Here is a 56,483-nt window from a genome sequence, read left to right on the forward strand (position 1 = left end):
ATATCACGGCCCTAAGACAGGATATTAAAGTAACCAGGACTTTTGAGAGTTATCGAGAGGGTGATTTTTAAGTATAGCCAGATTTGCAGATAAGCTACTAGACTGAGGGGGCTTATCAACCCCATACCCTTTCCAACTTAATAATAATATTAAAAGGCCCACTTGAACTGGCCTTGAAGTAACAATTAGGCACGGCTTGTGAAGGGTACTGCACTAAATCGTATACTTAACAATAACCTTAACTTTCTGGTGATTGTAATGCTCAAAATCAAAGAAGCCGCCGCTTTTATTCTATTCGCGTCCCTGATGGGGTGCTCCTCAGATACTCCAGAGGATCCCAAGCCCACCACACCGGTCGGTTCAGACAAGGATGCCCACGGGTGTATAAACTCAGCCGGCTACCTTTGGTGTAGTAAAACTAAAGAATGCGAACGACCATGGGAGCTTGCAGAGAAGGCTGGCTTTGCTAACACTCCCAGCAATTTTGATGAGTATTGCGGTAATAAATAGGGTCTCTGCCTAGCAGCCTCCTCCGTCTATAGGAGAAAACGGTGGCAGCTAAGGTCTTTGATACTCAAGACTAAAGAACAAAAGCTTCAGAAATGAAAAAGCCCGGCATAAGCCGGGCTTTTAGAAGATGGCGGTGAGGGAGGGATTCGAACCCTCGATGCCTTTCGACATACACACTTTCCAGGCGTGCTCCTTCGACCACTCGGACACCTCACCAAGTTCTCTTGTCACCCCCTGTTGGGGCTGTCCGTCTTTCGACGCCCTCTCGCCTTAATGAAATCTTCAAATAAATCAATAAGATAGCTACTTTAGCCTTGAGAGAGAGTGCACTTTACCCAAATGTTAGAGAAAGTTCCAGTGAAATCTGAGATGAATGGGCTCCGTACATTCTCTTTGGTGCACATCCAATGCTCTTGGTTAGATTTCATACAAATTGTGTGCGCTCATACGACCAATACCGTTTAGAATTTGAACACCGCACACCGACCAAGTAATAAGGGGCTGGTATGGCGGAGGATCTGGGAAAGAAAGGGGGAACGCCCAGTGGAACCAGTCAAGACTGCATAGCAAATCTATATCCAACCCGATACAGCCTGAGTACAGGGTGTAAATTGACTGCTAGTACCTTTTCATAACCTATCGGTGTCTAAAACTTACCTCAAGAAAGTGTCCTGCCCATCCTGTTAAAGGCAACAAAAGAGAACTATAACGTGGCCACCAGGGCAAGTTTCTTCCAGAACGCTCCAAGGTTCGTCGGTGATACTTCTCAGTGCTCGCTACTTCAGTTCAATAGAAAGCTGGGGCGCACAAGTGCCCCAGCCCACTGACAATTTAAAACTTAGTCAGCACTTTTTGTGAAATACAGGCTGTCTTTTACTCGAGCCCCAGTGCTTGGATTAGTTACATACCAAGTTAACCCGTAATCTCCGGCCTCAAACCACTCTGGTATAGTTAGATAATTCCGAGTGTAGTCCTTTGTCTCAGAGTAATTCAGCACAACATCTCGTGAATTATGAATGGGATAACTATCCCCATTGGGAAAAGTGAGTAGGCTCCATTGCTCAAGTGTAACCAACGATTGTGAAGAGTCTAAATTACGTATACTCGCATCATAATTGACTCTTCCCCCGTAGGAAGGAACTAAAAACTCGGCAGGCTCATCAAGCACAATCGCTAACTGAGTGTCAGAGACGTCACCCTCAACAACCAGTTCAAGATCCCATAGCTCTACATAACCACCTTGCACTCTGAGCTTTATCTCACCCTCCCCATCCAGTAGGTTTTTCGACAATAAGCTATTTTCATCAACACAGTAGTTGAAATTTTGTAACTGTGAAGAAGGATTGGAGTTGTCCGGAGTTGGCAGAGCATGGTTATATAACAGGTCCACCAGAGTATATTGGGTAGAAATCCAAGGGATATCTGGATCTATAAATTCTTTTTCTACTATAAAAACTGCCGAATTCGCATCTCCATCTTTAACTTCAGTATTGACACAAACTCTTTCGATATTATCGAATTGATAGCTAATATCTAAATCTACCTCATGATCAACCCCATCCTCCAACCTGAAAGGAAATGCCTCACCGAGGTCTATTTTTGAACTTAATGTATCCGCCTGAATCAATGACGGTGCGCAGATTAAAGCAATACCAGCGATAGAATTTTTCAGCACACCACTGTGCATAGGGTAGCTTGCATCCAGGTTTTTCAAAATCAAATTCCATTTAATACATTATGAGATACAACAAAACTTCGAACAGATTTTAGAGCCACTTCCTGAGAAAATATGGTTCACATCATAGTAATCCATATTTATCGCCGATCTTGTATAGATTCACCTTATGGTAAATACCATTCATCCACTAAAGACCAACTAAATTAAATCTGTCCAATATATTGTATTTCAACTCTCCCTGTCTCCACAAAAATTTTCACTCCACAATCGTCCCAATTGAAAAACTCAAGGATAGTACCTACACAACCAACCCTGATAAATCGCTGATCAACCGCTCAATAAAATCCATTAAAGTAATCGGACTCTTGACATAGAGTCAGCCTGATAAGTAGCTCTAACAATCAAGCACCGGGAATCCCCAGTGCTGATATTGATCGATACATACACTGGAAGGCTTTCATCATTGGCTAATATCTTTGTTATCACATAAACCATATGCGTAGATCTTCCAGCCATATTAATTCACACACCATTTTGACCTCAGTCGCAATAGCAGCTCACAGCCTTAGCAATTTTTTGATTCATAGTATCTCGCTCGATAATACCGAAGCAGTGGCCGTCATTGACAGCATAAGTAAATTTTACATGCCAAACCCTGCATACTGTGAAAATATATAAGGATTGTAAGTAAGAATTCACCACCAAACAGGCAATAATCACGAAGATAATTTAGCCAGGAAATTTAATATATAACCGTGAATTAGCTGCGAATTAGAGAATGTAGCTACAATTTAAAAATAGCGGCAGAGAATTACATTCCCAGTGAACACTCTCACGAAACTAACTTAAATAAAATAACCTGGGCAGACGAAAAAATTGCCCCAAAATGAGAGGAAATATAAAACGATCAATTAAACATCCTGGGTGAAAATAGCCTTTTACAGCTCCCTCAAATCAAATAACTCATCGATTTTAAGCCCATTCGAATTTGGGCCAATCTTTGGGGCATCCCGTCCTGAAGAACCAAAAAAAGTGTCACAAATAACGGCTGGAACTACCAAAAGACAGAATGGAATTAAGCGAGAAAAGAAACAAAAAAGCCCGGTATAAACCGGGCTTTTAGAAGATGGCGGTGAGGGAGGGATTCGAACCCTCGATGCCTTGCGACATACACACTTTCCAGGCGTGCTCCTTCGACCACTCGGACACCTCACCAAATTGTCACCCTTCGCGAGGGCTCTCCGCGTTGTAGCGGCCTCTCTCTTCAGCGAAATCTTCAAGGAAATCAGGAAGATAGCTGCTGTGTCGTCGAGAGAGCGCGCACTTTACCCAAATGTACCCGGTTGTGCAAGCACTAATGCGAAAAAAGTATCTCGGACAGTAAAAACGGGGGTTCATAAAGGTGTTTTGTGTCAGCCGCCGCAAGTACCATTGCTATGTACTCTTTCAAATGGGCTCAGGAGATGTCGCAGGTTTAGATGGAAGGCTCGATTAGTCACCTAAACCCAGGCTCTACACTAGTACCGACTAACATAGCTTTCGGGGCCTTCTCTTTCCTTGGGCCCTTAAAGTAAGTAGTTATAGCGCAACTTATCTTTTGCCGACACACCTCCCTTCATCACGGCGCAAAACACCCGGACTCCAGAATTCGGTTTGATCTAGGTTAATAATGTCAGAAAGGCACTCTGTCATAATTCTCCATCCGCTGTAGAGTCAGTGATCGCTATCTATATACCCCCTGTAACGCAAAGCCTTGACGGTGCCCCGCCTGCCTAAATGCAAATCTGCCATGAAAATTGGGAGGTTCTGAGGCTAGAGGTGCGGTAATATCTCTGGCAACAACAATGAGAAAAATATCACTTGCATGCACAGTTTTTTCGCATTCTGTTCCTCGGAGGAGTAAACTGGGCTGCTGGGGTCACGGCGTGGCTATACGGTGGATAGGTAATTCGGAGCCAACCTGTCGCCAACGCGCAAGGTGTTCACTTTCTGCTCAAACGGACAAAGAACAACACAAATGCAGGACCAGCTTGAGGAGAGCACGGGGCGGAATGTTAACCCTCGCTACTCCACCTATTTTCGCACCCTGATTTTATTTGCCGCTGCCGGTACCCTGGCAAACGCGGTGAATTGGGATGCGCCATGGCAATCAGACAAGCTGGTTATTACCGGATCTGCTCTTTTTATCATTGCTTATACCGCTCTCGCTCAATTTATCCTCTACAAAACTGGCGATAAGAAAGCACTGAAAACCCGCCGCTGCCTTTCTTTCCTGGATACAGTACTGATCGGCATCACCATATCCCTGGCAGACTTCAGCATGCTGCCCTCGCTGCTGCTGGTTACCATGGTCCAGCTGAATGCCCTCACTGGGGGAGGCGGTGGTCGCGCTTGGTTTGAGCACAATACCGGCTTATTGGTTGGGGTCGTTATCGGGTACCTGATGCACGAACCATCCCTACTGGTGAGCGCTGACCTCACTATCAGCACCGTAAGCCTGATCTGTATTCTGGCCTATTTATGTGCCTATGCATTCTTTACCCACCGCCAGATTGGCCAGCTTAAGGAAGCCAATCACTCCCTGATGGTTGAGCAACGCGTTAGCAAGGTTCGCTCCTACAAGCTTTCCAAATATCTGCCACAAAAGCTGTGGCGCTCTGTCACTACCGGGGATGAAGAAGCTCTGGTGACCCAGCGAAAGCTCCTCACCGTTTTCTTTTCTGACATCAAAGACTTCAGCCAGCTCACCGAGGAGTTAGAGGCAGAGACCTTTACCCAGCTGCTCAATAATTACCTCTCTGAAATGGCACGCATCGCTGGGCAATACGGCGGCACTATCGATAAGTTTATCGGCGATGCGGTAATGGTTGTTTTTGGGGACGATGAGAGTAAAGGACCAAAGTCAGACGCTCTGCGCTGCGTAGCTATGGCCCTGGCGATGCGTAAACGCGTACGTGAAATGAAGCAGGAATGGTATAACAAAGGTATCTCGCGCCCCCTGCAGGTTCGTATGGGTATTAATACCGGCTACTGTACTGTCGGCATTTTTGGTACCGCTAACTACCAGTCTTACACGGTGATGGGTACCCACGTTAACCTCGCTTCGCGATTGGAAGGCGCCGCCCAGCCGGGAGAAATCCTGATTAGCCACGAGACCTGGGCCATGATCAAACACACGGTAATGTGCCGGGACAAAGGGCATATCACCGTAAAAGGTATTAGTACCCCGGTGAAGGTTTACCAGGTTACTGATCTGCGTAAGAACCTGGGCGGCCAGCAGAGTTACCTGGAGGAGCATGCCCCCGGATTCTCAATGCATTTAGACCTGGATAAAATCCGAAATTACGATAAGGAAAAGGTCTTACAGTCCCTACAAAAAGCAGCATCCAACCTGAAGAGCAAAGTCATTATCTAATTTTATAAAAGGTGCGTAAGCGTAAAATTCTACATAGTAGTATGCATACGCACCGCCAGATTCCCCATAATCCAGACTGTACCCATCACAATAATCAAAAGAATTAAGCTAGAGAAAAGAATTAACGCCAGGTTATCCCTACGGTCCCGTTGGGTTGTTACGTTCAAGAAATATTTTAATTGCACTACCAGTTGCGCAACCCCTAGTAATGCAACGAGAATCAAGACACTTTTATTCTCCTTACCGGTCGTCAGCACTGCGGCAAAAGCCGCCAGAGTGAGCACAATAGACAGGATATAACCTGTGATATACAGACGCAGGTGTTGTGCAAAAGTCGGTTCTTTAGCCATAGACCCAGCCACCGAAATAAACCACGGAAAAAATTCCGATCCAAATCAAATCGAGGAAATGCCAGAATAATGCCAGGCGCAGAAAGCGCAGCTTTACGACATCCCCCAATCCCATAGTGAAAACCTGAACGATCAAAACTATCATCCACAGACAGCCGAAAGTGACATGGAGACCGTGCAAGGGCACTAAGCCAAAAAAGGCTGACAGGTATCCACTGCGCTGTGGCACCCCTCCCTTCTCGGCCATCCCGGCAAAGTCGTAAAGTTCCAACGCCAGGAAGCCCATACCCAATAACAGGGTTATCACCACCCAAAATAGAAAGGCAGCGCGACTGCGTTCATGCTTAACAATAACTGTCGCAATACCTGCAGTGAGGCTGCTGGTTAGAAGAAGCATCGTTTGGGCGAACAAGCTGCCGAAATCAAAAAGCTCTTTCGGGCCCGGCCCTCCGGCGGTAGCGCCCACCATGGTGATATAAATCGCAAATACCACCCCAAAGAAAATCAGGTCGCTCATCATGAAGACCCAGAAGCCAAAGATCACCATTTCGGGATCTCTGTGGATGGCTTCGTGGGGATTGATGCTGCCCGGGCTTTTCGGTGAAGAGACGGGATTCATTTAGATCTCCAGCTTCGCAAGGCCGACATTTCGCGGGGAATCTTCCAGGTCCCGGCTCACTGCCTCGCTCTTCTCGACCAAGGCCAACCAAGCTTCCGTATCCTTCTCTAACTGACTGGCAGGAATAATATATTCCGTTTCTTTGCGGAAGGTGGCCGCGATAACTGCAACCAAAATGGTTAATGCGGAGATCAGTGCAAGCCACCAGATGTACCAAACCAGGGCAAACATCAAAATTCCACTGACAACGCACAAAATAAATCCGAGAGGATTATTTTTAGGGAGCTCTATGTCTCGATAGACTTTAGGCCGCTTATAGGCTTCACCATGCTCCTTAGCCTCAGTAAATGCATCCCGATCAGTAACCTTGGGTATTTCAACGAAGTTATAAGCCGGTACCGGAGCGGGAGAGTTCCATTCCAGGGAGCGTCCATCCCAAGGATCACCCACAGGAACCTGGGTTTTCTTTCGGTCTCTGATGCTTACGATAAATTGAATAACCAGCGAGATTAAGGCCGCCAGAACAATCATTGCGCCAATAAAAGCAACGATCATATAAGGCTTGAATGTGAGATCGGCATAGCTGAATGATCGTCTTGGCATCCCCAATAAGCCGGCGCCATAGAGCGGGAAGAATGTCACCATAAATCCTGCAAACCAGAGATAGGCTGAGCGTTTACCCCATTTATCATTAAGGCGGAAACCAAATGCTTTGGGGAACCAGTAGTTGTACCCTGCCAAAATTCCAAACAGCACGCCGGGAATCAGAACATTGTGGAAATGCGCCACCAAGAACAGTGTATTGTGCACTTGGAAATCGACAGTGGGGTTAGCCAGGATAACGCCGGAGAGGCCACCAATCACAAACAGGATTAAAAAGCCGATGGCATAAACCATTGGAGTGGTAAAGCGTATTCGCCCCCGATACATGGTCGCCATCCAATCGTAAACTTTCACCCCGGTCGGCACCGCGATCAGCATAGTCGCTATACCAAAGGCAATATTGATCGTCGGACTCTGCCCCATGGTAAAAAAGTGATGTAACCACACAGTAAACGACAGAATCGCAATACACATGGTGGCAATCACCAGGGATTTATAGCCGTACAGGGTTTTGGCCGAATAGGTGGAAAAGACCTCGGAAAAAATCCCATAGGCTGGCAGCACCAACAGATAGACCTCAGGGTGTCCAAAGAGCCAAAACAAATTGGCATAGTTCATCATATTTCCACCGAGGTCATTGGTGAAGAAGTGGAAATCAAGGTAGCGATCCAAGCCCAACATTAGTGCGGCAACGCTGAGGGGCGGCATTGCGAAAATCATTAGAATGGAGGCGCAGAGTACGGTCCAACAAAACAGTGGCATACGGAATAAGTGCATTCCTGGACCACGGCATTTATACACGGTGACGGTGAAATTAATTCCCGTTAATGTCGTCCCTGCCCCAGAAAATACGATCGCCCATATCCAGTAGTCAGGCCCAACCCCGGGACTAAAATCCGCCCCCGTATAAGGTGGATAAGCCGACCAACCCCCAGTAGAAAACTGCCCCACTACCAGAGAGACCATCAACAAAATACCGGAGGAAACTGTCACCGCCAGGCTGATTTGATTAAGTACCGGGAAGGCCACATCACGGGCACCAATTTGCAGCGGCATAGCGAAATTAATAAGGCCCACCAAAAACGGAACTGCCACAAAAAACACCATTATGGTGCCGTGCGTACTGAACAACTGGGCAAAGTGATCTGCATAGAGGAAGCCTTCCGGTGCGGCGGCTTGCTGGGCACGCATTACCATTCCCTCCAGCAACCCTCGAACCAACATCACAATCGCAAAAACAATATACATAATGCCGATTCTTTTGTGATCAGTGCTGGTCAACCAATCCCGCCAGAGTGTTCCCCAGACTTTAAACCAGGTCAATAAAAACAGGATTCCCACTGTTGCCAGTATTACTATCGAGCCCGCCACACTGGCAACGGCCTCACTGACAGAGGGCCGCTCAAGAAACCCGCTAAATACCAGAGAATCCCAATTGAGCTTACCCAGCCAACCGTAATCCAAATTGTTCATGGCTGCGCTCCCTCGGCATCATCCTCGCCCCGGCCGAATTTTCGGGTGCCGGGCTGCTCTTCGATGCTCAGCGGTTTACCGGAGTGATAACGCATTACTATTTCGTGAAAAAGGTCTGTGCCCGGCAAGTTAAAATACAGTGTATTTTCTGGCATCTTGCTATTTCCCAGGACTTTGTATGCTTGTTTTTTGGTGTTTCGCTGTGCCAGGCGGTTATAATTTTCTGGACTCAGGACAATCCCACCCGTCCGTACTTGCTTTACCCAGGCTTCAAAGTCCTCATCAGTCACAACCTTGACTGCAAAATTCTGGTCGACAAAACCATTGCCGGTATATTGGGTATTCTCCCCTCTGGTGTCGCCGGTTTTTGTACCGATAAAATTGAGCTTTGTCGTCATACCCGGCATCACATAAATCTGCCCAGCCAGCGCAGAAATAAAGAACGACTGCATTACCGTGTCGCTGGTCAATATCATTGAGACTGGAGTGTGTACTGGTACAACCAATTCACCAACCGTTGCAATATCCAGCTCTGGATAGATAAATAACCACTTCCAGTCGAGCCCTACCACCTGCACTTTTACCGGGGGGACAACGCCCTGTATTTCCTTGTAGGGATCAAGCCGCGCCGTTGCACGCCAGAGCATCACTGACAGCACAATTATGACCAGGAATGGCACACCCCACATAATTACTTCGAGCGGACCATAGGTTTCCCATTTTGGCGCATAGAATCCGTGACCTTTTTTTCTTCGGTATTTAAAGAGGATTACTGGCACCAAGATAAATACCGGGAGAACAGCGACCATGGTGAGTGCCATAGCCCAAAAGAAGTGTACTTTCTGCTCCTCTGCCACTGGTCCCAACGGCATCAGAAAGGTTTCAGAAGCACTGGCTGAATAGGGGATTAATAAAATTGAGAGAAAAACGGGCAGAATAAATAATAATCGTGGAGCGTGCACATCAACACATCTCCAGTACCTTAGACACGCACGCCAAAAAACCACAGGGGCTTTTAGATTCCAATCCATGGTAAAGCCTACCGCCAAAAGTAGTTAGCCGGCATCTATTCCTGCTAACGCTTTGAATTCCCTTTCGAACCATTGAACGCGCACTCTTTGATAGGCCCATCAACGGTTTGTCTCACCAGAATAGCTGAATACAACAGTTTTATTGGCCTGGAGAAACGTTCGATAAAAATCACGATAAATTAGCGGCTATAAAACGCCATTGCCAGACATAGTGCGAATCATCACCTCTACAAACTCGCGTAAATCTCTCTCATTGGGATGGCGCAGCTCCTCCCCTGAATACTTGTATAAAAAAGTATCCGACTGAACCGACCAATAAACTTCGTCACTAGGCGCCGAATATAAACGTGTCTCCACAACAGCAACCTGGGAGTTGCGGATGTTCGGGTTGATCCGTTTTAATGCCAACAATTGGGTAACCAATAAAGTGTCAAATCCCCTCTCCCGGAGTAAGGGTGCAATCTCCCCCATTGAGGGAACACCCGTTATTGCCCCGAGAGCACTCCAGGAATGCGCATCAATACCCGTATCCTGCAGTTGCATGACCCACTCCCTTTCTACCTGCCCACCGACTATCGGCCTCGGTACCAGGGTATATGCGAGTACCAGGGTTTTTCCTAAGCTTTGAATACCAATATATGGGGACTGCCATACCCGCGTAACCACGGTACTGGCTGAAGTCCATCCGAGCAGAAGAGAAATCACTGAAAGGCTGCATAATAACCGAATAACTCGTGCTTGAAATACCTTCTCTCGTTTGACTCGCATAAACCTGAACACCTCGTTTAAACACTTTACTTTTTTAAAACGTCATTCGGGTCGTAAATTGTGTCCTAACCAAAGAGCCCCTATCTCCATCTTTGTCTTTGCGAGCGCCGTAGAGTACCTCGATTCCAGTCAGCCAACGGGGAAAGGGTAACCAGACAATATTGATACTGCGGTATTGGGTTGCTTTGTAGGACTCACCGGGTTGGAAGTCCAGATTATCCTGCCTCACCCTGCCGTAGGTCGCCACGGTATACAGGCAAGGAGTCCACCAGTGCTGGTACCCCAGATACCAGGCTGTAGTGTTTAGTGCCTCTACGGAGTTATCAAAAAAATCATAAGCTGCATCTGGTGGCGCATCATTAAGTAGACCGCTATATCCCGCACCGAGGGACAAAGAGTAATAAAGAACGTCTTTAGAAAGTGCGCCGGGCATATTGAAAGTGCCGCTTAAATTTAATCCCCAGCCGGTAGTCGATACGGCTGAATCCGGATCGCCACTCGCGCGCAAATCCCTTAATACCAAACCCGCTTGTACCTGGGACCTAGGCAAGTCCGACTCCAGCGCAAATACCGCATCGGGCCAGCGGGCAACCTCGGTTGCATCCTCGAATATTTGTGAATCCGGCGCTTCAATAGCCACCTTAAAGTAATACTGTGGCCCGTACCTCTTAATCCATCGGACCATTGAATGGCGCAAGCCAAATGCCGAATTAGGCCCCTGGAAATCCAGGGTATTGGGGACCGCTTCCAAGTTCGCGAATGTTGACCACTGCTGCCCCACAAGAATACTGCCCCCCAAAGCGCATTACTCACTTCTCCATAAGCTTTGCGCATACGGGGGTTGGGAGTGGTAACACTGGAGTCCTGCAGGAAGTCCATCGAAATCAGAGTTTTAAATTCACGTCCCTCCCAGTGCTGCAGGGTCTCAAATACCAACCTGGAGGTCTGCACGGTAAATTCTGTCTGCCCGTCCGCTCCCTCTGCAGCCGTTTTGTCGAAAGTCACAATATCGGCAGGTACAAATTGTGCGGGGCTGATGATCGCGTCGGTATCATAATTAACGTCCAGGTCTGCAAAGCCGCTGAGCTTCGCCTTCATGGTGCTTCCCAACAGGGGAATGGAGCCGGGCCACTCCGTTGTCGCATTGGCAATCACATCTTCGATATCACTGGGGTCAGGTACTGCCTGATCAGACTGGGCCCGCGGCGGAGGTAGCGAACCGGGCGGGACCACTTGGCGTATCTCCTCAATCTGTCGCTGCAAATCATTTAGCTCTCCCTTACTCGCTGGCGCTTCAGCGGGTTGCACAGGAATTACTTCCATTGAGGGGCGGGGTGGTGATGCCCGCTGCATTTGCTCAATTTGCCGGCGCAGGGCTTCGAGGTCTGCCTGTTGTTGCTGGATCTGGGCCTGCTGCTCTTCCAGCTGCTGTTGCTGGGCCTCAATCACCCGTATCAGTTCATCAGCTTTAACATAAACTTCTGCAGTGGAAGGTTGGGAAAAAAGAAGTGGGGCAAAACCGATTACTACGGCAGGGATTACTGGGGACTTCGTATTAATCTCCATCTGTCAGCCTCAACTCCACCTCCTGTGGGGCGGCCAACACAACTACACTGTCGGTTTCCCCGGCCTATCTGGAAAGCGTAGCTTAAGAGTCCGCAGCGCCAACCCAGGCCGGCACCAAGCAAAGATTGAAATTGAAGGACCGTACCACCGGGGACTCCGGTGGCACTTAAGAAAGGAAATTACTGGCGGGCAAAACGCGGAGGCATACGTTTCTCAATGCGAGTCGATCTCAGCGGATTAATATCCAAGCCGCCACGACGGGTATAGCGGGCACATACAGTTAACTCGGTAAATTCCGCCAGCTGTTGCAAGTCGCAAAAGATACGCTCGACACAGTGCTCGTGAAAATCCTGGTGTTCGCGGAAGGAAACAATATAAGCCAACAGTGCCTCTCGCTTCAGTGCCGGCCCTTTATAGTCCACAACCACTGTCGCCCAATCCGGTTGTCCCGTTACCGGACAATTACTGCGCAGCAAGTGGCTATAAAGAACCTCACTCACATCTTCCTCACCGCCTTCGAGGGCGAGAAGTGCAGGATCCGGCTCGTAATTATTCACTTCTATATCGAGATGATCCAGACAGTAGCCCTCTGGCTTCTCAACTGCCAGCGCTGCATCTTCCACATCCATCAGGGTAACGCCGACATTTGCCCCCGCCGCTGCAGAGAGGTCCCGTACCAGGGCATCCTGTACCAATCTCCAGGATTCAAACTTGCTCTGGTTGAAAGAGTTTAAATACAGTTTGAAGGATTTTGACTCCACCATGCAGGGGCTTTCTGCAGGAAAACTAAAACGAGCCACCGCCACCTGTGGTTTGCCCCTGGGGTTCAGCCAGGAAAGCTCAAAACCCCACCATTCATCCTCTCCAAAGAAAGGCATTGCGCCGGCAGAGAGCCCCAACTGGGCTCGGGATACAGAGCGCTGAATTGGATGGAGCAACTCGGGGTTGTAAGTGGATTCGTAGGTGGTCTCCTGCCCCAGGGGGAGGTTTTGCCAGTCTTCTCTTGTCATAAATTTGCTCAATGTCTCAGTCGCTTACCGTGGCTCATCAGATAAATGGCCCAGGATCCCAAAAGCGCAATAAATACCAGGACGCCAAAAAATGCCCCGACAACATTAATATCGGAAACACCCAAAATGCCGTAACGGAAGGAGTTCACCATATAAAGAATGGGGTTCAATTTCGACAACCCCTGCCAAAAAGGCGACAGCAGGTCGATAGAGTAAAACACGCCTCCCAAGTATGTGAGGGGAGTTAATACAAAGGTCGGAATAATAGAGATAGCATCAAAACTATTGGCAAAAATAGCATTGATAAACCCGGCCAGGGAAAACAGCACCGCCGTCAAAAATACAATCGCTACCGTGACAAAGATGTGCTCTACCGTCAGCGAGGTAAAAAACATCGCTACGAGAGTCACTATCAACCCCACCATTAATCCCCGTGACACGCCACCGAGAACATAGCCCGCCATAATCACCCAATTCGGCGTTGGCGAGACCAAAAGCTCCTCCACACTGCGCTGAAATTTAGCGCTGTAAAAAGACGAAACTACGTTGGCGTAGGAGTTGGTAATCACCGACATCATGATCAAACCCGGCACAACAAACTCGATATACGGATAGCCCCCCATATCACCGATTCGCCGACCAATCAGGGAGCCAAAGATCACAAAGTACAGTGACATAGTGATTACCGGCGGTACCAGGGTCTGTGGCCATATACGCATAAAGCGCCGGACTTCCCGACGATAAATAGTGCTGAATGATATCCAGATTAATCTGCCCTTCACTCTTCTAGCCCCGACATTTTTTCTTCCGACAACATGGACAGGAACAATTCCTCCAAGCGATTGGCGCGATTGCGCATACTGGTGACTGTGATGCCCTGCCGCTGCAATGACGCAAATACCTCGGTCAGAGATTGTCCCTTTTCAATAGTGACTTCCAGTGAGTGGTTGTCTCGCAAGCGCCCTTCATAACCGGACAAGTCCGGGCACTCAGTGAAAAATTCCGCGCAATCCAGGATAAAGGTTTCCCGGTTCAGGGTTTTCAGTAGTGACTTTATCGAAGTGTTCTCGACAATAGTGCCCTTGTCGATTATCGCTATATTGCGACAGAGGCTCTCGGCTTCCTCCAGGTAGTGGGTGGTGAGGATAATTGTGGTGCCCTGCTGGTTTATTTTTTCCAGGAAACTCCACATGGAACGCCGCAGCTCTATATCCACTCCGGCTGTGGGTTCATCCAGAATCAGCAACTTCGGTTCGTGAATCAGCGCGCGGGCAATCATCAATCTGCGCTTCATACCGCCGGAGAGCATGCGCGCCTGGGTAGCGCGTTTATCCCACAGGCCCAACTGTTTCAGGTATTTCTCAGTGCGTTCTTCAGCCAGTTTGCGCGGCATACCGTAAAAACCGCCCTGGGTAACGACAATGTCGAACACTTTCTCAAACTGGCTGAAGTTAAATTCTTGTGGCACAACACCTAACAGGCGCTTGGCCGCAGCAAAATCGACGTCGATATCCTCACCAAAAATCGACACTGAGCCACCGCTTTTGCGCACAAGGGAACAGATGATACCGATTGTGGTGGACTTCCCCGCCCCATTGGGACCCAGCAGCGCAAAGAAGTCTCCCGGCTGCACGTCAAAACTGATGCCTTTCAGGGCCTGGAAACCATTGTCGTAGGTTTTCTGTAAGTTATGGATCGATAGCGCGGCGCTCATCTTGCACTCCTATAGTGGGGAGCGTTATTCAACGCGCTTGCCCGAATAATTTCAACCTGAGGGGAGCTAGGGTTTTTCATACACGTCACTTGGTGGGATGAACCGGAGCTTGCAGGAGTCCCGGGCAAAAGTAACCGTGCAGAAGATAAGAATTACTATATCGGAAAAACAAAAAGCCGCTCGATTGAGCGGCTTTTTATTTTTGGAGCGGGAAACCGGGTTCGAACCGGCGACCTCAACCTTGGCAAGGTTGCGCTCTACCAACTGAGCTATTCCCGCAATTGACCCGGTAGCATTGCTACCGGGTCGTATTGGCATCCCCAAGGGGAGTCGAACCCCTGTTACCGCCGTGAAAGGGCGGTGTCCTAGGCCTCTAGACGATGGGGACAGAAACTTGCACTTCGACCTTTCGATCCGGTGCTGCCATGCTGCCCATGGCAATGCCACTGATTTCTCGGTGGCGTGCTCTCCGAGTTGACTAGAGATCATCTCGCAAAGCAGAAAATTGGAGCGGGAAACCGGGTTCGAACCGGCGACCTCAACCTTGGCAAGGTTGCGCTCTACCAACTGAGCTATTCCCGCAATTGACCCGGTAGCATTGCTACCGGGTCGTATTGGCATCCCCAAGGGGAGTCGAACCCCTGTTACCGCCGTGAAAGGGCGGTGTCCTAGGCCTCTAGACGATGGGGACAGAAACTTGCACTTCGACCTTTCGATCCGGTGCTGCCATGCTGCCCATGGCAATGCCACTGATTTCTCGGTAGCGTGCTCTCCGAGTTGACTAGAGATCATCTCGCAAAGCAGAAAATTGGAGCGGGAAACCGGGTTCGAACCGGCGACCTCAACCTTGGCAAGGTTGCGCTCTACCAACTGAGCTATTCCCGCAATTGACCCGGTAGCATTGCTACCGGGTCGTATTGGCATCCCCAAGGGGAGTCGAACCCCTGTTACCGCCGTGAAAGGGCGGTGTCCTAGGCCTCTAGACGATGGGGACAGAAACTTTGCACTTCGACCTTTCGATCCGGTGCTGCCATGCTGTCCATGGCAATGCCACTGATTTCTCGGTGGCGTACTTTCCGAGTTGACTAGAGATCATCTCGCAAAGCAGAAAATTGGAGCGGGAAACCGGGTTCGAACCGGCGACCTCAACCTTGGCAAGGTTGCGCTCTACCAACTGAGCTATTCCCGCGTGGCATCCCCAAGGGGAGTCGAACCCCTGTTACCGCCGTGAAAGGGCGGTGTCCTAGGCCTCTAGACGATGGGGACCCAGAAACCTTCTGTCGTTTCGCTCCACCTTTGAGTGTAGCCCTGCGTCAGAAGTGGGGCGCATTCTATGGACCACCGCTAAACCTGTCAACACTCTTTTTGATTTTTTTTCTTTTGTTGTCAGGCACTTACAAAACCCAGCCATTTCTGGAGTGCATTCTAGTACCGCTCTGTGCCAGTTCCCTCGAGCACCAGCGCGTGCAGGTGTAACTCTTCCAGAAATTGGCGGATACGCTTCGCATTGGTACCCAAGTCACTGACCCCGACTCGGGAGCTGGAACGCACATCGACTTTGGAGCCACCACCCACGTCAGCGCTGACCCGTACAACGATATCGTCCGTAAAACCGAGGATCGGTGTTTTCGCTACAGCCTCCAGGTGGCCCCGCTGAGGCTCATAGGAAACCACTTTCCAGCCCAGGTCTTCGGCCACTTCAGCAGCGATCTCAGTGGTACGGGCTATCGGGAAGTCCACGTGCAACGGCATTATATCGGCATATATATCTGCCTCCCGCTGCAATTCGGCCACCTTCTCTCCACCGTATTCGGCACTGTTGTCGCCTTTCTGGCGCAACTTCAATACCTCTTGATACTGGGGGGGATTGCGGGTATCGGTACTGATGTCGTGAATTCTTGGCACATCGAAGTTGCCCTTGCCTACGGTTACCAGAGGTATTGCCACCGGCAGCAGTCCGAGCAACGCCGCCCACAGAGCATTGCTGCGCACCAACGGCTTGCTCTTGCTCACTCCCCAGACAAAAACAAACAGGCTCAGTAGCGCAATTGCCAAGGCTGCACCGCCAGAAAACACAAATATTTTGAAAACCACAGAGAAGTGCAGTAACCCGTAACGCAAGGCGGCAGCCGCAAGGACGATCAGCAGTAACAAAATCCACTGCACCCGCAATAGCCAATTACTCCAGTGTGATTCCGTCACTCAGTGTCATCCTCCGTTTCATCGCAGCCCTGGTCCAGCTTCACCGATAGAGAGTTCACACAGTATCGAAGTCCCGTATCGGTGGGGCCATCGTCGAATACATGGCCGAGATGGGCATCGCACTTACTACAGCGAATCTCTACTCGCTGCATACCGTAGCTGCTGTCAGGCAGCTCCTTCACCGCACCTTCATAATGCTCTGCATCAAAGCTGGGCCAACCACAACCGCTCTCAAATTTTGACTGCGAGCCGAATAAAACCTCGCCACAGCAACGACAACGATAGATGCCATCGTCAAAAACATCCCAATATTCGCCGCTAAACGGCGCCTCTGTCCCACCTTCCCGGCAGACCTCAAACTCCTCATCTGTAAGCTTATCCCGCCAGTAGTTCTCATCCATCTGTTTTGACATACTCTAGTGTTTCCGTAATCAATTGGGGTTTCCGGTCAGGCGTCACTTTGTGGCAATGCCTATATGTATCGGTTCCCGGTTTCCCGCAGGAGTGGTACCTACCGCTGGTGGACATTACCCGGTTTTCGCGCACTGAACTCGCGGCCCTGGGCCGCTCCTGCTCTGCAATAGAGCTTCCAGGTCACCATGAAGGACATCAATAAATCAGAAAAACTGCACGGCGTCTGCTACGAAATTCGCGGCCCCGTGATGGAGCAGGCCCAGCGCATGGAAGAGGAAGGCCACCGCATCCTCAAGCTGAATATTGGCAACCCTGCCCCTTTCGGTTTTAACGCCCCCGACGAGATTATCCAAGACGTCATTCACAATCTCTCTGAGGCACAGGGCTACGTCGAGTCCAAAGGGCTTTTCGCTGCGCGTAAGGCCATTATGCAAGAGTGCCAGACCCTGGGTATCCCGGGCGTCGAGATTAACGATATTTACCTGGGCAATGGCGTCTCCGAACTGATCTCCATGAGCACCCAGGCCCTTCTCAACAATGGCGACGAAATGCTGTTGCCAATGCCCAACTACCCCCTGTGGATGGCCGCCACCAACCTCACCGGTGCCAAACCGGTTCTCTATCGCTGCGAAGAGGAGTCCGGATGGCTGCCTGATATTGAGGATATCAAAGCAAAAATCACTTCAAAAACCCGCGGCATAGTGGTTATCAATCCCAATAACCCTACTGGCGCCGTTTATCCCCGGGAACTACTGGAGGATATTGTCGAGGTTGCCCGCAGTCACAACCTGGTGATCTTCGCCGATGAGATTTATAGCAAGATTCTCTACGACGATGCGGAATTTACCCCGATGGCCAAGCTCGCCCCAGACGTGCTCTGCCTGAGTTTTAACGGCCTGTCCAAGTCCTACCGCCTGGCCGGCTTCCGCTCTGGTTGGATGGTAATCAGCGGCACCAAACATAGGGCCAAAGGTTTTATCCAGGGGATGGAAATACTGGCTTCTATGCGCCTGTGCGGCAATGTACCCGCCATGTTCGCAGTACAAACCGCTCTCGGTGGCTACCAGAGTATTAACGATTTGGTCCTGCCCGGCGGGCGCCTGCGCCAACAACGAGATATGGCCCACCGCATGCTCAATGACATTCCCGGTGTGAGCTGTGTCAAACCTAGCGGTGCTATCTACTTGTTTCCCAAGCTGCATCTGGATCATCATAAGATCGAAAATGACGAGCAGCTGGTGCTGGATTTCCTGCGCCAGGAAAAAATACTACTGGCTCAAGGCAGTGCCTTCCACTGGGATGCACCGGACCACCTGCGCATTGTCTTCCTGCCCCGTGCCGACGACTTATCGCATGCGATGGAACGCTTGGGCGACTTTTTGGAGCGATATTCCTGCTGATGCTGGACGATTTACATATTCACGATTTTTACCGGGATGCCGGCAGGATACTGCTGGCAATGTTTAATCAATTCCCGGTACCGGCAACCGTTTACGTGGAAGATATTTCCGGCCCCGACTCACCGGACGAATACGGGCTGCACTCCCCCCGCCATTTAGCCTGCCTGGGATCCATGACCTGGCTTAAGCAGAGCGGCTACATCAATTTTTCCCAGCTGGTGCGCCAGGAGGCGATGGAGGATGCGGTATTAACCCACAAGGGATTCCTGCTAATGATTAATGCCGGAGCCGAGTCCGGGCAGAGCAACGCCCAGTTGCTCAACAGTGCTGTGCGCGAGGGATCATCAGGCCAGTTGCAGGCGCTGATGGAGCGCTTGATGCGGGAGTTTGCCGCGCTGTAAGAGGCTCCTTAATGCGCGGCATTGGCAATCGTCATTACTGGGATTGGCGACGATATTTAACGTGCAACATTTTTAGGGCAGCATCCGGGTCCCGATCAGGGAAATCCGGGTTCTGCTCCAAGCGAGCTACAACTTCATAACCGCTGTCAGATCCGAGGATTAACTCTCTAAATTGGGCTTCGCTGTGCCGGGGCGAGTTGATCACCATCAGCAGATCCGCCTCAGCGGCGAGACAAGCGGGCAGCTGCCTCAGCAACTTTTCATAATTCTGGCTGACATCGAAGCGACCTTTTTGACGTGTCGGCGGATCGACAATGCCCAGGTCAAAGGGGCCGCGACGGTCGAAGCGCTTGAATTGACGCAGTGCATCGAATTGCAGGAACTGAACCCCTTTGAGCGACAGCCCATTAACCTCGTGATTTTCCCGTCCGCGATTTAAAACACCGCGATTGACATCCACATTGACAATATCGATATCACCTGCCGCTCGCGCGACCGCAGAAAAGGCACAGGTGAAAGCGAAAAGATTGAGCATTTTTGCCGACGCCTGCCCAGCTCTTGCACGCACCTGCTCCTCAAGCCAGGCCCTGCCCGGCTCAATATCCAGGAAGAAACCAACATTTTGTCGATCAAACGTGAGGGGGAATTTAAGGTCTCCACGCTGCGCGACCGGGTCTGTTACCGGTTCGCCAAAGTGCCACTGTAAAGGTGCCCCAGGGAGATAGCGTCGCTGCGCAGCGACCCCCTGATAACCTCGCGCCTCGGCCATTTGCCAGAGCTTTTCACACAGCTCTACTTCACCTTCATATTCTTCAAAAAAGTCACCAACAAAGCGGGGAAAAAGCTGTCAACGCAGACCTGCTCCAAGCCCTCATAGCTGCGACCCCGGCCGTGAAAAAAACGGCGGCTGTCGACAACATTTTGCCCTAATTTATTTTCTACCTGCTCCAGCAGTAACTGCCAATCTGCACTCATCGCTTATTCAATATCCCCGTTACTCAGTGGATAAAGAATGGCATCCCGGTAGCCGGTAACCACTCGAATAAAACCACTCCACCGTTTATCAAGCTTGGGGTTACCGCTATCGATTAATAGCGGGCGCCCATGCAATTCCGTAATTTTTGTCTTAGTCGCAACCACGATTAAATTATCTCGCCCAACGCGCCGCAGTACATTGGCTGACAATTGTTGGTTACCCCGGCCAATTAAATGACCCTGGCCACCAATGGCGGTGAGAATGATTTTTACCGGCCCGCTGTGATCGGCAATAGCCTGTTCAATTTGCGGCGCACTGACATCCAACTGCAACAACTGGCCATCCAGTAACAAATCCACCCCCAACAGTGTTCCCTCACAGCCCAACTCGCTGAGGATTGCCAATGTAGTAGAGCCTGGGCCAACGACATACAGGGTTTGCGGGTCCAGGTCTTCGGTAATCTCTGCGGCGATATCCGCAACTGCCAGCTCTTCCACTTCGCGGCCGGCATTTTTTACCGCCTGTAAAAACTGACCTTCCTGGGGCACCAGCAATTCGCCGTAGTAACGCGTAGTTACCCGCCCACTGCGGAATGACTGCTCATCAATATCCCGCACTTCACGCTCAGCGAGGTCCACCAGCTGCCCCGCCATCAGACGGCGCAAAACCTCGCCACCCGCTTTAGGGGAAATCGCAAAACAGGCGGAATGCATTTTCACTCCGGCAGGAATACCCAGTACCGGGAAATTATCTCCCAGGGCATTGACGATATTTCTCGCAGTGCCGTCACCGCCAATAAAAACAATGAGGTCTGCACCATTGTTGCGGATTGTGGCTGCTGCACGCTCTGTATCTTCCGGTGAGGATGGCGAGCACTCGGCCACTCCCACTTCACAGACAGAAAAACCGAGTTTACGCGCTGTACTGGCCCCCATATCGCCGGCAAAGCACAGGATTTCCAGCTCATCCTTATAGGGTTTTAACTCCTCAAGGGCCAGCGCCGCACGCTGATTTGCCTGGGGTTCGATACCTGCATCCAGCGCGCGTTGCACCGTTTCGGCACCATCGCTCCCCTTGAGACCCGCCGGGCCACCAATGCCAGCCCAGGGGTTAATAATTAAACCAAGCTTTTTTACTTGTTTACTTAACTGCACGCCAACCCCAACACTTCCAGTTGCCGCTTCTCTTCGTCACCCAAAATCTGGGCTGAAGTTCTGTAGTGACTGAACTCCAGGCGCTCGGGGTACTCTTTACGCAGCAAATCAAAAGCCTTCTCCATCGGCACATCACCTGCTGCAGCCGCGCGCAGGCGGCGATCGTCCGCGCGGGGGTTGTACATCTGCAACAGTAATTCTTCTGCTGAGTCTCCCGTGATCTCTTTAGAGGTAACAGCCGGCTGATATTCCGCAGCCATAGGTGCAATACCCAATTCCCGGCACAAGGCCTCGCGAATCATACGGGTGCCGGCCAGCTTCCCATCCAGGCTGTAACCGGCAATATGCGGTGTCCCCAGATCAACATGCTGCAATAATTCAGTATCGATATCCGGTTCGTTCTCCCATACGTCCAGTACGGAAGTAAAACGCTTGCCCCGCTGGATTTCCGCCAGCAGCGCCCGGTTGTCTACCACCCCACCCCGGCCGGCGCTAATCAGTACGCTGCCATCGCGAAGCTGGCGCAACTGCTCTGCTCCAATCATATGGAAACTGGGGTAGGTGCCGCCCTTAACCAGCGGTGCGTGAAGGCAAACAATATCCTGGCTCAGCACCTTTGCCAGCTCACTCGCATCCGGGTTTTCCGGTAGCCAGGGATCGTAAACTGCGCAGGAAACCCCGAGGGCATGCAAGCGCTGTTGCAATAATCCGCCCACATTGCCGCAGCCCACTATGCCGAAGCTGCGCCCATGCCAGTCAATTTCCAGTGCGGCCAGGGTGCAGAAAACATACTCCACCACGGAGTTGGCATTGCAGCCAGGCGCGGCGCTCCAGAAGATCTCATTGCGTTCCAACCACTGGGTATCCAGGTGATCAGTGCCTATGGTGCAGCTGCCAACAAAGCGCACCCGGGTCCCCTCCAGCAGGCTTTGATCAACCTGGGTGACCGAGCGCACCAACAAAATATCCGCATCAATCAATTGTTCTCGGCTCAAGGTGCGGCCGTGGTAGCGCTCCAGCGTTCCCAGATCACCGAAATACGCCTCCAACGCAGGAATATTCTCATCGGCGACAATTTTTAATCCCGCACTCTGTGCAGCGCTATCCGTCATGTAAGTTCTCCATCAACACCCGCTAAGGTGCGTTCAATCTTCTTGCTCAGGCCACCGATACCAAATTCCTCCGCCAGGGCTCGGGCCAGATAGACATCCACCGGCTGTGGGCACAAGTCTGCCAGCTTTATATCCAGGGGAACCCGCTCCTCAAGACTGGTCAGGCGCTTGGCGAGGTGCAGCTGCTCTTCGTATTCCTCTATCCGGGCCACCAATCCCTTGGCTCCGCGAATGGGCATTGCGGCAAGGGTATCGAGCTGCTCCAGCAACATTTCTATTGTGTCGAATATCTCTAACAGGCGTGCCGCTGTCTTTGGGCCAACGCCGGGTATCCCGGGAATATCATCGCTAGTGTCTCCCACCAGGGCCAGATAGTCGGGAATCTGCTCCGGGCGCACACCGAACTTTTCCCGTACACCTTCGCCATCCAGGTGCCGGTCGTTGGCAAAATCCCATAGGGATACAGCGCCCCGAGCCAGCAGCTGCCCCAGATCCTTGTCCCGGCTCACGACCACTGGGTTATGCCGGTGCAGCTTCCGGGTTAACGTGGCCAGTATGTCATCGGCCTCGTAGCGCTCACTGGAAAAGCTGGCAATACCCAGTACCTCAGCCATTTCCCGGCACGCCGCCAGCTGGAAAGCCAGGGCTTCATCGGGCAGTGCGCGACTGCACTTATAGTCCGGGTAAATCTCATTGCGAAAACAGCTTCCCAATGATTCGTCGAAGGCGCAGGCAATATAGCTCGGTTGTCGCGCCAACATATCCAGCAGGAAGTTAGTAAAGCCGTAAACGGCTTCAGTGGAGTAGCCACTGCTACTCTCCCAATTGGGCGGCAGCGCAAAGTAGTAGCGAAAAATATATACCGATGCGTCTATGAGATAACTATTCAAGAGAGATCCGCCAATTGGTAGCTGCCCCGGTCAAAAGGATTGGGACAACCGAATTCCTTCATCAGGGCTTCGGCGAATGCACGGGCCCGAGGGTTGGGCCGGGTATCACAATAGTCCAGAACTTGCTGCCAGATGGCCTTTTTAAACGAGTCGCTGGCGCCTAATTCATTCTCCAGATTGTCGGCGCTCACGCGGAACTTGAGTCCGCAAGCCCGTGCAAAGATCCATTCAAGGGCCTGTGGCTTGACCTCTACCTGCTCGAACTCAGCCTGCTGGTCGGCACTGCGACCATCCGGTGCATACCAGTAACCGTAATCCGGCAACTGCCGCCGGGCCTCTCCGGCGACACACCAGTGCGCCACTTCATGCAAAGCGCTGGCGGCATAGTCCAGGGTGAACTCTACCTGGTGGTAGGTTTGACCTTCCCCCTGGGTCGGTAATAGGGCTCGCAAAAGCCCCCGCGAAGTCGGGTATTGAGCCCATTTGGGTCTGAAAAACAGTGATCGAAGACTCTGACGATACGATCAGCCATTGGCAGTTTCGTAGGAACAGAAGCCATTTCTGCGGTTGCAACAGGCAAGGCGTTCTCCGGGATACCTCAAAGGCGGGGACTATATCAACGCCTGCGCCCCGATCAAAGCGCAGGCGCTTGCGGGGCGCAAAAGGCGCTGGTTGTATTTCGGCAAATCAACATATACCTTTAGGAACAGGGATGCCGCAGAGGGCGTGTCCTTCTAGCGTCTCCCCGAGGAGGGAATTAAAGCAATCAAACACCCTCCTGCCCCAGTCTTCCTTCAGAGGTAGGGCATTTCGCTGTCGCACCTTCATCTGACGTGGAGACGGTATACAACCGGCCCTGCAAGGAGGTGTTCCATGACAGACCACAGTATCAACAATGTGGTTGACCTCTTCACCGGCGAGCCCATCGAAACTTCTGCGGACAGGCGCTTTATTCGCCTATCGCCGGAGCTAGACGGCTTGGAAATGCTCTACTCCAACAACTCCAGCGGCACAGATCTATATAGCCTGAAAGTTTTATGCTGGGGTCTCAAAGCAAATGGCGAGGTCGTAGGCCTCGTTCCCTGGTTAAACACTATAGTGGCCTGTCCCGACATCAAGGACCCTCTCGACGGACGCTTTGAGGGCTACTATGACCCCGGCATTGAGGAAATCTTCCATCAGCCCCCCATTCACAAGATCGTCGAGCTGGAGACTGCGGCGGAATACTTTGAATACGAGAGCAATAAAGCTGAGGAAGTACTCCAGGAGATCCCCGACACCATCGGCACCCACGCTGTGTTTATGGATGAACAGCGCGAGAACCTGACACTGATTGAGGTCGTCAGCTGGAGGTTGCACGCCGACGGGGAGATTCACGGCATGCTAATAGACCACGATATTGTTGAAACCACTCCGGTTTTACCGGGGGATCACTGCCTGTACCCCGCGCAGGAGAGCGAGGGATTCCGGTACTTTTTCCAACACCATATCGCTAACAAAATTAAATCCGAGGACCCCGAAGCCCTGGCCGCTATCGCTGCCCTGGTGACAGCTCCCTAGGGACTGTTGGGTCTTAATATTCAGGAGTGTGCCAGCCCCCGCCAATGGCATGGGGGCTGGAGCAACCGCGACCCGCTATTCCGCTTTTTTAATCCAGTAGACAAATTCGTCATTTTCCTCTGCGTGCTGTACCAGCTCATATCCAAGAAATTGGCAGAACTTGGGCACATCCCGCTGAGTGGAGGGGTCGGTAGCAACCATTTTCAACACTTCACCATCGGCGACATTGCGCACCGCTGAATGCAGCATCATGACGGGTTCCGGGCACAGGAGGCCACGGGCATCTAAGGTGTGATCTGACTTCATAAGTATTATTGTGCGCAATTTTACCGCCGTCGTCATCTCCAGAGGCATGAGGGCCGCGCGGTAATTCCCCTGCGCCCGCACTAAAATCCTCATAGGGCTTACGCAATTCGGGCTGACAATGATCTATGTGTTGATAGAACGGGAAATTGCGGCAGAAATGCAGGGCAGCTATGAAGAGGCTGCCCGCAAAATCCTCAGTTGCGCCTACCGCACCGTAGGCTTTATCGAGGGGCAGACCTATATCGAGAAGGGCAACCCCTTGCGGCGCTTTACACTCTCCAAATGGCAATCTGAGCTCCATTGGCAACACTGGTATACCAGCCAGGAGCGCCGCGCACAGATGAATCTACTCAACCCACTGATGGTGCGGGAAGAGCGCATTACTGTCCTGGAGATCGCAGCATAAACTGGGCAGCCAATTCTACTGCGGATTGCCAATGCTGAAGCTGGTTAAAACCGCTGGCGCGACGGGGTTTAAAGTCGTGATCGCCATCTTCCAGCCACTCGACCTCTATGGTGTTCGCCAAACCGTAGCCTTCTACCTCAGCCCGGCTGCCTAATGGGTCGCGATCTCCCTGTATCACCAAGGTCTGGCAGCGAATATCTACCAAGTGCTCGGTACGCAGCTTTTCCGGCTTGCCCTGGGGGTGAAACGGATATCCCAGGCATACGGCACCGGCAATCGCCTTCTGCCCCCAGTATTCATCCGCCAATAGACTCGCCACGCGCCCGCCCATGGACTTACCACCGATAAACAGGGGTAATTCGGGGCCTAACTGGACGATTTGCTCGCGGAAAGACTCTTGCAGCTGGGGCATGGTATTGGGTGGCCGCTTACTTCCCCCGGTGCGCCGCTGCGCCATATAGGGAAACTCAAAACGGACTACTTCCACACCCTGCTCACACAACCCCTGCGCCAGGAACTGCATAAACTCACTGTCCATCGGTGCCCCGGCGCCATGGGCAAATAGAAAGCGCGCACGGGGCTCACTCGGGCTATCGATTAACCATTCAGACATCGGGGGCAGGTCCTCGGCCAGGACCAGGTTTACAGTTTCTTCACCGGGCTCAAACCAGATCACCACTTGGCCGGATTGCAGCTGGCGACGCAGGCTGGCAACTTTGTCCACCAGTTCCACTTCACGCTCACCGTATTCGGTGCCCTCGCGAGTGGCGTACTCTTCCAGCAGACTTTGCAGGGTATCGGCATCTAGTTGTTCGAAGGGAATAATCATACAGCGACTAATTCAGGTAGGCTGGGAGCAGCCATAGCCACCCCCAGAATATTGTAAAACGATCAGGACTTGGGTTTGCGGAAGCGCAGGGTCATACGATCGCTCTCGCCGATAGCGAGATACTTTTCACGGTCCTCTTCACCCAAGCGCATTACCGGTGGTAAGGTCCATACGCCTTTGGGGTGGTCAGCAGTGTCTTTGGGGTTCGCATTTACCTCGCTGGCCTCTTCGAACTCAAAGCCCGCTTTTTTAGCCAGGTCGATAACATACTCCTGGGTGACATAACCACTTTTCACCATATCTTCCAGGCTGGTACCTGGCTTGGCACGGTGCTCAACGATCCCCAGAACACCACCGGGCTTCAGCGCGGCAAAAAAGCTGGCAAAAGCTTCATCGGCATAATCACGATACATCCAGTTGTGCACGTTGCGGAAAGTTACTACGGCATCGGCACTGCCTGCCGGAGCAATCTCGCGACCGGTTTGCGGGGCAAACTCAGTCACAATTACTTTCTTGTAAGCCTTATCGTTAGCAGCCAGCTTTGCTTTGAAGTTCTTCAGGGAGCGCTTGAAGTAGTCGGACTCACTATTCTCAGGGAAGTGCGCCGCGTATAGGGTCCCCTTCTTGCTCAGGTAGGGCCCGAGAATTTCGGTATACCAACCGCCGCCCGGGGTAATTTCCACTACCGTCATATCCGGCTCGATCCCCATAAACTCCAGGGTCTCCGCTGGGTTGCGGTACTGATCGCGGGCGACATAATCCTTGTTGCGATGATCCCCCTTAATGGCAGCAGAGAAATCTGCGGCCTGGGCTGTGCCCGCCAAAGCCAGGGCACCGGCCAGGGCCACCAGGGATTTCTTAAAATTGCTCGTCATAGTTTTTCCTGTGTTGTTATCGTTGGTCCAACTTCATTTGCACACTGTCGATCTTATCCTGCATAGATTGCTCGCGGTCAATACGAGTTCCCAATTTCAGACTGGAACTGATTCGGTCGGCGCCCATTTGATGCACTCGCTCGTGGCACTCTTTAACTGCCGCCATCACCTTATCCCAGTCCCCCTCGATATTGGTACCGTATGCGTGCAGGCGATAGGAAAGCCCCGCCTCTTCCAGCACCCGTTCACACTCAGCAACGTATTTACTGACGGAAACACCAACGCCGATAGGGATCACACATAAGTCCGCAATCACGTTCATCAACAGTCCCTCGTTAAAGTACTTGGATATTGGTTTCAAAATAACGCTTTTGAGATTGGCCGATAGAGTTATTCGACGAGATCCTATTACAATGTCAGCTCAACGTCTCTCGTGAAGCAAAGGAACCCTATATGCAACAGCATCTCGTTATCTCCATGATCTCTGATGACAAGCCCGGTGTCGTGGAAAAGCTTTCAGCAGTTATCGCAGATAACGGCGGCAACTGGGAAGACAGCCATATGGCCCACTTCGCTGGGAAGTTTGCCGGAATCCTGCGGGTGGCGGTGCCCGCAGATAAAAGCGAGACACTTAAAGAGGCGTTATCAGCCCTGGCAAACGCAGGCTACAACCTGGTCATTGAAGATGCCATTGCAGTATCCGCCAAACCCCAGCAAACGCTGACGCTGAAACTGGTTGGCAACGACCGTCCCGGCATAGTCCGCGAGATCTCGCGCGCACTTACCGCTCACCATATCAATATGGAGCATCTGGAAACCACTTACGGCAGCACCCCCTGGAGCGGTGAGCCCCTGTTTAATGCCGAGTGCACTATCAGTGTGGCCGAAGACATAGATCTCGACGGCCTGCGTGACGATCTGGACCAGATTGCCAATGAACTCGGGGTCGAGATCGATTGCGAGGAGATCGCCACCCCCATCTAATTGTGGAATAATCCGCAGCCGTACAGGGCCGGGCACTGCTGTCCGGTCTAGCTAGAAGTCTCTCCAGCGCAAACGCCACCTCATGTTCAAGATTGTTCTATACCAACCTGAAATAGCGCCAAATACCGGCAATATTATTCGACTTTGTGCCAATACCGGGGCAGAGCTGCACCTTATCGAGCCCTTAGGTTTCGATATGGATGACAAACGCCTGCGTCGCGCCGGCCTCGACTACAGCGAGTACAGTCGTGTGGTGCGCCACAAGGACTGGCAGTCCTTTATCGATAGCGAGCAACCCGCCAGGGTGCTGGCGCTCTCCACCAAGGGGAGCAAAAGCCATACCGCGATCGAATTCCAGGCGGATGACGCCATTGTGTTTGGCCCGGAGACCCGGGGGCTACCCGCAGAGTTCCTGCAAGCAGTAGGGGCCGAAAACACGTTGCGTATCCCCATGCGTGCCGAGAGCCGCAGTATCAACCTGTCCAATGCCGCCGCCATTGTTATCTACGAGGCCTGGCGGCAATTGGATTTTAGTGGCGCCGTGTCCCAGCAGTAAGAAGTTCACCTGTTATGCAAAGTTCCCAAGCCCCAATCGGACTCTTTTACGGTTCCAGCACTTGCTATACCGAAATGGCTGCGGATAAGATCCGCCAGTGTATCGGTCCTCAATGGATTGATATCCACAATATCGCAGAGGCGGATATTGGCCTCGCCGAAGACTACGACTTCCTTTTGTTCGGCATTCCCACCTGGGACTACGGCGAACTGCAAGAGGACTGGGAAAATATCTGGGACGACTTGGCCGCGCTGGACCTGCACGAGAAAAAGGTCGCGCTGTTTGGTCTGGGCGATCAGGAAGGCTACCCCCAGTGGTTCCAGGACGCTTTGGGCTATTTGCATTCACAGCTCCTCGCCTGCGGTGCCCGTGCAGTGGGCTATTGGTCCGCAGAAGGTTACGAGTTTGAAGAGTCTAAGGGGCTAACCGCCGATGGCAGCCAGTTTGTCGGGCTGGCCCTGGATGAGGAGAACGAATTCGATCTGAGCGAGGAGCGTATCCAGCGCTGGTGCGCCCAGGTAATGCGCGAGTTTGGCTTGCAGGATGAGGGCTGACGGAAGTCTTATTGTGAGCGAACCGGACAAGAAGCACGCAGAAATTGAATGGCGTGAAGACGGCCAACCGCTGTCTCGCGCCTACGACGACATCTATTTTTCCAGCGCCTCCGGCCTGGAGGAAACCCGCTACGTTTTCCTCCAGCAAAATGCCCTGGCTGAACGCTGGCAACAGCTCGCTGAGAACGGCACCTTTACCATTGCCGAGACAGGCTTCGGCACCGGCCTGAACTTTCTCGCCGCCGCAGAGCTTTGGCATAAAACGGCCCCGAAAAGTGCTCGCCTGCACTTTATCTCAGTAGAGAAGTTCCCGCTGCGCCCCAACGACCTGCGCCGGGCACTGGATCTCTGGCCACAACTGGCCCCGTTCGCCCAGCCTTTGATTGATAGCTACCCTCCCCTGCTGGCCGCCGGCATTCACCGGCTGCACTTTGGCCCAATCAGCCTGACCCTGATTATCGGGGAGGCAAGTAAGGCCCTGAACAGCTTGCGCCTGCAAAGGGACAGCGATCACCAGGTAGACGCTTGGTTCCTGGACGGTTTTGCCCCAGCCAAGAACCCGGATATGTGGGCACCGGAGTTGTTTAACAACATGGCCGCTCTGAGCAGTACCAGCGCCACTTTCGCCACCTTTACCTGTGCCGGGCTGGTTAAGCGCGGACTCCGCGATGCCGGTTTTTCCCTGCGCAAGGTTCCCGGCTTCGGGCGCAAAAGAGAGATGCTGTGTGGCACTCTGGAGAGCCCACAAGTGAGCGAAACCAGAGAAACTCCGTGGCACCTGCCTCACCAGGAAAGCAAGCCTCCTAAAACCGTCGCTATTGTCGGCGCGGGAATAGCCAGTGCCACTATTGCCCGGGCACTGGCAGAGCGCGGCATCGATGTTCAGGTATTTGAACAGGGTGAGGAACCCGGCTCTGGCGGCTCTGGGAATGACCAGGGAATTCTATACGCCAAGTTATCTCCCAAGCCCGGCCCCAACGGAGACTTCAATCTCCACGCTTTGATGTTTGCCCAGCGCTACTATCGCAGCCGCTGCTCTAAAGTGAGCCACTTCAGCGGTCTGCTTCAATTGGCGCAAACTGAGCGGGAACAGCAATTACAGAGTCAGGTTGCCGCCACACTGGCGGAGAGCGATGGGCAGCTATTGGCTGAACCTGTCGATGCTCGAGCGGCCAGCTCCCTGGCCGGCGTCGACCTACCCGTGGGTGGACTGCACTTTCCTCACGCCGGGTGGATTGAACCGCGCAAAGTCTGCGCCACTTTATTGCAGCATCCAAATATCACCCTGCACAGCAACAGCTTGGTAAAAGAATTAGAGCGAGAAGAGAGCGGTTGGTCAGTAAAAACAGACCGCAGTGACTTTCAATTTGATGCGGTAGTTCTGTGCGGTGCCAATGACATTCGCCAATTTGCCCCTGCGGCGGCCCTCCCCCTGAAGCCAATTCGCGGGCAGGTATCCAGAGCTATCGCCACTGAAAATTCTTCGCAGTTACAAATGGCTCTGTGCGGTGAGGGTTATATCACTCCTGCCTACCAAGGGCGTCAGAGCTTTGGGGCCACTTTTAAGCTTAAGGAGACCGCTACTGACCTCCGGGTTAGCGAGCACAGCGAGAATCTACAAACCCTGGCAGAGCTACTGCCGCAAATAGCAGATGAGTTCTCACAACAGTCTCTCTCTGGCCGAGCGGCTTTGCGCGCAGCGACCCCCGACTACCTACCCTTAGCCGGCCCCCTACCCATCTGGGACTCTATCAACGCTACCTTTGTCGCACTGCGCAAGAACCGCAAGCAGTACGTCCCCGAGCGGGCTGACTACCAGCAAGGTCTCTATGTAATGGGTGGCCTGGGTTCCCGTGGCTTTACCTACGCACCACTAACAGCCGAGGTACTGACTGCCTGGATGCTCAACGAGCCCCTTCCGGTCAGCGCAACCCTGGCCAAAGCACTGCACCCGGCTCGCTTTGCCATTCGCGATCTGGGGAGAAACCGGGATATCAAGTAGAGGGGACTCCAGTCTCCTTCTTCTCTGAAGACAGCAAGTTGGCACTACCGGAACCACAGGAGACGATCGTCTTCATCGCCGCCTCAACACTCACGCCGGGCAGTATTTCTACGCACTCTGCCGGTACGTGAAACACAAATCCGGAAGTGGGTACCGGCGCTGTGGGCACATAGACAGTCATATCCCCATTGGGATGCTGAGAAGTAACAATTGCGGTGACTGTGAGTGGATTATTAATGCCGTGAATACGGACCTTGGCTACCGGCCCCGCCAGAACACCTTCACCACCGCCGCCAATAAACTGGATCACCACATCTTTGATGGTGCTATAACCCGGTGCCAGGCGCCCCAACCAGTGATCCACATGGCGGTGCAACCAGCTGCCAATACTGGTTTTCACCAACAAACCAATCGCGAAACAACCACCAAGGATCAGGGCTATCACCACAAGCCTGGCAAGGGTATCCTTAAACTCTGTATGCGCCTCAAGCCACACCACAGCGGGGGCTACAAGATCACTAACTTGACCGAACAGCCACTGAAACAGCAGGGCAAAGATAGCTATAGGCAGCACTACTGCAAGTCCACCCAGCAGCGTCAAAGTGATAAAAGTTTTAATTCTGGTCATAGGCTATTAATGAACCGACTTCTCGTGAACAGCTGGATACTGTTATTGCTTTACGCCCTGTGGCCGCAAAGTGCAGCTGCAGAGACACAACTCCAGACAATCCCTTTTTCCATCCTGGAAGAGCGCCAGCGTGGAGGGGACCATTTCACCCAGGGGCTTTTCTACGATGGTCAACGCTGGTGGGAGAGCAGTGGTCGCTACCGCCGCTCCTGGCTCGCCGAGTATACCGACCCTGGAGCCAATCCCGTAAGACGCAAATGGCTGGCTAGGAACCGTTTCGCCGAAGGGCTCACAGTTCTCAACAATAAACTCTACCTGCTGACCTATAAGGCAGGAGAAGTCCATATTTACCACGCAGACAAGCTCCAACATCTGAAGGTCATGCACTATCAAGGTGAAGGCTGGGGCCTCACCAGTAACGGCCAGCAGCTAATCATGAGTAATGGCAGTGGCGAACTGGTTTTCCGCGATCCCGATACTTTTGAGGTGATCCGGCATCTCAAAGTTCAAGGCGGAGGTGAAAATTGGTCCAGGCTTAATGAATTAGAATTTGCCCAGGGCCTGATTTGGGCAAATATCTGGCAAGAGAAACGGATTATTGCCATAGATCCGGAAAGTGGCCAAGTGCGCGGCATTATCGATCTAAGTGACCTCAATCCCGCCGGCAAGAACCATCCAGATACTGTAGCCAATGGGATCGCCTGGGACAAAGCCAAAAATGGGCTCTGGGTAACTGGAAAGTACTGGAAACAGCTCTATTTGATTCGCCCTGCGGGACTGGGCTTTGAGAGCACCACTAGAGTTTCTAACGCTGATCTGTAACGGTCAGCACACCCCCATCCCTGATATAGTCCATCGCAGACAACTGCAGCTGCAAGCGATAGCCATGCCCCCTGCTCTGTAGGCTGACGCCCTCCAAACTCGCCTCGCCGTCATACAGCGTAGTGAATTTCCCTTCTTCATTTTCCCACTGAACATTTTCAACTTTTTGCATACCGGGCAATTCAAGAGTGACCACCGTAAACTCTTCCGGTAAAGGCTGCAGCTCAACCTGGGCAACACCCGATGCAGTCGCCAGGGAAAATGCCAATTGGTTTTCCGGTGCTGACTGCCACCCCAGGTGGGTGTCAGCAACAACAGATTGAACCAAATTATGAGGGGAAGTGGAGGTGCACCCCAGAAGTCCGGCAGGAACCGTCAACGACAACACAGTTGACAAAATCAATGTGCGCATAGCCCTATCCTTAGCTTGCCGCTGTGATGGCGTAGGATTATAACCCGCGAATTATGTCACAGGCGTAAAGCCGTCAATTTCATTCAATTTCAGCGGCATACTCATCAATAAACATACCGCGCACGGTCGAGCCACAAGGTATACTCCCCGCCCATGAATTCCCCACAGCATATTCTCGAACACGTTTTTGGCTATACCGATTTCCGCGATCCTCAAAAAGCGGTTATCGACACACTGGTAGCCGGCAATGATGCCCTGGTATTAATGCCCACCGGCGGTGGTAAATCCCTGTGCTACCAGATTCCCGCCCTGGCGCGCCCCGGGTGTGGAGTTGTTATCTCTCCCCTGATTGCCCTGATGCAGGACCAGGTAGAAGCTCTTCAGGAAGCCGGCATCCGCGCCGCTTACTTGAATTCATCAGTGGCCTACGACGAAATCCAGGCAATCGAAAGCCAGCTATTACACGGTGAGCTGGATCTCCTCTATCTAGCCCCGGAGCGGTTGCTACAGCCACGAACCCTGTCATTACTGCAACGGGTTGAACTGTCGCTGTTTGCCATTGATGAAGCCCACTGTGTTTCCCAGTGGGGGCACGACTTTCGCGCCGACTATCTGCAACTCAACTGCCTGCACGAGCAATTCCCCCGGGTGCCCCGTATTGCCCTGACAGCGACAGCAGACAAGCGCACCCGTGCAGAAATTGCTCACCGCTTGGACTTGGAAGAGGCCCGCCACTTTGTCAGCAGCTTCGACCGCCCCAATATCCAGTACCGCATTGAGCCCAAGGACAACCAGCGCCGCCAGCTGCTGCAATTCTTACAGAACGGACATCAGGGCAACGCTGGGGTTATTTACTGCCTGTCCCGAGCCAAAGTGGAGAACACTGCGGAGTGGTTGAGCCAGCAGGGCTTCACTGCCCTACCCTATCACGCCGGGCTACCCGCCGAGACCCGCGCCGAGCACCAGCGCCGCTTCCTTCGTGAAGAGGGCGTCATTGTTGTCGCCACCATTGCATTTGGTATGGGGATCGATAAACCGGATGTGCGTTTCGTTGTTCACATGGACCTGCCCAAGAGTATCGAAGCCTACTACCAGGAAACTGGCCGTGCAGGCCGCGATGGTGGGGCCTCAGTTGCTTTACTCCTCTACGGTCTCGAGGATGTGGTAAAGATCGGCCAGATGGTGGAGTCCTCAGAGGGCAGCGAAGAGCACAAGCGGCAGGAACGCAGCCGCTTGAATGCCATGCTCGGGCTGTGTGAAATCACCAGCTGCCGCCGCCAGGCCCTGCTGGACTATTTTGCGGAACCACTGGACAACCCCTGCGGCAACTGTGATACCTGCCTGGAGCCACCGGCCACCTGGGATGCCAGTGAGGCAGCGGTAAAACTACTCTCCTGTGTCTATCGCACCGGACAGCGCTTTGGCGCCAGCCACGTGATCGATGTACTGCGCGGCTCCGAGAACGAGAAAGTCCGCAAATTCGAGCACGACCAGCTCTCCACTCATGGCATCGGCAAAGACCTGAGCGCGGCCGAATGGCGGGCAGTCGTGCGGCAGCTGATTGTTCGCGGCTATCTGGAGGTCGAGGGAGAATTCCAGGGGCTGAGGCTCACTGAAATTTGTCGCCCGCTGCTGCGACGGGAAGAGACTCTCAACCTGCGCAAGCTTCCCCCGAAAGCAGCGCGCTCGCAGAGCCGTGACAGTCGCAGCCTGGATGATCTCAGCCCAGAAAACCAAGTGCTTTGGGAAGCCCTGCGCAACTGTCGCAAACAGTTGGCAGAAGAGCGCGGCGTGCCGCCTTATGTCGTCTTCCACGATGCGACCCTGCGCGGCATGGTACAAGCCCATCCACAAACACGCAGCGAGCTATTAGCGGTCTCCGGCGTTGGAGACAGTAAGCTCGAACGCTTCGGCGATGCATTTTTGGCGGTTCTCAGGGATTTTCCCAGACACGAATAACTCCGAACAGTCGGGAGCTTTTCCCCAAAACACAGAGCTGTGTTACAAAGGGGCAAAGCAGTAGAACAATAATTGATAAACCCGACTGAGAGAGAACTATGAAAGTAATCGGCCACCTGATTAATGGCAACATGGTTAATGACACCGGTGCCGCAGGTAACTCCGAACTCCAAGAGGTCACCAACCCCTCCACCAACGAAGTGATCGCCCAGGTTTCGCTAGCCTCTAAAGCGACTGTTGAAGAGGCCATTAGCGCAGCTGAAGCAGCCTTCCCCGCTTGGCGAAACCTTCCGACGACCAAGCGAGTACGAATTATGTACCGCCTGCGAGACCTGCTGCAGGAGAACGCCGCAAAGATCTGTGAACTGATTACCCTGGAGCACGGCAAGGTCCTCGACGATGCGATGGGGGAATTACAGCGGGGCATCGAGAATATCGAGTACGTTTGCTCTACTCCGGAAATGCTAAAGGGCGAGCACAGTAAAAATGTCGGGCCGGCAATAGACTCCTGGAGCGAATTCCAACCGCTGGGTGTTTGTGCCGGCATAACCCCCTTTAACTTCCCCGCTATGGTCCCCCTGTGGATGTGGCCCATGGCAATTGCCTGCGGCAATACCTTTGTACTAAAACCCTCCGAACGCACCCCCTCCTCCGCACTGTTTATCGCGGAGCTGGGTATAGAAGCCGGCATCCCTACAGGGGTACTGAATGTGGTTAACGGCGGTAAAGAGGCTGTCGATACACTCCTCACTGATAAACGTATCCAAGCGGTGAGCTTTGTGGGATCGACTCCGATCGCAGAGTATGTCTACACCACAGGCACTGCTCATGGAAAAAGAGTGCAGGCGTTTGGCGGTGCCAAGAACCATGCGATCATCATGCCCGATGCCGACCTGGACAACGCTGCCGCTGCTCTAATGGGCGCAGCCTATGGTTCCTGTGGTGAACGCTGTATGGCCATCTCTGTCGCTGTAGCGGTAGGTAATGAAACCGCCGACGCCCTTGTTGAGAAGCTCAAAGTACAAATTGCTGATCTGAAAATCGGCGATGGTATGGACAGCCAAAGCGATATGGGGCCATTGGTAACCCGGCAACACTTACAAAAAGTGGAGAGTTATATTGCCGCTGGTATCGAAGAGGGTGCCGAGTTGGCTGTAGATGGGCGCAACCAAACCGTTTCCGGTTTTGAAAATGGTAATTACCTGGGCGCCTGTCTGTTCGATCGAGTCACTCCGGAAATGTCGATTCATAGTGGGGAGATATTTGGCCCGGTACTCTGTGTGATGCGTGTCGAAACCATGCAGGAGGCCATGGATATTATCGATGCTCATGAATACGGTAACGGCACCTGTCTATTTACTCGCGACGGTGAGGCCGCACGCTATTTCAGCGACAATATTAAAGTTGGAATGGTCGGTATCAACGTACCTCTGCCGGTACCGGTAGCACATCACAGTTTCGGTGGCTGGAAGCGTTCACTGTTTGGCGACCTCCACGCCTACGGCCCCGATTCAGTGCGTTTTTACACTAAGCGCAAAACCATTACCCAGCGCTGGCCTGCCAGTGGCGTAAGGGAAGGCATTCAGTTTAGTTTTCCTTCAAATCAGTAATCACCGAAGTAAGTCATTATAAGAAGTGCCCGTAACTTGACGGGCCTTTTTATCATTAAATTGCAGCCGCTAACTGCCACAGACCACTGGAGCTAGCCCCTAAACACTCCCCAAGGAGCCCTTACCCTCTCCCACTCCAAATATCACTTCCGTGCTTAAAACGTCTTAAACAGCTCACAAGAAATCAAATAAGTTAGTTTTTTAAGATCAGTTAGATTTACTTTGTGCAAACAGAGTGAGATCATTTATCCAGCAATGCCTGGAATAATTATTATGAAAACCACTAGTCTGACTATCACTCTTATTGCCGCACTCACAGCTGCCATCCCGGCAGCAGCACAGCAAGATGCATCTTTTAAGAAATGTAAAAAATGGCAACAAAAAATTGAGCACTTTCGGGAAGAAAGAAAAGATGGTGGATCAGGGGAGCAAATGGAAAAGTGGAAAGACAAAATCCGTAAGCTAAGAGAGAAATTCAAAGATTACAACTGCGATCAATATAAACGTCACTTGTAATCAACAATTCAGCTCCACCCCAAAAAAGTATTTAGTAGACTCCATTGCGATCACTCCAGTATTAAATAAAAAGGGCGCCGAAGCGCCCTTTTTGGCTGCGCGCCTGATTACCAATGGAAATCAAACTTGTAGCCTACACCAATATTGAATGACCAGGGGTCAAAGAGATAATCACCACCAAATCTGTGACGATAGAACTCATTATCATCATTGGTATCGAACCAGAAGGCATCCACCTCAATATCGGTATCTACATCATAGTAAATAGCGGCAAGGTTAATCAGCCAGCTACTATCATGACCGAAATTAAAGTCGACACCAATTTGCCAAGTGTATCCCCAGTTGTCACCCAGATTTACACGACCATCCCAAGGACGGAATACTTCATTATCATCATCGTAATCCCACCAACCCCAATGTCTCAGACGCTCATCGGTAAAGTCGGTATAGTTGATACCTACTCCCATATAAGGCTGAACCATGCAGCTGGGGTCTAACGGATAATAATTCAGATAGGCGGCCGTGATCTGAGGCTTCCACCTAGCGAAATCGCGGCGGCGATGGAACTCGTCAAAGTCCGGGTTAAAGCGACGTAGCCAGGGCCTATTATCTCCTCCTGTATGGCGGTCACCCTCGGTGTAACTCAGGGATACACTCATATGGTCGGTAGCCCGCCACTCTACATTGATAAACCAGCCCCACTCATCACTGGGATCAACGTTGGAGCGGAATGCACCCCAATCGTCAATAAAATCATCTGGCCCTTCGAGCCATCTGTCAGCAAATGTGACATTGTCCGAATTGGGCGAGATATAGGCCCCACCAATTCGAACCTTAAACTCCTGGGTCTTTGGTGGGGGAGGGGCATAGCCAGCCGGTCCTGCCGAAGCGACACTAGAGATTGCTAAGGCGAGGGGCGTCATAACGGGGATCAGAATACGCGTCATCTTCATTTGTGGTAACTCCATTGATATTCAGCAGATCAAACAGCAATCAGCCCAATCAATGGTCAGTCTAGTCGCACGAAGTAACAGGTGTAGAAAAAACAAACAAATGTTGGCGTGTAAAAAAATATTTATTGTTTTCTGGCACTTAAACCGTTTTTTGGCGTTTAGTTTTCCCGAACAAAGTATGATTTTTAAAATGGATAGGCGCCTCTTGGAATTCTAGCGGCCACCAGAGCAAGAGCGGTATGAAGAGATCTAAATTTATAAACAAAAAATAGACGCCAATTCACTACTGATTCTTATCAACCAGTAAGAATTTATGAGGGCTTTCGTGACGCAAAAAGAAACTGAAAATCTTTGGATGGCTATTTACATGAAAAACGCGACAGGCCCCAGAACTGGAACCTGTCTGAATTGTTTTAAATAAAGCTCTAAATTACGACTTTTTTCCACCACCCTGGCACTCAGGACTCTGGGGGGCCTGTCCCTCCCACTCTTCCGGGCTGTAAGTGTGCAGAGCCAGAGCATGTATTGGGCCAGCCATTTCTTCAGACAAAGCCGCATAGACTTTTTGATGGCGCTGTACCTTCCTTGCAGAATTGAACGCCTCACTTACCAAAACGACCCGAAAGTGCATTTCAGAGCCAACAGGTACATTGTGCATATGACTTTCACATTGCACTTCAATATGCTGAGGTGAAAATTCCGCAGTCAGTTTATCTTTAATTGTCTCAGCAAGACTCATCTATCAACTCCTTTATTTGCAATACAGCAAGGCTGCTCTCCAGAACCTAACTGACAACCTTAGCCTGTTGCTTTCTCGCCTCAACAATCGCTTCATAGGCAACAGTAATACTTTTCATCTGGTCATCAGCGTGACGCATAAACTCTTCAGGCAACCCTTTGGAAGCAATTTTATCTGGATGATACTCTGCTGCTTTTCGGCGATAAGCTAATTTAAGTTCTTTATCGCTAGTCTCCGGGGTGCAACCCAACACTGCGTAATGCTGCTCCAGGTTTGCAACTGTATTCCTCCCCGTTCACAAACTCATTTTGCATTGCCGCAAATAAAGATTCATGCAACCCTAGATCAACAGTGATGCGTTTTAAAATCTCTTCTTCTGCGCTATGTAATTCACCATCGGCATAAGCAACTGCAAATAATAGGCGATACACCATTTCCCGCATTGCTTGATCGCGAACCAGTTGGCGATACTGTTTTGCGTAATCGTAAATGCTGTACTTATCAGTCTTGGCATTTTCAAAAATACGGATTGCATGCTTGCGCTCTTCAGTGCCCAGACGGAGGTTGTTTCTAATAAACCCCTCTATAAACTCCACTTCAGCTTTAGAAACCAGGCCATCTGCCTTGGCCATTTTCGCCAACATCGAAAATAGAGTCACGATGAAGATTGTCTGGGCTCCATCCCTGCTCAGGGCCGAAGCAGCCTTCCCGAGGCGCTGCTGCAAACTGGAACCAAATGAACTGCCGATCCAGGCTCCCAATGCCGCACCAATTGGGCCGCCAAACATAAAACCAAAGCCTGCACCTAATCCCGCCCCTAACCAGGACATACACTCTCCTAGACGCTAAAAGTCGCGCCCGCTATATAAGAATCAAACAAGTAAAACGCGCCTATCATACCACGTACTACGGCGCCTTAACCCCCAAGCATGAATTGCTGGTCACAGCTCAATAGAGCTGAACCCGCCAGGTCTATCTTTTGACGCGGCAATCAATCTCGAAACTATCACTAGTCCTCAGGCCCAATTATGTTTGAGAGTGAAAATCGAACTTAAAGGCAAGCCGAATGAAAATGCGGCCAGACACAGCTCTCTTTCGCCCCCTATTGGCTTTGTGTGCCATAGCACTCCTCACGTTAACCGGTTGCGATCAACATCGAGGTTCATCCCAGCAAGAGGAGGCCACTAGTACTCCAGGGCACCAGGACTGGGAAACTATCGTAGAGGTCCTTCTGCACCCCCGCTGCCTCAATTGCCACCAGTTGGAGATGCCACTTATAAATGAAGGGTCTCCCCATGTTCCTAGAGTGGAGCGCGGTCCAGATAATATGGGGGCAGGTACCATGCGTTGCAATAACTGCCATTCAAATAAAAACAACCCTGTTACCGGTGCGCCTGGAGCTCCAGGGTGGGTTATGGCACCCATTGAGTTGAACTGGTCACAAAAATCCTCGGCTCAAATCTGCAAGCTGCTAACTACTCCCCAGGACAACGGCGGGCGAGCACCAACCAGTCAACTGGAGTTTGTCAGTACCAGCCCACTGGTATTGTGGGGATGGCACCCCGGTGACAGCCGCCAACCGGTAAATATCCCCCACGATAAGTTCATTGAGGCAATGAAAGGTTGGATTGCAGCAGGGACACCCTGTCCACCGGAGAGGACATCAAACTAATTATGTATTTGCTAAATCTAATATTATGCGGTTTACATTGAGATGAAAATTCTTGAAAAAATATAATCTCAGTAATACAAACATCGAAATAAATAACAGTTCGGTATCTAGTTGAAGTTATTCTCGGAACCCTTTTATGGCCCATGATTTAACGCTAGACCATCTAAGAAACACCTACTCCCAAGGTATTACAACACCGCGTAAACTCATTGCCAGTCTATTAAAGCAAGCACTGCAGCAAGCCAATTATAACGCCTGGATAACTCTATTAACGCGAGAAGAGCTAGAGCCCTATCTAGAAGCATTGGACCGAATAAGGCCCAGCGATCTGCCATTATACGGAGTGCCCTTTGCTATCAAGGATAATATTGATCTTGCTGGAGTACCTACAACAGCAGCCTGCCCAGACTTTAGCTATATCCCTCGCGAAAGCGCATTTGTTGTAAAGCTATTGATTGAAGCAGGAGCCGTGCCGCTCGGCAAAACCAATCTCGATCAATTCGCCACCGGTCTAGTAGGTGTTCGCTCCCCTTACGGAGAAGGTAAAAACTCTTTTAACCAGGAGTATATTTCTGGCGGGAGCAGTGCGGGGTCAGCTATTGCCACAGCACTTGGGCAAGTCAGTTTCGCTTTGGGAACAGATACTGCTGGCTCTGGTCGGGTACCTGCCGCACTCAATAATCTAATAGGCCACAAACCCACTCGGGGACTGCTGAGCACTACAGGGGTTGTCCCCGCCTGTAAAAGTCTCGACTGTGTGTCAATATTCGCCCTAAATTGTCGAGATGCTGCCAAGCTACTTGATATTACGGCGAAGTTTGATTCAGCCAATATCTATAGCCGTACCACCCCATCTTCAAATAGGCTGCGGTACTTCCAGGAAAGCTTCCCTAACAATAAGATCAGTTTTTCTTTTGGTATACCTGAACAACTTGATTTTCAAGGGAACAAAGAAACCCAGGCACTCTTTAATCAATCTATCAAAAAATTAAAAGTGCTGGGCGGACAGGCTGTAACTGTAGACTTTAATCCTTTTATAGAAGCGGCAAAGCTACTATACGAAGGTCCCTGGGTAGCCGAGCGCTGGATTGCAACTCAAGGTGTAAAACCGAAATCCATGCTTGAGGTAATCCGGAAGGTTATTAACTCCGCGGAAACAAAAACTGCAGCTGATGCTTTCTTGGGACAATACCGCTTACAAGCACTAAAGAGAATCTGTGATAAAACACTGGAGAATATCGATTTTATCATTATTCCCACTATACCGACTGCTTACACCCGCCAGCAAATATCCGAGCAACCCATTCAAAGAAATTCTATTCTCGGAACCTACACAAATTTTATGAACTTATTGGACTATTCTGCGACCGCAGTACCCGTTGGCTTTCTTAGCTCCGGAATTAGCTGGGGAGTCACTTTGTTTAGCCAGAAACATTGCGATATGTCTCTGCTAAGTTTTTCTAATAGTTTACACCAGGCCTGTAATCTCCCATTGGCTGCTACAGGAGAACGCCCGGGAGAAACATCCAATCAAGACAGCGGCTCTCGCCATTAGCTACACCGGACAAGCTGGTAAAAATTGTAATCTGTGGTGCACATCTCAAAGAGTAACCTCTCAACTGGCAACTCACTGAGCGGGAGAACAGTTATATCAGAAAACAACAACCAGTCACCAATACCGACTCTATGTTCTCCCCGAGGAGGTGCGCCCCGCTCTGGTTCGCGATGAATCAGGAAATGGGCAAGCCATCCAGGTGGAAATATGGCAGTTACCAACCGAATATTTCGGCCGTTTAGTTGCTACAATACCCTCTATGGAAGCTGGCTTAATTGGCTCCAATCCAAACACTAAGCCCACTCGGCGAATTTACTTAGCCAGGAGGCATTCGTTTTCCTTCCTACTACAAAAAGCTCTTCACTAGATTTTATATCGCCATCCTCCACCCTAACGATTACCCCACCTATTTCAGTTATCAGAGGCTCAGGCAGAAAAGCGAGCAGCCTATTATTTTTTACTAGCTGGCAAAGAACCCCATAATCATTTACAACGACCTGCACCTTGCGAGGATAATTAATTTCCGGCCAGCCATCGCTACCTATCCCCCGCTCTTCACCACAGAAGGGTGATATCCTCGGTGCGGCAAATGGATATTGCAAGATATCTGACAGTGAAGCCTTCACCTCAGCCCCCTCCTCCACTATCAAAGAGTGATTAGGCCCCGCAGCAATACACATTGATACTGAGCCAAGTGGCCGAACATCCATTGTGGATGACAACTGCCCCAAAACCGCTCCGGTTATCAGGGCCAGGTCTACCTCCCCCTGGATAACATCTTCAATGCCAAGGCTTCATAGGCCGATGTGAATGACAACCGCCCCCCTACTTCCTCAGTAGTAAATTTGCGGTGGATAAATGTACCCCAGGCTAGTTGCAGCATGGTCGGAGCAGCAATTCGGCACTCCTGATTTACCTTTAGCTCGCCAACTTCAGAGCGAATTCTTCTGGCAATCGCCACCATCTCAACCGCCCGACTTTGCAGTCTGCGGCCTGCGTCATTGATTTTCAGTTGCTTGCCAACTCGATCAAACAGGCGAGTACCCAGCTCTCCTTCCAGCCGCTTTAATGTTTTACTCAATCCACCCGGGCTCGTATCCAGCCTGTCTGCGGAGCGCTGCAGGTTCTCCGTCGCAGCAATCACTAGAAACTTCTCAAGTGCTTCTATTTCCATTGTGGAATCAAATGTCTCTATTTTTGAATCGATTATTCACTAGAGTACTCTTAGAATCCCCTGCATCCAAGGTCATAGCTACACAAAACCGATGAAAAATATTCTTCTCTTTTTGGCGCTGACAATCAGCTCAAGCGTATGCTTCACACAATCTTCATTAGCACAAAGTGACGATTCAGTCGGAATTCATGGCATGGCCCTGTTTACCGTCGGCGGGCAAATTATTGCCACACACATGCCACTACATGGCGGAAAACACAGTCATCAAGTTATTTTGGAATTGGAGACTGATGACCAGGAGGAGGTTCAAAACCTCCTCAAGCGAAACGAGTTAGTTACATTGCTTCCAGAGGAATTTTCTTTACGCGAACTACGCGAGGGAAAACTCAATGCCTTTAACGCCCAAATGTTTACAGGGCATTTTGAACGAGGAGGAAAACTTGCGCTGCAAGCTGTTACTTTCAGGGTAACCTCTCGACTAATGGTTAGCCCCCTTACCCGAACAGAAAATGGGCACTACCAATTAATACTTCTTAAAAATTACACTTTGCTTGTGCATGAAATTGCATCCACCCCCAGCTTCGACCAAATACTGCTGGTCAGCACCGACCATGATTTTTTCAGCGACATTTATAGCGGCAGTTTAAAACCGCTTTCGAAAGATAGCTGGCCAAAAAGCCTAACTAAAGCTGGCATCCACTATAAGGAAGAACTGTATTTTGAAAATCAGGATTTCCAGTAAATGACCAAACCAATACTGATTATCCAACATGAGGAAACTGAGGGCCCGGGGTATATTTATGACTGGGCTACAGAGAAGCGAATACCGCTTTCTATCATTAACCCTCAGAAATCACCACTACCTCAAAGCGACTTTAGCGGAGTTATTATCCTTGGTGGGATGATGAACGTTTGTGAGCGTGAAAGGCTCCCCTGGCTTGCCAATGAGATTGCATGGGTAAAAAACTGCATTGAACTTCCGATCCCAATATTGGGCATCTGCCTTGGGGCACAGATTCTTGCATATGCATTGGAAGCAGAGGTCCGCCAACTTCCTCAAGAGGAAATGGGCTGGCTACCTATAAGGTCTACAACAGCACTGAATTTCAATTTAGAGAATGTATTCCAGGCACATAGCTATTTCTTTGAAATTCCGGAGGGGGCAATTTGCTTGGCAGAATCTGACTTGTGCCCTCATCAGGCGTTTATATTCGGCAAAAATGTGTTGGGATTACAATTTCATCTAGAGTGGTCACAAACGGATGTTGCCAAGTTATTTCCCGAACACTTTAAAATCCACGGCTCCCCAGAGGCGCTTCATCGCAAAGGGCGTAATTTATTATTTCAGCTGCTTGATGCGCACTTCACACAGTTAAATGTGAGTTTTTGATACTATTGATTGGGTGGGCGGAATTGGGGAATTCAGCAGGCTTCATAAACTGAATTTCCCCTAACACTCACAAACCAATTCAACAGCTCATCTATTCAGAGCACTTGATCCTTGACTCAGAGCAAAAACCACTGCGTTGGGTGCAGAGTTCAAGTAATTTCCCCTTCGCCTCAATACGGCTAAAGCCATTTGAATGCATGCCTCCCGCCACTGGATCCTTCATATAACAGGCCCACTTTGGACGCTCCTCTACTAGAGCTGGCGGTACCAGTTCGGGCTGAGCGTCAATACTCGCCTGCAACTCCAAAATCAAGTCCTGAAGCCGATGGACATTTTTTCGTAACTTAACCACTTCTTTTTCTAAGTCACGAACATTTTCAGCTCCAACACCCTGTTTGTGGTCAGAGTGTACTTCTTTACGGAGCTTAACCACCTCTTTCTTTAACTGGCGGACTTCTTCCGCAGTTTGATGATTATCATGTGCAAATACACTAGTGGAGAAAAGAGCAAAGGCAATTAAGAATGGCAAACTACGCATTGGGGTTACTTCCTAATGAATTTTTATTCCAGTAAAAATTTTGGGAGGAATATAGCGCAACTAACCTTAACTCAAAATGAATTCTATCGATGGAGATGCTCTGTTGACCGGATAAACATACCTACTCCAGCTATGACTGCCTCTTCACATTATTTAAATCAGAAGGATCTGTTTTAACCAGCAAAAGCGGACAAAATGCAATTGTTTTAGGTCAACAAAAAAGGGCGAACACTGTTCGCCCTCTCTTCCAAAGCAATGGATTTTAGTTACCCGCCAGTAAGGCTCCGCACCATACTGATCATCACACCCGCAGCCACCGCAGAACCGATAACACCGGCTACGTTGGGGCCCATTGCGTGCATCAACAGGAAGTTGTGAGGATTGGATTCGAGTCCTACTTTGTTGGACACCCGCGCGGCCATAGGTACGGCAGAAACACCGGCAGAACCAATCAATGGGTTAATCTTGTGCTTGCTGAATACATTGATCAACTTGGCCATCAACACGCCAGCCGCAGTGCCGATCGCAAACGCCACAATACCCAAAGCCAAAATACCCAGGGTTTTAGGATCGAGGAATTTGTCTGCCGCCAATTTCGAACCAACGGAAAGGCCCAGGAAAATAGTGGTGATATTGATCAGCGCGTTCTGAGCGGTGTCCGACAATCGGGAAACGACTCCGCACTCACGCATCAGGTTACCAAAGCAGAACATACCCAACAGCGGTGCAGCAGCAGGTAAAAACAAAGCCACCAAAATAAGCAGCAACATCGGGAAGGCAATTTTTTCCCGCTTGCTCACATGGCGCAATTGCACCATTTCAATTTTGCGTTCCTGCTCAGTGGTCAGGGCTCGCATAATTGGCGGCTGAATCATAGGCACTAGCGCCATATACGAATAAGCTGCTACAGCAATAGCCCCCAACAGGTCCGGGGCCAATAGGCTGGAAACATAGATAGCTGTGGGACCATCTGCTCCACCGATAATACCGATCGCAGCGGCATCGGCGATTGAGAAGTCCATGATTCCCGCTACTGAGAGACCCACAGCACCGAGCACCGTGGCAAAGATCCCAAACTGGGCCGCTGCACCGAGGAACAAGGTGCGCGGATTGGCGAGTAGCGGACCAAAGTCGGTCATAGCCCCTACGCCCATAAAAATAACCAACGGCGCAATGCCGGAAGCAATAGCTACGGAATAGAAGTTATACAACATACCGTTGTTGAAACCGGCATCCCGGGCAAACTCAGCTGCTTGTACCTGCACGGCTGCCGGCGCACTGGCCAGAGCTTCCTTAAGCGCGGGTAAAGCTGAAGTGCTATCAAGGCCCAGGATCTGGGCCATTTGCGCCAAAACAGCCCCATCTCCCTGGGTAAGGGCTGTCTCTGCGGCTGAGAGTGCCAAATCGGCACCGGGAATATTGGCCAGGATTCCGCCGAAACCGATAGGCACCAAAAGCAGGGGCTCAAAGTTTTTGCGAATGGCCAAAAACAGCAGGCCCAGGCCCACCAAAATCATAATGAACTGGCCCGATGCCATCTGCGCGACACCGGAGGAATGCCAAAGAGTAATCAGATTATCCACGTGTGACTCCTACCTTTGGCTATGCAATAGACAGCAGGGCATCACCCACCGCCACTGAATCGCCTTCTTTTACTGCCACACTGGCGACGTTACCGGCACGAGGGGCACTCACCACAGTTTCCATCTTCATCGCTTCCAGTACTAACACCGCCTGGCCTTCACTCACCTGATCCCCAGGCTTCACCATTACTTTGAAGATGTTTCCAGCGAGAGGCGCATTAACCGGCTCACCTCCGGTAGCAGGCACGGAAGGTGCACTAGCTGCAGATGCGGGAGCACCACCGGACACAGGGGCAATATTGGTTAAGTCACCACCATCGGCCACAGTGACGGTGTAGCTCTGTCCCTCTACAGTCACGGTGTAAACTTCTTCACCTTTGTCGTTCTTGACTGCAGCACCTTCATTACCGGTAGGTACTGGCTCAAAAGCTTCTGGATTACCACGGTTCTTCAGGAACTTCAGGCCAATCTGCGGGAAGAGTGCATAGGTAAGCACATCGTCGATCTCCCCCTCACCATCGGTCAGGGCCACATCTTGTTCACCCGCTTTCTCTTGAAGCTCCAAGGTTAACTTGTCCAACTCTGGTGCCAACAGGTCTGCAGGGCGGCAGGTAACCGGATTCGCTCCATCCAGGACCCGGACCTGCAGCTCCTGGTTAACTTCAGCAGGTGTCGCACCGTATTCGCCTTTCAAGACGGCGGCTGTCTCTTTAGAGATCGATTTGTAACGCTCTCCAGTCAGGACATTGAGTACCGCCTGGGTACCCACAATCTGGGACGTGGGAGTAACCAGCGGGATACAGCCCAGGTCTTCGCGCACCCGGGGGATTTCCTCAAGTACATCATCCAGGCGATCTCCAGCGCCTTGTTCGCGCAGCTGGTTTTCCATATTGGTGAGCATGCCGCCGGGTACCTGGGCCACCAGGATGCGGGAATCCACCCCCTTCAGGGAACCCTCAAACTTCGCGTATTTCTTGCGAACGTTACGGAAGTAGGCCGCAATTTCTTCCAGCAGGTTAATATCCAGCCCGGTGTCTCGCTCTGTGCCTTCCAAAATGGCCACCAACGCTTCGGTTGGGCTGTGACCATAGGTCATGGACATAGAGCTGATCGCGGTGTCCACGTTGTCGATACCCGCCTCGATACACTTGAGAGCGGTAGCCGTAGATAAACCGGTAGTAGCGTGGCACTGCATATGGATGGGGATGTCCACGGCGGCCTTCAAACGTTTCACCAGCTCGTAGCCCTCATAGGGGCGCAGCAGACCGGCCATGTCCTTGATCGCGATGGAATCCGCTCCCATATCCTCGATCTGGCGCCCCAGATCCACCCACAAGTCCATGGTGTGTACTGGGCTCACGGTATAGGAGATGGTGCCCTGAGCGTGCTTCTCTTGTTTCTTCACCGCAGCCAGTGCGGTTTTCAGGTTGCGCATATCGTTCATCGCGTCGAACACGCGGAACACGTCTACCCCATTGACTGCAGCGCGCTCTACAAACTTCTCAACCACGTCATCCGCATAGTGGCGGTAGCCGAGAATATTCTGTCCCCTGAACAGCATCTGTTGGGGCGTGTTCGGCATAGCTTTCTTCAGTTCGCGAATACGCTCCCAGGGATCTTCGCCGAGATAGCGAATGCAGGAGTCGAAAGTGGCACCCCCCAGGACTCCAGAGACCAGAAGCCAACTTTATCGAGCTTCTCAGCAATCGGCAGCATATCGTCCAGTCGCAGTCGGGTAGCGAACAGTGACTGGTGGGCATCGCGCAGGACTACATCGGTAATCCCCAATGGCTTTTTAACCTCAGTCATGGGTTATCTCTCTCGGCAGAAATTATTGGAAATTGTTTGGAAGCGATTAGTGGTTAGCGTCTTTTGCGATGCTGTTCGATCGCCGCTTTAATCACCGCATGTAAATGGGCCTTATCATTCCCAGCGGTTGGGGAAGGCGCGTGGGATACGGGCTCCGCTTCGGGGAAATAGCGGGAGATGACTCTCGACATAATACCGGTACCGATCACCAGCAATAGCAGAAAAGTAAAAACAATTCCCATACCAAACAGGGTGATATCTAGCCCCTGTTGCAAAAGTGTTTCTTGCACTGTTTATTCCCCCTGGCACCAGGCAATAAAACCATCCATCCTGGACGGTTTCATCTGTGCCCGTAACACTATGAATTTACGTATCTATTTATTCAGGACAGCTGAAACACCCCAATTGATATTTTGCGCGTATGTAAAATCTTCGCTCACAATTAAACAAATTTATGTCGTACAACCAATAAACTTGCCCGGGAAAATCTCACTTAGCCCAGCCGTCCCAAATTTCTGCACATCGGAATCTTATTCCCTAGACTGGTAATTTCAACCGCCGCTGCACCTGATCCTCCCCCAAAAAGAGCGGGCACACAGGAAAAAATTCGTTAGTTCCAAAATGCTGATATTTTTCTATTATCAATACAAGTTGCTTTTAAAATCAAACACTTATTGGTTTCAGGGGCAACGGAGGGGTCTAAATTACCACGCCCAATTTTGGTGCGAAACATCAATAGGCTGAGTTTATTTCTCCTACTTTTATATACTGAAGAATGATCGTTTTTGCGCCATTACAATAACTTGCTGATAGAATATGCTCCTTTAGATTTATGATTTACCTCTCAACTAACTTATGACCGACAAGACACCTACCCCAGAACCTACGATTTACCAGGCACCAATGGAGGGGGTAATCGACCATCACGTGCGTGCCCTGCTCTCCGCCATCGGAGGGGTCGATATCTGTGTTACAGAGTTTGTTCGTGTCACTAATACTCGCTTGCCTCGCAGAGTATTCACCCGCTTGTGCCCAGAGGTCGACAAAGGTGCCAAGACCCCAAGCGGGATTCCAGTTCGGTTACAGCTGTTAGGCGGCAACCCCAATGCAATGGCAATTAATGCAGTAAAAGCAGTTGAGTTCGGTGCTACAGCAATTGATCTCAACTTCGGCTGCCCTGCAAAATCAGTAAATAATAGCGACGGTGGCGCCTGCCTATTGCAAAGCCCTCACAGAGTGGAAGCTATTGTAGGAGCGGTTCGCCGCGCTGTCCCGGAAAACATCCCTGTCACCGCAAAAATCCGACTGGGCTTTAATGATCGCTCTAGCTATATGGATAACGCCCAGGCAGCAGCAGCTGGCGGCGCAAATGAACTGGCAGTACACGCTCGCTCCAAAGTCGATGGCTATAAACCCCCAGCCTACTGGGAATACATCGGTGAAATTCGCCAAAAACTGGAAATCCCAGTCATTGCCAACGGGGATATCTGGACACTTGAGGAATTTCAACGCTGCCGTGAAGTAACCGGATGCGAAGCATTTATGTTTGGTCGCAGCCTGCTAGCCAGGCCAGATTTGGGCAGGCAGATAAAAGCCTACTGCTCAGGTGAGAGCTATACAGCAATGGGCTGGCAAGAGATTATTGAAATTCTTTGGGGTTACTATCAAACCACCCGAGAAGTTTACCCTGCCAAGTATCTGGGCAATCGTATTAAGCAATGGCTCGCTTACTTGAAATTAGCGTTTCCTGAAGCCCAATTGTTCTTTGATAAAATAAAACGTCTCAGGGAGGCAGAAGAGCTTGATAGGGCTTTTTCCGAAGAGCGGAAAATTCAAATAGCATCAATTGAGGCAGCCTAATTTTCCGCACCTCTGCCAGTATCGGAATTGATACTGGCAGAGGCAGTTACCCGCTCAGATCCACTCTCACAGATCCATTTTTGACTGCCGACTCAAGTAAGCCGGATTGTAAAATTTTTCCGCTAACTGATGCGCAGTGCTACTTTCGTAGTAAACTCTGGTTTCAGTGGTAGCTTTGATGCTATCAACCAAAACCATCTCCTGCACAAATAGCTCTTCATCCTTTATCCCCGATACAAAATGCGCAACCTTAGCCAACTTTCCAGATTTCAAGTAAAGCTCCGCTTGGATTGGGAAGAAACTCTCACTATCAAGCCACAATTTTATCTTTTGATAGCTGGCTCCTTTGGTTTTTGCCTCCAGCTGAAGTTTGTGGGTCAATTTATCCTTTAGAATTTCACTTGCCTCGAATTGCCCCCGATAGTCCTGGCTCCAGGTCAAAGTGGCGATATCACCAATTGAAGCCTCCCCAGCAATCTTTGCATCGGTGTTATGCGGATAGGGCGGCGGCTGCGGGGCATCAATAGCCAGTAGTTATCCTGCAGCATCAGCATTTTTTGCCCCTCTTCACCAACACCTTTAAATACCACCAATGATTTTCTCTCAGGGCGAGTATAAACATGGTAGCGATCTTCGCTTTCTAACTCTCCCTGTTTAAAAACCTGGATGTTGGTGACAACTTTTGAAGATGACTCTCCAAGACGATAGGAATCGGCTTTGGCCAACATGCTTTCTACCTGTACAGCGGAAAAAAGACTTTCCTTCTCCTCAGTCCCAGCTAAAACAAAGGGAGAGAACATCAGCAACAAACCAATCGCCAAGCTAACTCTGCCTAATCTTAATTTATACATGGACCAATGCCTCAGTAATCGGTTTATTGACACCTTTCCGCGCCGCAAGGAAGGATGAAAAAACACATATCGCAGCTATTGCAACCGAAATCATCCAAGCCAAGTTAATAGAGAAATAAACAGTCAAAGGATACCCCGTTGTTTTTCCCGGAGGTGGCGGCATAGTAATGTCAAACATCATCAACCCAGCGCTTATCAGACCAGCCAAAATAACACCTGCTAAAGAACCCACTACAGCAAGTACTAAAGCCTCCAATATAAACCCAGTTATCAATTCCACTTTGGATGCACCCAGTGCGGACAAGGTACCTATTTCCCGTGTTCTCTCTGTTACCGACATTGCCAGCGTATTGAAAAGCGAGACAAAGATAACCAGTGCCATAATGATGCCCATCAACCCAAAAATCCGATCGTAAAGACTCTTCACTCCCTGATAGAAAAAGGCACGATCCTCCCAAGTTGTAATTTCCAGCTCTGGAACTAACTCACGCAGTCTTTCCTGCAAGCTCGATGTCTTATCAAGGCTGTAGCCATAAATTGCCATGGTTGAGACCCTGTCACTATCTAAAAGGAACTGCGCAGCCGGAACAGAAATATATACTTGACGCTTATCCATATCAGGAACACCAGTTCCGAAAACTCCCCTAACCTTAAAATCCATTGCATTGAGAGCCCCATGAACGGTAGAGGACATTAAAGTAATATAATCCCCAGGCCTTACATTAAGATTTCTTGCGAGGTCCTTACCCAGCATAATCTCGGGATCACTGATATCTTCACGGTTTGATAAAATACTGCCCTCAGTGACATTTAGAAAAGGCCCCTTCACCCGAAATTCACTTGGCAATATCCCCTGACCTAAAAAAATAGTAGACTTATCACCATTGGAAATTAACCCTTGCAGATAAACTCTAGGCTGCACAGCCTTCACATTTTCCCCAACCAACAAGTCCCTACGTAATTTATTGGCATTATCTAAACCCAGCTGAAGAGGAAAGTCCTCATCAGAAGAGAAATATCCCGGCTGTGTTAGCACCAAATGCCCCTCACTACGCGCCGCGTTCTCTTTAAGGGATTGATACGTAAATAGGCCAAAACCTCCGGAGGCCATCAAGGCCGTCACCACAATGGAAATTATTGCAACGGCAAGAAAGCTTCTGCGGCGATTCCGCAATAAATTTAAAACCGCGACTTTTAAGCGACGCATAAAGCACTCTCCTGCAGAATTACACCATCTTTCAGTTCAACAACTCTATCGCAATGACGCGTCATTCGATCATCATGACTGGCAACAATAAAAGCTGTTTTTTGCTCCATTCCTAAACTTTTCATTAACTCAATAATTTGTTGTGCGGTAACACTATCCAAGCTGGCCGTAGGTTCATCGGCAATTACCAGTTTGGGCTGGTGCACCAGTGCTCGAGCGATTGCTACTCTCTGCTGTTGTCCACCTGAAAGTCGATCTGGCCTGTAGTTAGTAAACTGGGACAGCCCGACATGATCCAACATGCCCATTACACGCCGTCTTACTTCACCTTCTTTCATTCCATTTAAAAGAAGTGGAAAGGCTACATTCTCAAAGGCTGTCATTACCGGAACCAAATTAAACTTTTGGAATACAAAACCCAACTGGGTACGACGGATCTTCATTGACTGCCGATGGCTTTTTCTCAGCACCTCGCCGGCAAAGCAGACTTCTCCGCTGTAATCATGATCCAGTAGCCCGCAAATATTTAACAAGGTACTTTTACCGGACCCCGATGGTCCGCACAGAGCTACCATAGTGCCTGCTCGAATATCCAGATTCACATCTCTTAAAGCCCGAAGTTGAACCTCACCGGAAGTGTAAGTCTTTTCAATATGAGTGAGCTGTAACATAGATTCACTACCTGTTCGCACTATTAGTCAGAGCTTTTAACATCACCGCATGGATTTGATATGCCATGACTCTCAGCCTTTGCTCCCCATAAATTCACTAACTCCTTGCTACCCTCAAGCTCTGCAGCCTGCAATGCACCACAGTAAATCCAGCGAGTAGCGTCTGTCGGCATATATCCTATGCGTGGATCACCCATCAACTCATGATAAAGTTCAAACCCACGGTCAAAAGAATTAAAGAACTTTGGCACTTTAGTAAAAGTTGTTGCGGCAATGCCTTTAAGCAGCAAGTCTTGAGGCATCCCCTGAGAGGAACGGCCAGGGTTATCCATTTCTTCAATTATGGTGAGCGCCTTATCCATACGGGCAATTCCATTCTCTGCATAACTGACCTTTCTCCAGGGCAGCCAGCTTTCTTTTGCCATTAGTGTTTCACTGGCCCCCAAATAAAAGAGTGCAATAGGATCAGACGGATCTTCTTTTTGCGCCAGTTTGAAAGCCTTATAAGACGCCATCACTGCCGTACCGCCCGCCTTTGTGGCTTTTTGGTATAAGTCTTCCATTTGCGCATCAACTGCGGCAAAGGAGGAGGTACTTGCTCCCAAATTAACAATCAGTGCTGCTATCAAATTTTTCATTACGTCTCTCCCTGTATTCAAGTTGGGAGCAGGCTAACCGAAGCATGACTAATGATCTTTATGATGCGATAAACAGTCACCAGGTGCGATAGGCGGGAATAAGCAATACTGAATGGCTAAATAGAAGTAGATCTACAACTTTAATTGAGGGTACTGCTGGAAATTAAGAGCGAATACACCATCCCGAAATACACAGTAACTAGATTCCTTCGTGTACCTAGTCAGCATCCACACTCCACATGACTCTATGTGAAACGTATCTTCTCCTTTCAAAAAGTAGTACGGATTAGGGAAGATAGTGAAAGGACATACAGTTTTACAGCTTCATAGCGAAAAATATTGACTTATCACTATTCTTAGGCAGGATTTTGGCTGATATATAGATTCTGTGGAAAGCATTGTCAGTATAAGGTGGATACATCTCATACTGACATATTGAAGTATGTGGAATAGAAGATTAAATAGCTTTCTTAATGTAGCTAACCGCTTCGCCTACCGCCTCTCCAAGCTTGTTTGTAGCAATACTACGGACAATATAGGTGTCACCTTCAATACCATCAAGGGAAACATGAATATCCACCTCCTGGCCAGCTAAAGCCAGATTAGCTGCTCGCAATTCTGTTGACGTCAGGACAAATCTAGCCTCATCCTCACCTAGCAGATTCCTTAAAAACAGGCAGCATGACTTCAATAGGCACTGAGAAGCAATTGCTACGGGTAACGCTTTCACCTTATCGAAATGTCCTAGACACATTTCAGGTGTCACCCGACCGATTGTTGCATTTAAAGTTTGGTCATTAACCATGAGGACTTTTACATCAATACTTTTCTCGTAAGGGTTAACACCCTCAATAGAAGGGGATATATCCTGAATACTTCCGCTGTAGATTCTGTGGAAGGATTTCTCTTTCATTACGTGGTATGTAACTTCAAGTCTAGCCGCAACCTCACCTACAGCATCAAACAACTCAGCCTCAGCAACCAGCTCTCTTTTGTTAGTGAATACTGCTTTAGTTCTCGCATAGAGAAACTCAGGACGCTCTTCTGACACAAAATTATCAAAGGTTGTAAGGTCAGCTTTACAAGCCAAGTAGTAATGCCTGGACTTCACAGGGTTCGCCAATGCTCCAAAACATGACCCTAAAATGGCTAAGTGCCTACCTATTTCAGATACATCCATCAAAGTCTTTTCAAAAGTACTTTTACATTGAATCGGTACCTTTGAAATCAGCCAACCATCAACATCAAAGTGTAAAGACTCTAGTGCAAAGTAAGGCGCTTTAACTTCAATTAAGTCCTCAATACCATCAACAGAGATAGCGTAAGAAGCCAAATTGAGACTGTTTAGCATAATAGATCCATTATTAGCAGATATAAAAATTAATGCACAAGCATCTGCACTGTGGTAAACACTATTGAATTGCCACTAGAACTTTAACACCAAAGCTAAGTAGGCTTCGGTAGCACAACCACAAATGGGTAAGGTAAAGCCTCACAAATTATAAATAATTGGCACAGCAGCCCCAAAATCAAACTTATTATTGAGAAGCACCAATATTTCTTAATAAAAATGTAAGAGTACAGGTCTGATTTTTAAGTAAAAACCCCCGTCGGATCCGGAGGCCTGAAGTGTTATCTACACCGAAAACCTATATCATTCATTCAAGCGGACTATTGCTATATGCAAGTGCGTATTGCAGGCAATTATCCTGGTCATTCCTAAAAAAGTAAATTACTGCGAATTACAGAGAGAGAATGCCAACAAATGACCGGCCCTTCATATTTACCATTGCATGACAGGCTATGGGCGCACTATTCAGAGCCTTGATAAGCTCGAAGTATTTTCCCTGCATTATAGCCTTGTATCAACTCACCATTAACTAGCAACAAAGGTACCCCGTTACCACCTAAGCGATCATATTGTGCTCTCGCTTCCTTTGATGATTCAATATCAAACTCAACAAAGTCTATATTATTTTTACGCATTAGCTTTCTAGCTTTCTTGCAGTATCCGCACCACTTAGTGGCATATAGAATAACCTGCCCTTCCGACGCCTCTACTTCGGAGGTGACATCCATCATAGAAGGTGATGACGAAAAAACACGACTGATGTCATCCCACCTTTGAATTACAACAACAACGACGATAAAAATTATCAAATTTCTCATACTGAAGGACTACAACTAAATTCTTTAACTTTTATGGAAAATACGACAAGTAGAATTTCCACACAGATCCCTTTTTAGACTATCAGCAAGACCAATACCACAATTTATTTTTATTCTGCCTTAAAACTTAGAATCACCATTCTCACAACCTCATCAACGCGACATCAAAATCAATACTGAGCAAACACTGAATTACCTAAGGCAGCCGAGCCACAGCCTAACTGGGGCTAGTGTTCAGTAATCGTAAAGACTTCTAACTTGAAAAGACCATAAGGGGCTAAACGTTAGCTTTACGAGCAAGCAGTGCCTCAAAGCACACTTTATTCCAAATTGCTATGGAGCACAGAAGTTGATTACAAGCTTCTAATA

At 50.2% G+C, this 56,483-nt stretch carries 59 protein-coding genes, 10 tRNA genes and 2 pseudogenes; 20 read left to right on the top strand and 51 right to left on the bottom strand.

Annotated elements, in window-relative coordinates:
- The first annotated feature begins 258 nt into the window (after positions 1-258).
- Entirely contained in the window at positions 259-510 is a 252-nt protein-coding gene (locus P0078_RS05850; RefSeq protein ID WP_282933533.1) for a hypothetical protein, read from the top strand.
- 128 nt (positions 511-638) lie between these two features.
- Here P0078_RS05850 and P0078_RS05855 read toward each other — a convergent pair.
- The 3 genes from P0078_RS05855 to P0078_RS05865 all read right to left on the bottom strand — a co-directional run bounded on the left by P0078_RS05855 (position 639) and on the right by P0078_RS05865 (position 3,403).
- Positions 639-726, bottom strand: a tRNA-Ser gene (locus tag P0078_RS05855).
- Between the two features lie 622 nt (positions 727-1,348).
- Positions 1,349-2,224: a hypothetical protein gene (locus P0078_RS05860; protein WP_282933534.1), complete on the bottom strand. Its 876-nt coding sequence runs from the start codon at positions 2,222-2,224 to the stop codon at positions 1,349-1,351.
- A gap of 1,091 nt (positions 2,225-3,315) precedes the next feature.
- A tRNA-Ser gene (locus P0078_RS05865) sits at positions 3,316-3,403 on the bottom strand.
- 802 nt (positions 3,404-4,205) lie between these two features.
- Here P0078_RS05865 and P0078_RS05870 point away from each other — a divergent pair.
- Positions 4,206-5,603 carry an adenylate/guanylate cyclase domain-containing protein gene (locus tag P0078_RS05870; protein WP_282933535.1) on the top strand — a complete coding sequence of 466 codons (1,398 nt, stop codon included), beginning with the start codon at positions 4,206-4,208 and terminating at the stop codon, positions 5,601-5,603.
- A gap of 29 nt (positions 5,604-5,632) precedes the next feature.
- On the opposite strand, the gene cyoD is transcribed toward P0078_RS05870, so the two are convergent.
- The 19 genes from cyoD to msrB form a co-directional block, all read right to left on the bottom strand.
- Complete coding sequence (cyoD, locus tag P0078_RS05875; protein WP_282933536.1) at positions 5,633-5,953, bottom strand: cytochrome o ubiquinol oxidase subunit IV; 321 nt, start codon at positions 5,951-5,953, stop codon at positions 5,633-5,635.
- On the bottom strand, positions 5,946-6,572 hold the full coding sequence (locus P0078_RS05880) for a cytochrome c oxidase subunit 3 (protein ID WP_282933537.1): 627 nt from the start codon (positions 6,570-6,572) through the stop codon (positions 5,946-5,948). The genes cyoD and P0078_RS05880 overlap by 8 nt, the downstream gene beginning before the upstream one ends.
- On the bottom strand, positions 6,573-8,648 hold the full coding sequence (locus P0078_RS05885) for a cbb3-type cytochrome c oxidase subunit I (protein ID WP_282933538.1): 2,076 nt from the start codon (positions 8,646-8,648) through the stop codon (positions 6,573-6,575).
- Positions 8,645-9,610 carry a cytochrome c oxidase subunit II gene (locus P0078_RS05890; RefSeq protein ID WP_282933539.1) on the bottom strand — a complete coding sequence of 322 codons (966 nt, stop codon included), beginning with the start codon at positions 9,608-9,610 and terminating at the stop codon, positions 8,645-8,647. The genes P0078_RS05885 and P0078_RS05890 overlap by 4 nt, the downstream gene beginning before the upstream one ends.
- 255 nt (positions 9,611-9,865) lie before the next feature.
- Positions 9,866-10,447: a hypothetical protein gene (locus P0078_RS05895; protein ID WP_282933540.1), complete on the bottom strand. Its 582-nt coding sequence runs from the start codon at positions 10,445-10,447 to the stop codon at positions 9,866-9,868.
- A gap of 34 nt (positions 10,448-10,481) precedes the next feature.
- Positions 10,482-11,228 carry a DcaP family trimeric outer membrane transporter gene (locus P0078_RS05900; protein ID WP_282934559.1) on the bottom strand — a complete coding sequence of 249 codons (747 nt, stop codon included), beginning with the start codon at positions 11,226-11,228 and terminating at the stop codon, positions 10,482-10,484.
- A 964-nt stretch (positions 11,229-12,192) separates the two neighbouring features.
- Positions 12,193-13,023 carry an NADPH-dependent 7-cyano-7-deazaguanine reductase QueF gene (gene queF, locus P0078_RS05905; protein ID WP_282933541.1) on the bottom strand — a complete coding sequence of 277 codons (831 nt, stop codon included), beginning with the start codon at positions 13,021-13,023 and terminating at the stop codon, positions 12,193-12,195.
- A gap of 8 nt (positions 13,024-13,031) precedes the next feature.
- Positions 13,032-13,805, bottom strand: coding sequence for an ABC transporter permease (locus P0078_RS05910; RefSeq protein WP_282933542.1), 774 nt, complete (start codon positions 13,803-13,805; stop codon positions 13,032-13,034).
- Positions 13,802-14,737 (bottom strand): ABC transporter ATP-binding protein, encoded by a 936-nt coding sequence (locus P0078_RS05915; protein ID WP_282933543.1) that lies wholly within the window; start codon positions 14,735-14,737, stop codon positions 13,802-13,804. Before P0078_RS05915 ends, P0078_RS05910 begins: the two co-directional genes overlap by 4 nt.
- A 203-nt stretch (positions 14,738-14,940) precedes the next feature.
- Positions 14,941-15,016: transfer RNA gene (locus P0078_RS05920), tRNA-Gly, on the bottom strand.
- A 33-nt stretch (positions 15,017-15,049) separates the two neighbouring features.
- Positions 15,050-15,125 (bottom strand) — tRNA-Glu (locus P0078_RS05925).
- Between the two features lie 118 nt (positions 15,126-15,243).
- Positions 15,244-15,319: transfer RNA gene (locus P0078_RS05930), tRNA-Gly, on the bottom strand.
- A gap of 33 nt (positions 15,320-15,352) precedes the next feature.
- Positions 15,353-15,428: transfer RNA gene (locus P0078_RS05935), tRNA-Glu, on the bottom strand.
- A 118-nt stretch (positions 15,429-15,546) separates the two neighbouring features.
- Positions 15,547-15,622, bottom strand: a tRNA-Gly gene (locus P0078_RS05940).
- 33 nt (positions 15,623-15,655) lie between these two features.
- Positions 15,656-15,731 (bottom strand) — tRNA-Glu (locus P0078_RS05945).
- A gap of 119 nt (positions 15,732-15,850) precedes the next feature.
- Positions 15,851-15,926 (bottom strand) — tRNA-Gly (locus P0078_RS05950).
- 1 nt (position 15,927) lies between these two features.
- Positions 15,928-16,003: transfer RNA gene (locus P0078_RS05955), tRNA-Glu, on the bottom strand.
- 159 nt (positions 16,004-16,162) lie between these two features.
- Positions 16,163-16,939: a DUF1499 domain-containing protein gene (locus tag P0078_RS05960; protein ID WP_282933544.1), complete on the bottom strand. Its 777-nt coding sequence runs from the start codon at positions 16,937-16,939 to the stop codon at positions 16,163-16,165.
- A complete protein-coding gene (msrB, locus tag P0078_RS05965; RefSeq protein ID WP_282933545.1) occupies positions 16,936-17,352 on the bottom strand; it encodes a peptide-methionine (R)-S-oxide reductase MsrB in 417 nt (138 codons plus the stop codon). The genes P0078_RS05960 and msrB overlap by 4 nt, the downstream gene beginning before the upstream one ends.
- 186 nt (positions 17,353-17,538) lie before the next feature.
- On the opposite strand from msrB, the gene P0078_RS05970 reads away from it, so the two are divergent.
- Together P0078_RS05970 and P0078_RS05975 are read left to right on the top strand one after the other, a co-directional pair.
- On the top strand, positions 17,539-18,753 hold the full coding sequence (locus P0078_RS05970; RefSeq protein ID WP_282933546.1) for a pyridoxal phosphate-dependent aminotransferase: 1,215 nt from the start codon (positions 17,539-17,541) through the stop codon (positions 18,751-18,753).
- The gene (locus tag P0078_RS05975; protein ID WP_282933547.1) at positions 18,753-19,154 is read left to right on the top strand and encodes a hypothetical protein; all 402 of its coding nucleotides are present in this window, start codon (positions 18,753-18,755) and stop codon (positions 19,152-19,154) included. The genes P0078_RS05970 and P0078_RS05975 overlap by 1 nt, the downstream gene beginning before the upstream one ends.
- A 34-nt stretch (positions 19,155-19,188) precedes the next feature.
- Here the strand turns inward: P0078_RS05975 and P0078_RS05980 are convergent, their stop codons facing one another.
- From P0078_RS05980 to P0078_RS06005, 6 genes are read right to left on the bottom strand one after another with little or no spacing between them, the layout of a single operon-like run.
- Entirely contained in the window at positions 19,189-19,923 is a 735-nt protein-coding gene (locus P0078_RS05980; protein WP_282933548.1) for a class I SAM-dependent methyltransferase, read from the bottom strand.
- Between the two features lie 23 nt (positions 19,924-19,946).
- Complete coding sequence (locus tag P0078_RS05985; RefSeq protein WP_282933549.1) at positions 19,947-20,129, bottom strand: class I SAM-dependent methyltransferase; 183 nt, start codon at positions 20,127-20,129, stop codon at positions 19,947-19,949.
- A 3-nt stretch (positions 20,130-20,132) separates the two neighbouring features.
- On the bottom strand, positions 20,133-21,284 hold the full coding sequence (locus tag P0078_RS05990; RefSeq protein WP_282933550.1) for an ATP-NAD kinase family protein: 1,152 nt from the start codon (positions 21,282-21,284) through the stop codon (positions 20,133-20,135).
- The gene (locus tag P0078_RS05995) at positions 21,275-22,396 is read right to left on the bottom strand and encodes a 4-phosphoerythronate dehydrogenase (protein ID WP_282933551.1); all 1,122 of its coding nucleotides are present in this window, start codon (positions 22,394-22,396) and stop codon (positions 21,275-21,277) included. The genes P0078_RS05990 and P0078_RS05995 overlap by 10 nt, the downstream gene beginning before the upstream one ends.
- Entirely contained in the window at positions 22,393-23,286 is an 894-nt protein-coding gene (locus tag P0078_RS06000) for a 5'-3' exonuclease (RefSeq protein ID WP_282933552.1), read from the bottom strand. The genes P0078_RS05995 and P0078_RS06000 overlap by 4 nt, the downstream gene beginning before the upstream one ends.
- Positions 23,283-23,738 carry an elongation factor P hydroxylase gene (locus P0078_RS06005; RefSeq protein ID WP_282933553.1) on the bottom strand — a complete coding sequence of 152 codons (456 nt, stop codon included), beginning with the start codon at positions 23,736-23,738 and terminating at the stop codon, positions 23,283-23,285. Before P0078_RS06005 ends, P0078_RS06000 begins: the two co-directional genes overlap by 4 nt.
- A gap of 421 nt (positions 23,739-24,159) precedes the next feature.
- Here P0078_RS06005 and P0078_RS06010 point away from each other — a divergent pair, with 421 nt between their 5' ends.
- Complete coding sequence (locus tag P0078_RS06010; protein WP_108732560.1) at positions 24,160-24,846, top strand: hypothetical protein; 687 nt, start codon at positions 24,160-24,162, stop codon at positions 24,844-24,846.
- Positions 24,847-24,921: 75 nt separating this feature from the next.
- Here the strand turns inward: P0078_RS06010 and tusA are convergent, their stop codons facing one another.
- Positions 24,922-25,152: a sulfurtransferase TusA gene (gene tusA / locus P0078_RS06015; protein WP_282933554.1), complete on the bottom strand. Its 231-nt coding sequence runs from the start codon at positions 25,150-25,152 to the stop codon at positions 24,922-24,924.
- A gap of 118 nt (positions 25,153-25,270) precedes the next feature.
- Here tusA and P0078_RS06020 point away from each other — a divergent pair, with 118 nt between their 5' ends.
- On the top strand, positions 25,271-25,558 hold the full coding sequence (locus P0078_RS06020) for an antibiotic biosynthesis monooxygenase family protein (RefSeq protein ID WP_282933555.1): 288 nt from the start codon (positions 25,271-25,273) through the stop codon (positions 25,556-25,558).
- Here the strand turns inward: P0078_RS06020 and P0078_RS06025 are convergent.
- The 3 genes from P0078_RS06025 to P0078_RS06035 form a co-directional block, all read right to left on the bottom strand.
- Positions 25,533-26,387: a YheU family protein gene (locus tag P0078_RS06025; RefSeq protein ID WP_282933556.1), complete on the bottom strand. Its 855-nt coding sequence runs from the start codon at positions 26,385-26,387 to the stop codon at positions 25,533-25,535. The genes P0078_RS06020 and P0078_RS06025 overlap by 26 nt on opposite strands.
- 62 nt (positions 26,388-26,449) lie before the next feature.
- Positions 26,450-27,262, bottom strand: coding sequence for a class I SAM-dependent methyltransferase (locus P0078_RS06030; protein ID WP_282933557.1), 813 nt, complete (start codon positions 27,260-27,262; stop codon positions 26,450-26,452).
- Positions 27,263-27,278: 16 nt separating this feature from the next.
- A complete protein-coding gene (locus P0078_RS06035; protein WP_282933558.1) occupies positions 27,279-27,584 on the bottom strand; it encodes an MTH1187 family thiamine-binding protein in 306 nt (101 codons plus the stop codon).
- Positions 27,585-27,715: 131 nt separating this feature from the next.
- Here P0078_RS06035 and P0078_RS06040 point away from each other — a divergent pair, with 131 nt between their 5' ends.
- From P0078_RS06040 to mnmC, 4 genes are all read left to right on the top strand, one after another.
- Positions 27,716-28,246 (top strand): glycine cleavage system transcriptional repressor, encoded by a 531-nt coding sequence (locus P0078_RS06040; RefSeq protein WP_282933559.1) that lies wholly within the window; start codon positions 27,716-27,718, stop codon positions 28,244-28,246.
- Between the two features lie 82 nt (positions 28,247-28,328).
- The gene (trmL, locus tag P0078_RS06045; protein ID WP_282933560.1) at positions 28,329-28,802 is read left to right on the top strand and encodes a tRNA (uridine(34)/cytosine(34)/5-carboxymethylaminomethyluridine(34)-2'-O)-methyltransferase TrmL; all 474 of its coding nucleotides are present in this window, start codon (positions 28,329-28,331) and stop codon (positions 28,800-28,802) included.
- A 14-nt stretch (positions 28,803-28,816) separates the two neighbouring features.
- Complete coding sequence (gene fldB / locus P0078_RS06050; protein ID WP_282933561.1) at positions 28,817-29,356, top strand: flavodoxin FldB; 540 nt, start codon at positions 28,817-28,819, stop codon at positions 29,354-29,356.
- 13 nt (positions 29,357-29,369) lie between these two features.
- Positions 29,370-31,358 (top strand): bifunctional tRNA (5-methylaminomethyl-2-thiouridine)(34)-methyltransferase MnmC2/FAD-dependent 5-carboxymethylaminomethyl-2-thiouridine(34) oxidoreductase MnmC1, encoded by a 1,989-nt coding sequence (gene mnmC, locus P0078_RS06055; protein ID WP_282933562.1) that lies wholly within the window; start codon positions 29,370-29,372, stop codon positions 31,356-31,358.
- Here mnmC and P0078_RS06060 read toward each other — a convergent pair.
- Positions 31,351-31,986: a DUF502 domain-containing protein gene (locus P0078_RS06060; RefSeq protein ID WP_282933563.1), complete on the bottom strand. Its 636-nt coding sequence runs from the start codon at positions 31,984-31,986 to the stop codon at positions 31,351-31,353. The two genes, mnmC and P0078_RS06060, sit on opposite strands and share 8 nt — an antisense overlap.
- A 9-nt stretch (positions 31,987-31,995) precedes the next feature.
- Here P0078_RS06060 and P0078_RS06065 point away from each other — a divergent pair, with 9 nt between their 5' ends.
- Positions 31,996-32,808: a glutaminyl-peptide cyclotransferase gene (locus tag P0078_RS06065; protein ID WP_282933564.1), complete on the top strand. Its 813-nt coding sequence runs from the start codon at positions 31,996-31,998 to the stop codon at positions 32,806-32,808.
- Here P0078_RS06065 and P0078_RS06070 read toward each other — a convergent pair.
- Entirely contained in the window at positions 32,792-33,220 is a 429-nt protein-coding gene (locus tag P0078_RS06070; protein ID WP_282933565.1) for a hypothetical protein, read from the bottom strand. The two genes, P0078_RS06065 and P0078_RS06070, sit on opposite strands and share 17 nt — an antisense overlap.
- Positions 33,221-33,373: 153 nt before the next feature.
- Here P0078_RS06070 and recQ point away from each other — a divergent pair, with 153 nt between their 5' ends.
- From recQ to P0078_RS06085, 3 genes are all read left to right on the top strand, one after another.
- Positions 33,374-35,179: a DNA helicase RecQ gene (gene recQ, locus P0078_RS06075; RefSeq protein WP_282933566.1), complete on the top strand. Its 1,806-nt coding sequence runs from the start codon at positions 33,374-33,376 to the stop codon at positions 35,177-35,179.
- Positions 35,180-35,277: 98 nt separating this feature from the next.
- Entirely contained in the window at positions 35,278-36,789 is a 1,512-nt protein-coding gene (locus tag P0078_RS06080) for a CoA-acylating methylmalonate-semialdehyde dehydrogenase (RefSeq protein ID WP_282933567.1), read from the top strand.
- 273 nt (positions 36,790-37,062) lie between these two features.
- Positions 37,063-37,305: a hypothetical protein gene (locus tag P0078_RS06085; RefSeq protein WP_282933568.1), complete on the top strand. Its 243-nt coding sequence runs from the start codon at positions 37,063-37,065 to the stop codon at positions 37,303-37,305.
- A 107-nt stretch (positions 37,306-37,412) separates the two neighbouring features.
- Here P0078_RS06085 and P0078_RS06090 read toward each other — a convergent pair whose 3' ends face one another.
- From P0078_RS06090 to P0078_RS06105, 4 genes are all read right to left on the bottom strand, one after another.
- Positions 37,413-38,258 (bottom strand): OmpW/AlkL family protein, encoded by an 846-nt coding sequence (locus tag P0078_RS06090; protein WP_282933569.1) that lies wholly within the window; start codon positions 38,256-38,258, stop codon positions 37,413-37,415.
- A gap of 430 nt (positions 38,259-38,688) precedes the next feature.
- On the bottom strand, positions 38,689-38,997 hold the full coding sequence (locus tag P0078_RS06095) for a BolA family protein (RefSeq protein WP_282933570.1): 309 nt from the start codon (positions 38,995-38,997) through the stop codon (positions 38,689-38,691).
- Between the two features lie 46 nt (positions 38,998-39,043).
- Positions 39,044-39,250 (bottom strand): DnaJ domain-containing protein, encoded by a 207-nt coding sequence (locus tag P0078_RS06100; protein ID WP_282933571.1) that lies wholly within the window; start codon positions 39,248-39,250, stop codon positions 39,044-39,046.
- Entirely contained in the window at positions 39,225-39,827 is a 603-nt protein-coding gene (locus tag P0078_RS06105; RefSeq protein ID WP_282933572.1) for a tellurite resistance TerB family protein, read from the bottom strand. Before P0078_RS06105 ends, P0078_RS06100 begins: the two co-directional genes overlap by 26 nt.
- 236 nt (positions 39,828-40,063) lie before the next feature.
- Here P0078_RS06105 and P0078_RS06110 point away from each other — a divergent pair, with 236 nt between their 5' ends.
- The 3 genes and pseudogenes from P0078_RS06110 to P0078_RS24750 all read left to right on the top strand — a co-directional run.
- The gene (locus P0078_RS06110; RefSeq protein WP_282933573.1) at positions 40,064-40,669 is read left to right on the top strand and encodes a hypothetical protein; all 606 of its coding nucleotides are present in this window, start codon (positions 40,064-40,066) and stop codon (positions 40,667-40,669) included.
- 136 nt (positions 40,670-40,805) lie between these two features.
- A complete protein-coding gene (gene atzF, locus P0078_RS06115; RefSeq protein ID WP_282933574.1) occupies positions 40,806-42,224 on the top strand; it encodes an allophanate hydrolase in 1,419 nt (472 codons plus the stop codon).
- 142 nt (positions 42,225-42,366) lie between these two features.
- Positions 42,367-42,591: pseudogene (locus tag P0078_RS24750) on the top strand (allophanate hydrolase-related protein); the annotation flags it as partial.
- Here P0078_RS24750 and P0078_RS06120 read toward each other — a convergent pair.
- Positions 42,518-42,955 (bottom strand): LysR substrate-binding domain-containing protein, encoded by a 438-nt coding sequence (locus P0078_RS06120; protein WP_353057048.1) that lies wholly within the window; start codon positions 42,953-42,955, stop codon positions 42,518-42,520. The pseudogene P0078_RS24750 and the gene P0078_RS06120 sit on opposite strands and share 74 nt — an antisense overlap.
- A gap of 26 nt (positions 42,956-42,981) precedes the next feature.
- The gene (locus tag P0078_RS06125; protein ID WP_282933575.1) at positions 42,982-43,398 is read right to left on the bottom strand and encodes a LysR family transcriptional regulator; all 417 of its coding nucleotides are present in this window, start codon (positions 43,396-43,398) and stop codon (positions 42,982-42,984) included.
- Between the two features lie 91 nt (positions 43,399-43,489).
- Between P0078_RS06125 and P0078_RS06130 the strand changes: the two genes are divergently transcribed.
- Both P0078_RS06130 and P0078_RS06135 read left to right on the top strand, forming a co-directional pair.
- Positions 43,490-44,140, top strand: a complete 651-nt coding sequence (locus P0078_RS06130; RefSeq protein ID WP_282933576.1) for a hypothetical protein — start codon at positions 43,490-43,492, stop codon at positions 44,138-44,140.
- The gene (locus P0078_RS06135) at positions 44,141-44,788 is read left to right on the top strand and encodes a type 1 glutamine amidotransferase (RefSeq protein ID WP_282933577.1); all 648 of its coding nucleotides are present in this window, start codon (positions 44,141-44,143) and stop codon (positions 44,786-44,788) included. It begins immediately after the preceding gene.
- 91 nt (positions 44,789-44,879) lie between these two features.
- On the opposite strand, the gene P0078_RS06140 is transcribed toward P0078_RS06135, so the two are convergent.
- From P0078_RS06140 to P0078_RS06155, 4 genes and pseudogenes are all read right to left on the bottom strand, one after another.
- Positions 44,880-45,326 (bottom strand): magnesium transporter CorA family protein, encoded by a 447-nt coding sequence (locus P0078_RS06140; RefSeq protein WP_282933578.1) that lies wholly within the window; start codon positions 45,324-45,326, stop codon positions 44,880-44,882.
- 266 nt (positions 45,327-45,592) lie between these two features.
- Entirely contained in the window at positions 45,593-46,909 is a 1,317-nt protein-coding gene (locus P0078_RS06145; protein WP_282933579.1) for a sodium ion-translocating decarboxylase subunit beta, read from the bottom strand.
- Positions 46,910-46,928: 19 nt separating this feature from the next.
- A pseudogene (oadA, locus tag P0078_RS06150) lies at positions 46,929-48,718 on the bottom strand (sodium-extruding oxaloacetate decarboxylase subunit alpha).
- A gap of 53 nt (positions 48,719-48,771) precedes the next feature.
- On the bottom strand, positions 48,772-49,008 hold the full coding sequence (locus P0078_RS06155; RefSeq protein WP_282933580.1) for an OadG family protein: 237 nt from the start codon (positions 49,006-49,008) through the stop codon (positions 48,772-48,774).
- 565 nt (positions 49,009-49,573) lie between these two features.
- Here P0078_RS06155 and P0078_RS06160 point away from each other — a divergent pair.
- Positions 49,574-50,578 carry a tRNA dihydrouridine synthase gene (locus tag P0078_RS06160; protein ID WP_282933581.1) on the top strand — a complete coding sequence of 335 codons (1,005 nt, stop codon included), beginning with the start codon at positions 49,574-49,576 and terminating at the stop codon, positions 50,576-50,578.
- Between the two features lie 66 nt (positions 50,579-50,644).
- On the opposite strand, the gene P0078_RS24755 is transcribed toward P0078_RS06160, so the two are convergent.
- The 7 genes from P0078_RS24755 to P0078_RS06195 all read right to left on the bottom strand — a co-directional run bounded on the left by P0078_RS24755 (position 50,645) and on the right by P0078_RS06195 (position 56,114).
- Positions 50,645-51,019: an outer membrane lipoprotein-sorting protein gene (locus P0078_RS24755; RefSeq protein WP_282933582.1), complete on the bottom strand. Its 375-nt coding sequence runs from the start codon at positions 51,017-51,019 to the stop codon at positions 50,645-50,647.
- Positions 51,016-51,429, bottom strand: a complete 414-nt coding sequence (locus P0078_RS24760) for a LolA-like protein (protein WP_282933583.1) — start codon at positions 51,427-51,429, stop codon at positions 51,016-51,018. The genes P0078_RS24755 and P0078_RS24760 overlap by 4 nt, the downstream gene beginning before the upstream one ends.
- Positions 51,422-52,636 carry an ABC transporter permease gene (locus P0078_RS06175; protein WP_282933584.1) on the bottom strand — a complete coding sequence of 405 codons (1,215 nt, stop codon included), beginning with the start codon at positions 52,634-52,636 and terminating at the stop codon, positions 51,422-51,424. Before P0078_RS06175 ends, P0078_RS24760 begins: the two co-directional genes overlap by 8 nt.
- On the bottom strand, positions 52,624-53,307 hold the full coding sequence (locus P0078_RS06180; protein ID WP_282933585.1) for an ABC transporter ATP-binding protein: 684 nt from the start codon (positions 53,305-53,307) through the stop codon (positions 52,624-52,626). Before P0078_RS06180 ends, P0078_RS06175 begins: the two co-directional genes overlap by 13 nt.
- Positions 53,308-53,330: 23 nt before the next feature.
- Positions 53,331-53,945 carry a hypothetical protein gene (locus tag P0078_RS06185; RefSeq protein ID WP_282933586.1) on the bottom strand — a complete coding sequence of 205 codons (615 nt, stop codon included), beginning with the start codon at positions 53,943-53,945 and terminating at the stop codon, positions 53,331-53,333.
- Positions 53,946-54,402: 457 nt separating this feature from the next.
- Complete coding sequence (locus P0078_RS06190) at positions 54,403-55,296, bottom strand: hypothetical protein (RefSeq protein WP_282933587.1); 894 nt, start codon at positions 55,294-55,296, stop codon at positions 54,403-54,405.
- 461 nt (positions 55,297-55,757) lie between these two features.
- A complete protein-coding gene (locus P0078_RS06195; RefSeq protein ID WP_282933588.1) occupies positions 55,758-56,114 on the bottom strand; it encodes a glutaredoxin family protein in 357 nt (118 codons plus the stop codon).
- Positions 56,115-56,483: the final 369 nt, after the last annotated feature.

The organism is Microbulbifer sp. VAAF005, from assembly GCF_030012985.1.
In the GTDB taxonomy this organism is placed as follows: Bacteria; Pseudomonadota; Gammaproteobacteria; order Pseudomonadales; family Cellvibrionaceae; genus Microbulbifer.

Coding starts and splice junctions, on each gene's coding strand:
- P0078_RS05850 (WP_282933533.1), top strand. CDS start 259: ATGCTCAAAATCAAAGAAGCCGCCGCTTTTATTCTATTCGCGTCCCTG.
- P0078_RS05870 (WP_282933535.1), top strand. CDS start 4,206: ATGCAGGACCAGCTTGAGGAGAGCACGGGGCGGAATGTTAACCCTCGC.
- cyoD (WP_282933536.1), bottom strand. CDS start 5,953: ATGGCTAAAGAACCGACTTTTGCACAACACCTGCGTCTGTATATCACA.
- P0078_RS05880 (WP_282933537.1), bottom strand. CDS start 6,572: ATGAATCCCGTCTCTTCACCGAAAAGCCCGGGCAGCATCAATCCCCAC.
- P0078_RS05885 (WP_282933538.1), bottom strand. CDS start 8,648: ATGAACAATTTGGATTACGGTTGGCTGGGTAAGCTCAATTGGGATTCT.
- P0078_RS05895 (WP_282933540.1), bottom strand. CDS start 10,447: ATGCGAGTCAAACGAGAGAAGGTATTTCAAGCACGAGTTATTCGGTTA.
- queF (WP_282933541.1), bottom strand. CDS start 13,023: ATGACAAGAGAAGACTGGCAAAACCTCCCCCTGGGGCAGGAGACCACC.
- P0078_RS05915 (WP_282933543.1), bottom strand. CDS start 14,737: ATGAGCGCCGCGCTATCGATCCATAACTTACAGAAAACCTACGACAAT.
- msrB (WP_282933545.1), bottom strand. CDS start 17,352: ATGTCAAAACAGATGGATGAGAACTACTGGCGGGATAAGCTTACAGAT.
- P0078_RS05970 (WP_282933546.1), top strand. CDS start 17,539: ATGAAGGACATCAATAAATCAGAAAAACTGCACGGCGTCTGCTACGAA.
- P0078_RS05975 (WP_282933547.1), top strand. CDS start 18,753: ATGCTGGACGATTTACATATTCACGATTTTTACCGGGATGCCGGCAGG.
- P0078_RS05980 (WP_282933548.1), bottom strand. CDS start 19,923: ATGGCCGAGGCGCGAGGTTATCAGGGGGTCGCTGCGCAGCGACGCTAT.
- P0078_RS05985 (WP_282933549.1), bottom strand. CDS start 20,129: ATGAGTGCAGATTGGCAGTTACTGCTGGAGCAGGTAGAAAATAAATTA.
- P0078_RS05995 (WP_282933551.1), bottom strand. CDS start 22,396: ATGACGGATAGCGCTGCACAGAGTGCGGGATTAAAAATTGTCGCCGAT.
- P0078_RS06010 (WP_108732560.1), top strand. CDS start 24,160: ATGACAGACCACAGTATCAACAATGTGGTTGACCTCTTCACCGGCGAG.
- tusA (WP_282933554.1), bottom strand. CDS start 25,152: ATGAAGTCAGATCACACCTTAGATGCCCGTGGCCTCCTGTGCCCGGAA.
- P0078_RS06020 (WP_282933555.1), top strand. CDS start 25,271: ATGATCTATGTGTTGATAGAACGGGAAATTGCGGCAGAAATGCAGGGC.
- P0078_RS06025 (WP_282933556.1), bottom strand. CDS start 26,387: ATGATTATTCCCTTCGAACAACTAGATGCCGATACCCTGCAAAGTCTG.
- P0078_RS06030 (WP_282933557.1), bottom strand. CDS start 27,262: ATGACGAGCAATTTTAAGAAATCCCTGGTGGCCCTGGCCGGTGCCCTG.
- P0078_RS06035 (WP_282933558.1), bottom strand. CDS start 27,584: ATGAACGTGATTGCGGACTTATGTGTGATCCCTATCGGCGTTGGTGTT.
- P0078_RS06040 (WP_282933559.1), top strand. CDS start 27,716: ATGCAACAGCATCTCGTTATCTCCATGATCTCTGATGACAAGCCCGGT.
- trmL (WP_282933560.1), top strand. CDS start 28,329: ATGTTCAAGATTGTTCTATACCAACCTGAAATAGCGCCAAATACCGGC.
- fldB (WP_282933561.1), top strand. CDS start 28,817: ATGCAAAGTTCCCAAGCCCCAATCGGACTCTTTTACGGTTCCAGCACT.
- P0078_RS06060 (WP_282933563.1), bottom strand. CDS start 31,986: ATGACCAGAATTAAAACTTTTATCACTTTGACGCTGCTGGGTGGACTT.
- P0078_RS06065 (WP_282933564.1), top strand. CDS start 31,996: ATGAACCGACTTCTCGTGAACAGCTGGATACTGTTATTGCTTTACGCC.
- P0078_RS06070 (WP_282933565.1), bottom strand. CDS start 33,220: ATGCGCACATTGATTTTGTCAACTGTGTTGTCGTTGACGGTTCCTGCC.
- recQ (WP_282933566.1), top strand. CDS start 33,374: ATGAATTCCCCACAGCATATTCTCGAACACGTTTTTGGCTATACCGAT.
- P0078_RS06080 (WP_282933567.1), top strand. CDS start 35,278: ATGAAAGTAATCGGCCACCTGATTAATGGCAACATGGTTAATGACACC.
- P0078_RS06085 (WP_282933568.1), top strand. CDS start 37,063: ATGAAAACCACTAGTCTGACTATCACTCTTATTGCCGCACTCACAGCT.
- P0078_RS06090 (WP_282933569.1), bottom strand. CDS start 38,258: ATGAAGATGACGCGTATTCTGATCCCCGTTATGACGCCCCTCGCCTTA.
- P0078_RS06095 (WP_282933570.1), bottom strand. CDS start 38,997: ATGAGTCTTGCTGAGACAATTAAAGATAAACTGACTGCGGAATTTTCA.
- P0078_RS06105 (WP_282933572.1), bottom strand. CDS start 39,827: ATGTCCTGGTTAGGGGCGGGATTAGGTGCAGGCTTTGGTTTTATGTTT.
- P0078_RS06110 (WP_282933573.1), top strand. CDS start 40,064: ATGAAAATGCGGCCAGACACAGCTCTCTTTCGCCCCCTATTGGCTTTG.
- atzF (WP_282933574.1), top strand. CDS start 40,806: ATGGCCCATGATTTAACGCTAGACCATCTAAGAAACACCTACTCCCAA.
- P0078_RS06125 (WP_282933575.1), bottom strand. CDS start 43,398: ATGGAAATAGAAGCACTTGAGAAGTTTCTAGTGATTGCTGCGACGGAG.
- P0078_RS06130 (WP_282933576.1), top strand. CDS start 43,490: ATGAAAAATATTCTTCTCTTTTTGGCGCTGACAATCAGCTCAAGCGTA.
- P0078_RS06135 (WP_282933577.1), top strand. CDS start 44,141: ATGACCAAACCAATACTGATTATCCAACATGAGGAAACTGAGGGCCCG.
- P0078_RS06140 (WP_282933578.1), bottom strand. CDS start 45,326: ATGCGTAGTTTGCCATTCTTAATTGCCTTTGCTCTTTTCTCCACTAGT.
- P0078_RS06160 (WP_282933581.1), top strand. CDS start 49,574: ATGACCGACAAGACACCTACCCCAGAACCTACGATTTACCAGGCACCA.
- P0078_RS24760 (WP_282933583.1), bottom strand. CDS start 51,429: ATGTATAAATTAAGATTAGGCAGAGTTAGCTTGGCGATTGGTTTGTTG.
- P0078_RS06175 (WP_282933584.1), bottom strand. CDS start 52,636: ATGCGTCGCTTAAAAGTCGCGGTTTTAAATTTATTGCGGAATCGCCGC.
- P0078_RS06180 (WP_282933585.1), bottom strand. CDS start 53,307: ATGTTACAGCTCACTCATATTGAAAAGACTTACACTTCCGGTGAGGTT.
- P0078_RS06185 (WP_282933586.1), bottom strand. CDS start 53,945: ATGAAAAATTTGATAGCAGCACTGATTGTTAATTTGGGAGCAAGTACC.
- P0078_RS06190 (WP_282933587.1), bottom strand. CDS start 55,296: ATGCTAAACAGTCTCAATTTGGCTTCTTACGCTATCTCTGTTGATGGT.
- P0078_RS06195 (WP_282933588.1), bottom strand. CDS start 56,114: ATGAGAAATTTGATAATTTTTATCGTCGTTGTTGTTGTAATTCAAAGG.